Below are 57671 nucleotides of genomic sequence, written 5' to 3'. Positions count from 1 at the left end.
CATTCGAATAAATCGAACATCGGGTGGGTCAGGTTCATTCAGAAGTGGACAAAAGGCCGCTCAGAAGTGATAGCCGATACCTATTGAGTAGACCCAGGGGTCAATATCTACATTTACATTGATGCGGTCGTAGTCGTTATCTTCTGTGCGGAAGCGAATTTTGGCCTTGGTATCGATGCTCAAGTACCAGATGGCCGCATTAAACAGCCAGTTGCTCTCTCGTCCAAAGGCAATATCTACGCCCACTTCCCCAGCCAGGCCCCAGGAATTGCTCAGGCTCAGGGATGCCCTTGAGTCTGCACCCAGGGCCGTCTCGAAGTAGTTTTGTGCCGTGCGGCTGATATCTTCATCGAAGAAATGGGTGTAGTTAATTCCCACACCAATATAAGGTTGTACCCAGGACTCGGTGCATACCGGATACCACTGTACGCTGAGGGTTGGTGGAAGGTGCTTGATGTCACCCAGTGATACCCGACCCAGTGGATCACCGGTATCCGGGTCCGGTAAACCGCGAACATCGAGATCGTGCCGGAAAGGTACAGCTGCCAGTAATTCCAGTCCCCAGTGGTCTGCAAATAACCAGGTACCAGTGATGCTAGCGGAGTAGCCGGTATCCACGTAGACCCGGGTGTAGTCCAAGGGGGTGCCATTTAGGCGAAGTCTACCAGAATCGTCGTTTGGATCGACCGCAGCAGCGCCAACGCGAACGATAAAATCTCCCTTTTTATAGTCCGCAACCGACGGGCTGGTAAGCAACAGTACTGCACAAAAAACTAATGTCAGATTGATTCCGTTCATGCCCAACCTTCCAGAGGTGCGACTGGTAATAAGTAGGAGGTCTGATAGCGATATGAATACCGCAACTTACCGCCAGATTATTAGTGTAGATGTCTTGGAGATCCGGGAAAGAAGATAGTAAAAGCTGTGGCGCGGTATTTTATTGATATAACTTTGCTGGCTCCCTTTGAGAAAAATTTCCTATCTGTGAGAGAGTGCAAACCAGAAAAGAGTTTTATTTCCTATTGCGGCGATAATTGTCGAATCGGTTAATCTATTGATTGAATTCGCCCTGTATTATTTTGTGTTTCTACGTTGATATATATTTAGCGATTCTTGATCAGTGTATTTTTCTTAATGCTTAGGAGCCTCTGAATAACTCCATGATACCTCTGGCATGCAGAGCGGTTCACAATCAAGGCGCGGCTTCGCAGGAATGTCTAGACCTTTCAAGAAGTCGCAACGCGGAGTGTGAATCACTCTGCAAGCCCCGAAGGGCGGGCCTTGAAGGCCACAGCTGCTGCGTTGCAGCTCTTGCAAAGGGCTACGGCCATTCGCGGCGAGCTACGCCTAACATCTGCAGCCTTCAAGACCCGCAAAGGCATTACGGAGTTATTCAGAGGCTCCCTTAGTAAAACCCACTATCAATGATCATATAAGACACTTGGCTAGAGATTTAATAACATGCTTAAGATAATACAGGGAACAATGCAACTCACAGGGCGGCTATCCCCAAAATTATCGGCAAATATTGCAATGTACCTGTCTTCTCGACCCAGACGCTATGCTGACTCCGAGCGTGAGAAGGCTCAGCAGTCTCAAGCCAAGAAGATTACTTACCGAGGTGCTTTAGGAACAGAAAATACGGCCTGGTCCTGGGGGGAGGGGCCTGTAGTGATTCTCTGCCACGGCTGGGAAGCCAAAGCCGCAAAAATGGCAACCTTGGCGATGGCAATTGCTGAGCAGGGTTTCCAAGCGGTGGCTATCGATGCTACCGCTCACGGTCACTCTGAGGGCAAGGTTTGTAATTTCGATATTATGGCGAAAGATATCTGCTCTCTGGCCAGCCAGTTTTCGGAAATATTTGCCATCGTCGGTCACTCGATGGGCGGAATGATGACAATGCGCGCGCGGGAGTTTGGGCTTAAAGCCCAGTGCTACGCAATACTCGGCGCACCGAGTGCTCCCTTGCCCATTATAGAAATTATGAAAAATATGCTGAAGGTAAGCCCTGAAACTGCAGAGCTATGCCAAGACAAGATAGCGAATCAAATAGGGTACTCTTGGCAGGAGTTGTTGCAGTGCAAAATGTATACCCCAGAAGATACCCCGCTCTTAATGATCTACGATACTGAAGACGATGAAGTACCTGTCTTCCACGGAGAAAGAATTCATAAAACCTGGCCCGCAGCGGAGATGATTAAAATTAACGGTGTTGGGCATCGGAAAATGGTTTGGGATGCTGAAGTAATAGAGTCAGTGGCAGAATTTCTGCAAATGGAAAAGGCCAAGAAGGTAATAGTAGGAGCCGATTTGGGGAAGCGTGTGGGTTAACCAAGCTATTGAGGCTTAGAGGTGCGGCGGGCCTTGAATGCTCGCCTTACGGAGCTTTTAATAGTTCCCTGTATAAGGCTCTTTTATTTTTGTTTGCAAGTATTGCTGGAATAATTTTTTATTTTATTGCTATTTTGCAGTCCTTCTGATTTAAAGCCTGCCAGTTTTTCTCGTTTGAAGTATTCTTCGACTGTCTCTAATACCCCTATCAACTCTTTGTTTCTCACTGTCTCAATTTCTGCGTATCACTTTTAGTGGTTGATACATTGGTACCAATAAACAAGGGCTAGCGGTAGGCGCTTGCAATATGGTTAGAGGCGAGAAATTGAATCCAGTAGAGGTAGCTTTATAGACTTGCTGGTTGGTACAAATCCACAAAGCTTCCACAATTCCTGTAGGACAGCCAAGTAGCTAAAGCCAGTTTGCCACCACACTTGTTGTTCAATATCTTTGGAAGCTTAGGCTAGCTCTTGCCCTTTATTATTTCAAACTGGAAATAAATCACATTATGTATAAAAGCTGTCTGTTAATAACGTGATTTTGGCCGATTTTTATAGATAATAACGCCCGATCAAACCGATTGTTATGTATAAGGGAGGGATTCTCGAATGAAGGTATTTGGTTCTGGTTTAGCGGCTTCTCCTGCAATGGAGGTACATGGCTTTAAGGCTATGGGGGATAACTCAAACGGCTACCTCCTGATTTCAGACGCTAAAGATGGCCGTAAGGTTTATATTGCTGCAGCCATCGCCGAGAAGTTTGCCAGCTGGCTAGCAAGAAGTGGCTACAAAGGAGCCATGGTGATGTCCCGCCTTGCCCAACTGCGGGCCACCGCTGGAGGCTTGAAGAGCTATAACAATACCGGTAATGCCTTTGAGCATATGGATATCATTGAGAACCTACAGATCGGTTACAAGATTATCCAGCCCAGTGCAGATAATCGGCGCGGTGGTGTCTATATCACTCGTATTGATTTTGCCGAGCATGCTGGAGGGGATGTAACGCCGGGCTTGTATCATGTTGATTATAAAACAGACGAGGAAGTGTGGGGGCTGGACAAGAAAGAGCAATTTCAAATCCGCCGTACTAATATGGCTGTTAATGGGCTCTGTGAAGATGCTGAAGTTGCAGCCAGGGATATTATGCCGGGAATGGTGAATGGCGCCTATAAAGATATCAGCGGCAGTCAGGGGATTAAAGACGAGGGGTTTGGTTTATTTTATAATCCACGCCCGCTTTACAGCGCTGGCCAGCAGTGGAAGACCCCCCAACAGAAACAGGTTTCTTTTGAAGTGACAGCGAACAAGCTGGGTAACCTGATATTGGCATCACAAAAGGAAGGAAGGGATACCCAGTGGGTGATTCACGGTGATGGCTGCCACTTATTCCGCAAGACCTTGCTGCGTTTGCAGGGGCAGGTACTAGACAAGCATACGGTGTTTTTTGCGGCTCCCAAGGGGAATTTTCAAACCCTATTGCCATTGGTGCGGGGGGCTGGATTAAAACTTCATAAAGACGTTTTTAAATATCATCCCCATGACTGGAGTCAACCCCTGAATCGGGTTAACCCGCGTATCTCTAAAGAGATAAAGGCCTTTGGATCTGATTATAAAGAAGTTGCAGGTGTGGTATCACTGAACATGCAGCGGAGTTCTACAACTGCAATCGCAGCTCTCATGTCATCCGCTACTGGTGGTTTTACACTTGGGCTTGGTGGATTGAGTGCCGGTGCTGGTGGTGTGGGCATGGCAGTAAAAGCGCGAGCATTAAGAAATATGCTGGCCAACCACGCTAATGATTCTACTCTAAATCCCCATATGCACCCCTTTAAAAGCATAGATGAAATGGATATGCATGTGAGATCGGAGAATGGAGCAGGGCTAAGCTCGTTCCTAAAACTGGCCGGGAGTCTGCGCCGCGAGTATGCGAGATGATAAAAAAATTACTATTGTGGCCGCCCATTTACAAGCGCCTGCCGGCCGCATGGCAGGCCAGTAAGCTGAACCTTTACGGGCCAGACTTTGAGCAAGCCCCCTGGAAGCAAATTGACCTTTCCGGGATCAAACTCAAATTTAAAAACCCTCCTCAGACGAGAATGTTCCCTAATGATATCCGGGTGGAGGGGATGAATATCTACGACGATCAATCTTTTAGCCCCCCCTGGGATGGTGGTAGGACTAAGACACTATATAAGAGTGGCTGGGTCTACACAGATGGCCTGTTCGGCGATGGAGTTGTGGGGGGCGGTACCCTACAGATGATTATTCAGCGGCGGGATTTAAAAAAGTATGGTTTGCGGAGCCTGTTTATTCCCAAGCAGATGGCCATGATTCTACTGGATGATTTAGCGAGGGATTACGAGGCTAGGAATAAGGAACTACGGGAAGGTGATAATCACGTAGAGCCCTATAATCCGGAAGTTGATGTTTGGCTGTACCCCAAAAGCGTTGAAGCGCTGAATCCATCGGAGTGCGGGGGGCTGGCCTGTTACTCATTTTCAATATGGCAGCCATTTGAGTTGAAAAGATACACATGGGCTACCGCTATTACTGATGAACATATCCTTAAATTTTTCTATATGCCCAGCGCCAGCGGTGTGAATCACCTGGCGGATGACAATAACTTTGCTGAAGCGGCGGAAAGAACAGCGCGTGAGTTTGCTGAGAATATTGATATTACTCTGACGCCAGATGCTGAAAGACAGCGGCAGGCGGCTTTAACTGAAGCATCGAAATTGGCACAGCAGCGGGCCTAAACCTGGCCCGAAGTTTGTGCAGAGAGGCGGTGTGATGCTGAAGAAACTATTATTGTGGCCGCCCATTTACAAGCGCCTGCCGGCCGCATGGCAGGCCAGTAAGCTGAACCTTTACGGCCCGGATTTTGAGCAAGCTCCCTGGAAGGAAATTGACCTTTCCGGGATCAAACTCAATTTTAAAAATCCCCCTCAGACGAGAATGTTCCCTAATGATATCCGGGTGGAGGGGATGAATATCTACGATGATAATTCCTATAATTCTCCTTGGGATGGTGGTAGGACTAAGACACTATATAAGAGTGGCTGGGTCTACACAGATGGCCTGTTCGGCGATGGAGTTGTGGGGGGCGGTACCCTACAGATGATTATTCAGCGACGGGATCTAAAAAAATATGGTTTGCAGAGCCTGTTTATTCCCGAGCAGCTTGCAGTGATTTTGCTGGATGATTTCGAAAAAGATTATGAAGAGCGGAATAGAAAGCGGCGCGAAGACGATAATTATGTAGAGCCGTATAACTCGGAAATTCATACCTGGTTATATCCTAAAACCGTTGCAGCGCTGAATCCATTGGAGCATCAAGGTCTGACTTGCTACTCTTTCTCGATATGGAGACCTTTGGAAACAAAGAAGCATACATGGGCTATCGCTATTACCGATGAGCACCTCCTTGAGTTTTCCTATATGCCCAGTACCAGCGGTGTAGATCACCTAGCGGATGACAATAACTTTGCCGAAGCGGCGGAAAGAACGGCGCGTGAGTTTGCTGAGAATATTGATATTACCCTGACGCCAGATGCTGAAAGGCAGCGGCAGGCGGCTTTAACTGAAGCCTCGACCTTGGCACAGCAGCGGGCCTAGATCTGGCCCGAAGTTTGTGTAGAGAAACTTACGATGCTAAAAAGACTGCTATTGTGGCCGCCCATTTATAAGCGTCTGCCGGCCGCATGGCAGGCCAGTAAGCTGAATCTTTACGGTCCGAATTTTGAGCATGCCCCCTGGAAGGAAATTGACCTTTCCGGGATAAAGCTCAAGTTTAAAAATCCCCCTCAAACTGAGATGTTCCCAAATGATATCCGGGTGGAGGGGATGAATATCTACGATGATCAATCTTTTAGCCCCCCTTGGGATGGTGGCAGGACTAAAACGCTATATAAGAGTGGCTGGGTCTATACCGATGGCCTGTTCGGTGATGGGGTTGTGGGGGGCGGTACCCTGCAGATGATTATCCAGCGACGGGATTTAAAAAAATACGGTTTGCAGAGCCTGTTTATTCCTGAGCAGTTTGCAGTGATTTTGCTGGATGATTTGGCGAAAGATTATGGAGAGCGGAATAGAGAGCTGCGCGAAGGCGATTATCTGGAGCCCTACAATCCGGAAGTTGATGTTTGGCTATATCCCCAAACTGTTGAAGCACTGAATCCATCGGAGCATCGGGGTCTGGCGTGTTACTCGTTTCCTATATGGCAGCCATTCGAGATGAAAAGGCACACATGGGCTACCGCTATTACCGATGAACATATCCTTAAATTTTCCTACAGACCCAGCGCCAATGCTGTCAACCACTTGGCGGATGACAATAACTTTGCCGAAGCGGCGGAAAGAACGGCACGTGAGTTTGCTGAGAATATTTATATTACCCTGACGCCAGATGCTGAAAGGCAGCGGCAGGCGGCTTTAACTGAAGCCTCGAAATTGGCACAGCAGCGGGCCTAAACCTGGCCCGAAGTTTGTGCAGAGAGGCGGTGTGATGCTGAAGAAACTATTATTGTGGCCACCCATTTACCAGCGTCTGCCGGCCGCATGGCAGGCCAGTAAGCTAAATCTTTACGGCCCGGATTTTGAGAAAGCTCCCTGGAAGGAAATTGACCTTTCCGGGATCAAGCTCAAATTTAAAAATCCCCCTCAAACTGAGATGTTCCCCAATGATATTTGGGTGGAGCGAATGAATATCTATGATACTCGCAGCTTTGAGCAATGGGATGGTGGTGAAACCGAAATTGTCTATAAAAGCGGTTGGGTCTATACGGATGGTTTGTTCGGTGACGGGGTTGTGGGGGGCGGTACCCTACAGATGATTATCCAGCGCCGGGATCTGAAAAAATACGGTTTGCAGAGTCTGTTTATCCCCGAGCAGCTGGCCATGATTTTTCTGGATGATTTGGCACGAGATTACGAAGAGCGAAATAGAAAACGGCGCGAAGGTGATTACGTGGAACCCTATAATCCGGAAATTCATACTTGGTTATACCCCAAAACCGTTGAAGCTTTGCATCCAGCTGAGCATAGGGGGCTAACTTGCTATTCATTTTCTATATGGAGACCATTTGAACTGAAGAGGCACACCTGGGCTACCGCTATTACCGACGAACATATTCTTAAATTTTCCTATATGCCCAGTACCAGCGGTGTAGATCACCTAGCGGATGACAATAACTTTGCCGAAGCGGCGGAAAGAACGGCGCGTGAGTTTGCTGAGAATATTGATATTACCCTGACGCCAGATGCTGAAAGGCAGCGGCAGGCGGCTTTAAGTGAAGCCTCGAAATTGGCACAACAGCGGGCCTAAATCTGGCCCGAAGTTTGTGTAGAGAGACGGTGTGGTGCTGAAGAAATTATTATTATGGCCTCCCATGTACAAGCGCCTACCGGCCGCATGGCAGGCCGGTAAGCTGACCAATATATCAATTGGTTTATAAAATCAAACACCAATCTATTTTTATTAGCCACTAAAATAGGCAGCTTTACCCCTGCTCACTAACCGAATTTGATCGATGCTGTTTCAGGGATAGCTTTAGCAGAATCCAGGCATGGTAAATACTCCCCAAGAAGTACATCATTATGCCGAGTGCAACAAGAATGCCTGCTGGGATAAAGGCGTCGCTTTGTATGATCAAGCTAGAGAAATACTGGTACTCAAAAATATCGCCCTCATTAGATAGTTGAAAAATAAATAAGAAAAAATAGCTATACCAAATATTTGAATTTATTTTTCTAAAATGTTTTTTTTGTAGTTCAGATATGAAAGGTTTGCCGGTTTGTAGGTGTCGTATGCGATAAATAATGCAGGCTGAGCAAGAGGTGAATAGAAACGCAAGAAAACTTATCGCAAAGAGAGTGTTGGTGTTCTTCATATCCAAGTTGGATAGGTACTGGAGGTCAAGAATGTCGCCTTCGGTGTACACTTGATAGATAAATAAAGTTAAATATAGATAGCCGATATTCAAGAAAATCTTTTCAAGATGTTCTCTCGCTGGCTTTGAAATGGATAAATTTCTCATTGTTTTACAAATTTCTACTGCGCTGAATTATTAGTTGAAATAATTGTTTTCCCTAAATGCCATAATAACAATGGCCTTACTCGTTGCTTATTCGTCGCCAGTGGCTTGCCAATCCGAGTGGCGCAGGTCACCGGTTTGGTAGAAGTGGCGGATACTTTTGATATAGGCGAGGAAGTCTTTATTCTCTACCGCGAGGCGGCTGGCAATATCCCAGTCGATGGCGGCGCGTTCGCGGGCGGGGATCAGGATTTGGCTTTCCGCTGGGTTTTCGGCATCCAGCAGCATTAAGCCGATACCGTGGGCGGCGCTGAGCAAGCGCAGTTCTTTTAGGGTGTCGCTGCCCTCAATCTCGGCGGCGACCAGATAGCCCAGGTTGGCCCAGGAGGAGTTGGACAGGGCCTGGAAGAAGCACTCGCGGCTATTGGAACGGTTCAGCCGGCATTTGACTTCGAAGGACCAGAGGCGGGTGCGCTGGTCGGCGTATTGGCTGGCACAGGCGCGGATTTCTGTGCTCCAGCTGGCTGTGAGATTCTCCAGGGCGACAATATCCGGGTAGAGCCAGCGGTTGCCGTTCGGGCCCTTGTTATTGGAGCTGCGCTTTTCGTCGATACGCTTGCTGAGCAGGCTTAACTCCGCATAGAGGTATTCACCGAGCAGTGGGTAGAGCTGGGCCTCGCTGGGCTTTTTACTCGGGGGAGGAGTTTTAGTGGCGCTTGCCGGTGCGGATTCCGCGCGGGCGATTTCCTCGGTGGCGCTGGCCTCGCTGTAATAGAATTTGCGCGGCCGGGTTTCCAGGGTTTTTATCTGTGGGTGGATTTTTTGCAGGCGCGGGCGCGAGGCTGCAATCTCGGCGACGATCTGCTGCAGCAGCTCGCTTTGATTATTGAGGAAACTGCTGCGGGCCAGTTTGTCCGCGCAGGCTTCGGGGTGGAATTGCAGGATTTTTTCCGCGATCTGGCGGGCGCTCAGTGGTTGCTCGCGGTGTTCGCGCAGTATCTCAAACACGCTTTCGCGCAGTTTTAAGGCCATAATACTTCCTTGTGGCGTGCCCGGCAGGGGGCTGCCGGGGATATTTTTATTTCTTGCCGATTAGGCGGCTGTGGTTTTGCGGCGCTTGCGCGGGGCCGGTTTGGCGGCGGCGCGCTCGGCCTGGATTCGCGCCAGCAGGGCGGCGGCGCTGTTGTCGCCGCTAATCAAGTCCGGGTTGTCGCGGCGCCACTGCTCGGTCAGCTCGCCCCTAAACGCCTTGGCCAGGATCGACTGGCTAAGTTGCTCCACCTTGGCCAGGGCACTATTGACCTGCTGTTCGATTTTATCGGCGTAGGCGAAGAGATGCTCTACTTGCTGAACAATTTCTTTTTGCTCTTCTGTACTAGGGAGTAAGATTGGCATCTCCTTCATCGAACGAACATTGAAATGTTGTTGAGCCACGCCAACTTGGTTTGCGGCAACATTTCTCTGTGCGACCTCTGAGTTCATGAAGATACAACCAAACCCAGAAATAAGTCTGTTTCCAGGCCGGGCAATAACTAGGTCTGAGCAATTAGCAACTCCTAGATTCTTAGGTATTACACATGTTGTTCCTGGAGCGCCAGAACGGACAATAGCAAGATCACCCTTTTCAAGCCTGGATTTAATAATTTTCTGGTGAAATTCTTCCGAAATGTACAGTAGATTTTTTTCTGAAAACCGGAAAGGCCTAATATTTTGTGACCTTAGAAATGGAATTCCGGATTCCGTGTATTTATCAGACATTTTTCCAACATAGCCAACAGTTATTTCATCGCAAACTTCAAAAAAAATTGTATCTTGCCAGGACTCTATTTCTATTTTTTTTGTATCTCGCCATTCTTTAGTTAACTCCCCACTAACCGCCGCCGCCAATACCGCTTGGCGAAAGCGTTTTAGGATCTGCGGGATGCGTTGCAGGCGGGCTTTGCTGCTCTCCACCTGCGCCAGTAAGCGGTCGAGTTTTTCGGCGATTACTTTTTGTTCAGCTAATGGGGGGAAAGTTAATTCAGTAGCTTCAAATTTCCCTTTAGTGACATGTCGCAGACCCACCCCGCCATGAGCACCGTCAATTAGGATGTCAAGGGTTTGATTTATCGCATATCGTAAAAATATTTTATTTATAAATTTTTTATTATATGAAACTTTAAATATATGCTGGTTCAGTGCGGCAGTTGCAGCTTTCCATTCGTGCGCGCCAAAAGACGTGCCTGGAGTTCCTGACCATGCAAAAAGTAGATCGCCCGGGTTTATCTTATGTTTGTCTGCTAGTTCACCGTCAAAATAATTAAATTTTGCGTTTGAGTTATTTAAATTTTGAATTCGAATAATAGGTAAGCCTTGCTCTGACCATTCACTAGACTTGAAAGCTCTACCATTAAATAAATTGCACAGGTCACCAACCTTTACCAATTGCCAGCTTGAGGGCCGATTGTGCTTCATACGGCCTCCGTACGTGTAAGGTTGAGAATATGGGAGAGGTGCATCTCGCTTTTACTAATCTCTTCTTCACTTCCCAACTCCCGCATTAACCCATCCAATTCCCCCAAGGCCTGCACCAGCTCCCCCATGGCCTCAGCAGCCAACTCCGCCGGCTGCGGCAGCTCACTGGCATCGATACTGTCGGCATCCTTAAGCCAGCTGATATCCAGGGAATCGCCTTTTTGCTCGGCGATCCAGTCGCGGGAGAAGCGGCGCCAGCGGCTGTTTTCTATGGTCTGTTCGGCACCCTTATCACTCCCATTACTTTCAGCACAAAAGGACCAGTCGCCCTCGCTGCGCCTGCTGGTGCCATCGGGCTTGTTGCCGTAGCATTTTTCAAACGGCTTTAAGTGTTCCTCTCTAAACGGGCTGCGCTTGCCGAAGCTGGGGATATTGGTGCGCAGGTCGTAGACCCAGGTGTGTTGGGTGCAGTTTTCCTCCTGGTAGGGGTCTTTGGCGGAGCCCTTGTTAAAAAACAGCACATTGGTTTTCACCCCGGCGGCATAAAAGATGCCGGTGGGCAGGCGCAAAATGGTGTGCAGGTTGCACTTGTGCATCAGGTCGCGGCGGATTTCGGTGCCCACGCCCGCTTCAAACAGCACGTTATCCGGCAGTACCACGGCGGCGCAGCCACCGGGTTTGAGGGTGCGGTAGATATGCTGCACAAAGGCCAGCTGTTTGTTGCTGGTTTTATAGGTGAGGTCGTCGCGGCTGATACTGGCCTCGCCGCCCTTGGCGGTGCCAAACGGTGGGTTGGCCAGCACGATATCCACCGGCTCCAGGCTGGCGCCGGCCTGGCCGAGGGCATTGCCCAGATGCACCACGCCTTCGGCATCGCCCTCCATACCGTGCAGCAGGCAGTTCATCAGGGCCAGGCGGCGGGTACTGGGGACCAGCTCGATGCCGATAAACGCTTTGTTTTTCTGGAAGTGCTGGGCCTCGCCATTCAGGTCGAACAGCTCGTCGGTGTGGTCCTTGATATAGCGGTCGGCGGCAATCAGGAAGCCGCCGGTGCCGGCGGCGGGGTCCTGGATCACTTCGCCGGCCTCGGGTTTGACACAGCGCACCATGGCGTCGATCAGGACGCGGGGGGTGAAGTACTGGCCGGCGCCGGATTTGGTCTCGGTGGCGTTCTTCTGCAACAGGCCCTCGTAGAGGTCGCCGAGGCCGTCTTTCTGTGCGCTGAACCAGTCGATCTGGTCGAGGGATTTGATCATCTGCTCCAGGTGGCGGGGCTCGCGCAGGCGGGTCTGGGCGTCGGCGTAAATGGCGCTGATCAGCGGGTCCTCGTGGGCGATATCGCCGTTGGCGTGGCGGCCGGTGGACAGGGCGAGCAGTATGCGCTTGTAGTCGTTCAACAGATTGATACCGGACTGGCGGTTGAGATCGGTCCAGCGGCAGCCCTGCGGCAGCGGGTGTTGCTTGAGAGCGCCGCTCTCGGTGTTCTCGTGCACCATCTTGATAAACAGCAGCAGCACCAGTTCGGTGACATAGTCGGAGTAGTTGATGCCGTCGTCACGCAGTACGTCGCAGAGGTTCCAGAGTTTCTGCACGATATGGTTGTTGGTCATGGGTTTTAAACTTCCTGTTGGCGGGGGAGCGGGGCTCCCTGGCAAATATTGAGTAGTTGGGGAAAGGCGTAAATGGTGGGCGTGCGGCCCTGGCCCTGGCGCAATATGCTCAGGGGCCCCTGTGTTTGGCTGAGTTGGCGCAGCAGCCCCTGTAGGGTCTGTTTGTTAATCTGGTTGCGCCGGGCAAAATCGGCGGCATTAAAAATGGGCTGGTCGAAGATGCCGTCTAATAACTGTGGGCTGTGCTGGGTGTGGGTAATCTCGCGAATCTGGTTTTTGGTGGTCTCGTACAGGGCCATAATGCGCCGCACCTGCAATAGGTTGGTATGGGCCTGTTGGGTAATGGCCTCCAGGAAAAACTGAATCCAGCCGCTCCAGTCGTTGTGGCGGGAGATATTGGCGAGCCGCTGGTAATACTCTTCGCGGTGGGATTCCAGGTAGGCGGAGAGGTAAAACATGGGGCTCGATAGCCGCTGGCGGGCGTAGAGAAACAGGGGAATTAGCAGGCGGCCAATGCGTCCATTGCCATCTTTAAACGGATGCAGCAGTTCAAATTGGGCGTGCACTATGGCGGCCTGTGCCAGTACATCGAAGTCCTGATGCTGCAGGTATTCCTGCCAGTGTTGCAGGTGGTCCGCTAACTGTAACGGGTTGGGGGGCACAAAGGTGGCCTGCTCCAGGGTACAGCCGGCATGGCCAATCCAGTTTTGATCCCTGCGGAAGTGCCCGGGGGATTTGTCCTGCCCGCGCACATTGTCGAGCAGGATTTCGTGCAGCTGGCGCAGCAGACTCAAGCTGATCGGGCGCCCAGCCTGTAGGTGTTGCTGGGATAACAGCAGGGCTTTGCGGTAGTTGCGGACTTCATGAATATCGGCACTTTTACGCCCTTCAAAGTGCTGCCCGGCCTCTTGCTCCAATACTTCTTCCACCGTCGCCTGGGTGCCCTCAATCTTTGAGGACAATACGGCCTCCTGCTGGGTCAGGGGCGATAGCATCACGGCGGGATTGATAATGCCCTGTAGCAGGCCGCTGTATTCGGCGAGCTTGGCGTTTGCCTCACCTACCGGGGTAATCAGGCGTGCGTAATCCAGTTGCTTCAGGGGCAGGGCGTCGGGGGTGTAGGGATTCATGGGTATATGGCTGCTTGGCGTGTATTTTTCCACTGTGTTCAGGCACTACAGGCCCCGTGGCACTATACCAATGGCCCTATTCGTTGTGTATCAAATGCTGGCAAATTTGATATGAGAGGGGGCTTGTGTGGGGTGTCTCATATACAAACCCTCTTGCGTATCAAAAATCTGGAAATTTAATACATAATTGGGGTGGCTTATGCTGGCACCGGCTTGAGGGTTGCCCAGACGGCCATATTCAGCTCCTCTAATACCGTGTCGAGCTGGTCGTCCAGCACCTTGTCCAGCTGGCGGGCGCCGCCCTGGAAGGCGGGCAGTTTGTCAATGGTGTCGCGGTCGATAATCACCTCGTGGGTCAGCTGTTTGGCCAGGCGCTCCAGCCAGCGGCGCTGGGCAGTTTTCCAGGGGTGGCGGGCGTAGATTTTCTCCATGGCCGCCGCCACGCGCTGGGCAAAGGGCACCAGGGCCTCCCCCAGGGCGGCGCGGCGGATATGTCCGATAATACTGGCGGCGATATCCCGGTTGGTCTGGTTGCGCACGGCGGCCTGTAATTTGGCCTCGGTGTAGCCGTGGCTATCTAGCAGCAGCTTGATCTCCTTGAGCTGGGCACGGGTGAGGTCGCGGGGGCGCTTGGCGACCACGGTGATGGCGGCGGACTCGTTAATCTGCTCGCCAATAAAACGGGTGAAGCTGTCGAGGTAGTCCTCGGGCTTGCTGTGCTCGCCGTAGCCCTGGCTGCGTTCGAGGACTTCATCTGCGTGTGTGGAGATCACCGGATGGCGCTCGCTGCCGAGCAGGGCTTTCACTTCGGCCAGCTGATGCAGCAGGCCGCCGTGCTGGTTGAGAAATTCGGCGGCTTTGTGTGGGCCGAGGCCGTGCAGGTGGCTGTGCAGGGATTTGGCGGGGACACCCCAGCTCTGTTCCAATTCATTGAGCTTTTCCCGCAGGGCCGGGCGCTTCTCTGCGCTGTTCTCCGCTTTGCGCAATACCCGCATGAGTTTTTGGCTGAGCTGGCTCAGGACCACATCGGCCTGGCTGTCCATGCCCGGTTCGCCGGGGCTCTGTAGGGCGCGCTGCAGTTGCTCTGGGTCGGTGAGTTCGCCGGCCAACTGCTCCAGGGTGATATTGGGGTCTTTGACCAGGGGTTTCATGGTGTTGACGTTTTGCAGCGCTGCGTAAATATCTACGGGGTCGTAGATGCGAAAGAACGGTTTTGCCGATTTCATCGCAGCGGCGGGTGGCGCGGCCGATCATCTGTTCGTAGAGAATGCGCGAGCGCACCCGGCGCATAAAGACCAGGTTGCAGATTTTGGGTACGTCGATGCCGGTGCTGAGCAGGTCGACGGTGATGGCGATATTGGGGTAGCGCTCGTTTTTATACTGGCGAATTAACTGTTTGACGCTGGGACTTTGCCCGGTAATTTTGGCCACGGCGGCCTGGTTGTAGTCGTCGCCGCAATAGTCGCCAAAAGCTTGGTCCAGCAAGCTTTTGACTCTGTCGGCGTGGCTGTCAGTGGTACAGAAAATCAGGGTTTTCTCCCCGCCGAGCGGGTCCAGCTCCTGCGCCAGTTGCTCGCAGATCACCCGGTCAAAGTTTTCGTTAATCACGCGGCGGTTAAAGGCGTCCACGTCGAAGTGCAGTTCGTCTTCCAGTTCGGCGCTGTCTATTTCACCGGTTTGGGTGTCCACCGTTTCCACGGTGCTGCCGGGCGCAAAGGTGATGCCGTTTTTACTGAGCAGGGTTTGGTAGCGAATGGGGGGCTCGTGGTCGATCAGCCAGTCATCGGCAACAGCCTCGCGGTAGGAGTAGGTGTATACCGGCTTGCCGAAAATTTCGCTGGTGTGTTTGGCGGGAGTGGCGGTGAGGCCTACTTTCACCGCGTCAAAATAGTCCAGCACGCGGCGGTAGCTGGATAGATATTGGCTGGCATCGCGGGTGGCCAGTTCGCCTTCAGTCATCTCCTGGTCGAGGGTGTAGCCTCGGTGGGCTTCGTCCACGATCAGGCAGTCGTAGTGATCTACGGTGGGGGGCGTTTCACTGGCGAACAGGCGGTTCACCATGGCCTGCACGGTGGCGACCTGGATGCGGGTTTCCGCCTCGACGGCCATATCACCCAGCTCGGCCAGGTTATAAATTTTGGAGATGGGGTGGTTCTGCTCCAGCGGCGCTTCCTTAAAGGCATCCTGGGCCTGCTCGCCCAGAGCGGTGCGGTCCACTAAAAACAGGATGCGGTTAAAGCGTTCGGCTTTGAGCAGGCGGTACATCAGGCCGATCACGGTGCGGGTTTTGCCGGTGCCGGTGGCCATGGCCAACAGGGCGCGGCGTTGGCCGGAAGTTATCGCAGCTTCTGCGGCGAGAATGGCTTTTTCCTGGTAATCGCGCAGTTTGAGGTAGCCAAAAGGTTCCCGCTTGAGTTGATCTTCGGCGTCCTGTTTGCTGCGCTGGAGTCGATCGAGCAGGCCCTGGGGGCTGTGGAAATTGGGCAGGGCGTGGGCGCGATTTCTGGGGCTGCGTACATCCCGAAACCAGATACCGGACAATTCCTGTATCTGTGGCAGGTAGGGGCGCCCATTGCCGGAGTAGACAAACGGTACTAAATAGTGGCCGCTGTGGTTGTCTGGCCAAGCAATGGTGCGCCCGGCAAACTCCCAGGCACTGGTGAGCGGCGCTTGTATAACGATATTGCGGCTGTAACCTTCGGCCTGGGGAATCTTGCCGGCAACATTTTTATTTTTCCGCTTTGCTTCCACTACCGCGATGGGCATCAGGCCGACAAACAGCACATAGTCTGCACGCCCTTTGTTAGTCGGCCATTCGGCGATGGCCCTATTGATACCTTTCTCTGGGCGTGCGCCTTTGGCGTATCTGAGTTCCTCTGTATCTACCTCCCAGCCGGCATCGGTGAGTTGTCGGTCGATCAGGATGCGGGTGAGATCTTCGTCGAGATCGAGGTCGAGCTTTACCGCCCTGGTTTTGCGCACGGCTTCTTTGCGCTGGCCGACCCTCTCTTTGGCCTCGCTTGCAGTCAGCTGTTTTTGCAACGCCTGGATTTTGTCTTCGTAGCCGCGCTTGGTCTCTTGCAGGGCCTGTTCGTGAGCGGCGACCTGAGCGGCATTGGCGCGCGCCTCTTCATCCATGGCCAGGGCCAGGGACTCGTAGTCGGACTTCTCCTGGGCGATCAAGTCGTTGAGCTTTTGGCTGGAGTCGAGCTGTACGTTGGCCTCTGTCAGCTCGCTGCGCAGCTGTGCGATTTTTTCGTGCAGTTGGTGGAGATCTTTACTGGGGTCCTCGGGGGCCTGGAAACGGCCCGCTTTAAATTGAGCACCGTTGCGGCCAAAGGCGCGGTGAAACCAAACGGCCAGACAGCGGGCTACACGCAGGCCATCCATGGCCTCTTTGTGCCGGGTTTTGAACTGGTGCGTGGCGCGGTTGCCCTCGACGCGCAGGGTGCGAAACAGCTGCCGCACCGCCGGCTCAAAGTTGAGCTCGCGCCCCAGCCGTTCCACCAGTTCCAGCTGTGTGGTTTGCTCAGTAAATGCCACTCCACTGATGCTGGCGATATGCTGGGCGAGCGCTTCCCCCAGCTGGCGCAGCTTGATCAGGGTGGTATTGGGATCGCTGCTGAAGGCGCGCTCGGCGGCGCAGGCTAATTGAACAAAAAGGGGGTCGTGCTCGGCAAGAAAACCGAAGTTGTCGGATTGACAGGGCTCTATCGCTGACACATTCCCTCCAATGGCTGTTCAGCTGGTGTAAGGAAGGCTAAGGCTCGCTACCACTTGGCTTAGCGCTTATTTTTTTACCTTTATACGACGGTGATGCTACCTGAAATTGGCGGATTGTTTAACTATTAGGCGGGAAAGGGGGTTAAGGGGCGCTGTTGGGGTTTATCGATGGGATCAATCGGGCGGGAAAAATAGGGGCTCCATCGGAGCCCCTATTAAATGATTTAATCCTGGAACAGTGACAACCACTGCTCCGAATCCAAGGCAGCACTTTTCCCATCTTTACTGTAAATCGCATCTGCCAGCGCCTGCTTGTGCGCTTGCATATCGATGATTTTTTCTTCGACGGTATTCTCACAGATAAATTTATACACAAAGACCGGTTTGTCTTGGCCGATACGATATGCGCGGTCGGTTGCCTGGTTTTCTACTGCCGGATTCCACCAGGGATCGTAATGAATAACCGTATCGGCAGCGGTAAGGTTTAGGCCTACCCCTCCTGCTTTTAAGCTGATCAGGAATACGGGAACATCACCATTTTGGAAAGCGTCAATTGCTTCCTGGCGTTTGCGCGTGCGCCCGGTGAGTTTTACATAGGGTATGGCTTGACCTTCTAGGGCAGTTTCAATTTTGCCGAGCATCTCGGTAAATTGGGAGAATAAAAGTATCTTGCGGCCTTCCTCCACCATTTCCGGGAGGATGTCCATCAGTGCTTCCAGTTTGGCCGATTGTTTAACCTTTTTTGCCTTTTCCAGTTTGACCAGCCCGGGATCGCAGCAAATTTGTCGCAGCTTTAATAGGGCATCCAGGATCTCAATATGAGAGCGATTTAGACCTTTCTTCTTCATCAGGTCCCTAACCCGCTTCTCCATCACCGAGCGTACGGTTTCGTAAAGCGCGGCTTGGGCGGTATCGAAAGTCACCCGTTGGATAATTTCTGTTTTCGGCGGCAGTTCAGTGGCCACTTCTTGTTTGGTGCGGCGTAAAATAAATGGGGAGATTCTCTGGTTCAGAGTCTGTTGCTTGTGCTCATTAGCCTGCTTCTCAATGGGGGTGCGATAAAGCCCATTAAACCTTTTCTGGCTGTGCAGAAAACCAGGCATCAGGTAGTCAAACAGTGCCCACAACTCGCCCAGGTGGTTTTCCAGTGGCGTACCTGTCATGCACATTTTGTGCTTTGCACTTAGAGTACGGAGTAATTGTGCCGCTTTTGATTTGGGATTTTTAATCACCTGGGCTTCATCGAGAATCAATAGATGAAAATCATACTCTTTTAATATTTCACTATCCCGCACAATCAACGGGTAGGTGGTTATGACCAGATCAGACTTGGGAATGAGTGAGAAATCCTCATGCCGGTCACTGCCGTGAAGTAGTAGCGCTTTTAATGTTGGAGTAAAGCGCAAGGCTTCGTTGAGCCAGTTACCCACCAAGCTGGTGGGTACAACCACCAGGGCGGGGGCAGTTAAGCGGCGGCTCTCTTTTTCTTTGAGAATATGAGCCAATCCCTGCAAGGTTTTACCCAGGCCCATGTCGTCGGCCAAAATACCATTCATATCGAGCTTGCGCAGGTGTTGCAGCCATTCAAAACCCGCTTGCTGGTAGGGGCGTAATTGTGCTTTCAGTGCCCTGGGGGGTTTTACACTTTGCGGGCCCTTTTGTAGATTCTTGGCCAGGGCTTTTAGATCTTTATTGCCCTGCCAGGCTGAATCGGCATGCGGCAGCTCCGGCATAGCAAACCTGGGTACCTTGAGGCTTTGGGACTCGCTGTCATACCACTCTTCTAAAACGGCATATAAATTGCGGAATAGTGCACTGGGCAGACGAATATACTGGTCTGAGCCGAGGGGAACTAATATGTCTTCTTCATCAGCGGCCGCATAACCCGATTCCAAATACTGTAATATTAGCGGCGCCAGGTGAATGGGTTGACCTTCAATATCTACGGTAGCACTCAGGGAAAACCAGTCATTGTCAGACTCTTCTGTTTGCCATTCCCAATCTTCAACCTCGTGTACTTTTAATGAAAAATCATCCTCGAACTCGATTATCCAGCCCGCTTCCTCAAGTCTTGGGATACCCTCGTTGAGGAAATCGTGCCAGCGCTCAATAGGCGTTTGACCGGTTTCGCCATCATCGAAGAACAGAGAGATCTCACCGGCTTCATTAGCTCCCAAGCTCCACTGCCATTGCATAAGATCCTTCAGTACAGCGATTTCGTGATGAAAATTTCGCTCCAATTTATAAAGCTTATCTTGTTGAGAGTAGATATTAGTTTCTGGGCGATTTTCGGCAAGTATTTCTTTTGCACGGATTACTACCGGGCCATACTTAATGTGAAAATTGGCCGTGTGAATACTTTCAATCTCTCCCGGAATGGGGATCGATTTAAGGGTTAAGACCGGCCTTAGTGAATCGCCTACCTGTATAATAGGCAGTGATTTTGGTGTGGGTAAATGTTCACTGCCATAGTGACTATTAAGAAAGGTAATAGCACTGCCCATTTCTTTTTTGGAAATGGCTGGCATTGTTGCAAAGTCATTTAAAGCTCCACCACCCACCGGGCTTATGATAGGACCAATGATGTCTTCTTGTGGTGAAAAATAGCAAGGTGGCTCGGTGGGGATTAGTTTCCAGTCATCGGGAAGGTCAGGCACATCTAATTGCAGCTGTGCACCGTTATTACTTTCTTCCCAGTTGAGCTCCAGCTTGACTGCGTCCCCCCCATGAATCGGAGTTAGAGAATCGATATCGCTGAAGAAACGTCCACTGTCTAGCAGGCTTCTCAACAGAAGCGCACCTTCCTCTCCAGATATGGTTTTCTTGAAAAAGGACTGTGACAGCAGTTGTTGAAGGCCAAAAATTCTCTGGTCGATTTTTGATATGGCAAGGCTGCTGTTGATATGGAAGTATTCTCGCTGGGGCTTACCATAGCCGCCTTTTTTGAGTGGACGGGCAGAATAGACATTAATCCTGGCATGTGCAGGGGAATACCGATCATCCCAATCCAAGGTATATAGCAGGTCTCGTTGTGCTGGTGAATCAAGCACGAGTTCACGCTGTTTCCCTGTAACATTGTTTTGCCAATGCTCCCAGGTTGTACTATTTGAGACCCGTCTGGGTGTCTTCTGGACTTCATTAACCGCTGCCATCAGTACAGCGGCGACATGTTTGCAGTTGTACCCCACTGGACAGGAGCACTCGCCATCAATTTCGAATCCCCCCAAAATAGGGTCTTCGACTATTTCTATAAGTTGTTTGTAGTGGCTGGCATAGGAACCCCTTACCCTCCCGGTGATGGTTTTGCCATCGTGGGAAACATTAAATTCCTGAACTTTGCCGTTTCGAAAGTAATCTTTTCCCCTAACCAGGCTATTACTAGGGAGTTGCTGGGAAATGCTTCTAAAATCTATCGGGATGTTCATTTATTTTGGAATTGCCTAATACTAGCCGGTTAGCGATTACAGTTCTAAGAGAGTCTTTTGTGTTAATGGTACTTGCTTTTAAACGTAGGGGTAAGTAATCGGGAGCTTGTCGGTACCAAACTCCCGGTATAGCGTCTAATTAACCGGCGGCCTATTCGGGTAACGTGTGTCGGGGTAAGAACTTCTGATACTGAAACGCCGCGCCCAACATACACAGTCCCACTAACATACAAACGACTATCTTTTGTATTAGTGAGAAGTCCTGCATATCCCAGAGCACAATCTTCAGTGCAGCTATGCCATAGATAATTAGTGATAACTTGAGTAACTTCTGGGTTTCAGGCTTTAATGTCTGGAACAGCAGTAGGGTCGCATGCACAACGAGAGCGAAAGAAACTGCCGGTAGCCACATGGCATCAAATAGCTGTGCTAATAGAGCTACGTAAACAATAATCGCGGTAACATGCACCAGCCACATATTTGCTATTCGATGACCAGACCAAACGGCTCTTGTAGGCAGGGTTTTGTGGTAAACCAGCAGGACAGCGATGCCAAGAGAGACTAGGTTATAGGCTCCAATCCACTCTGCATTGTGCGATTTTACAATGACAGCTCCGACTTGAATCAGTGTGATTAATTCAAAAATACCCAGTGTCAGCATGTAGAAGGGCGTTAGCTGGTTGCGTACAGGTGCCAGCTTGGGTTGGCCGAAAAAGAGGCTCCCAAAATAGAGCTGAGTGAGTAGTAATGACAGTACATAGTCACGAGTCAAAGTGTAACTGACAGCTATCAGTACTGCTGCAAAATAGTAGAAGGCCAGCGGGAATACAGGCTTCAGTGCCCAGTGGATAGCTTGCTGCCACTCCCTACCTGCGGGAGATCGCTTTAAGCCCTGGCCAAGCCATATGAGCCCTATGAAGCTGGCGACTCCCAGCAATAGCCCCTCCATCGCCTTGCCCTGCCAGCCGACAAACTCTTGTAGGAGACAACCGCCGATAGTGATAAGGCTTGCAGCAGAAATCAAAATGCGAAATTCTTGTTTTAGATGTTCCATCCGCAGCCATATGTAGAGGTATAGGGCAATACCACACGAGAACCACATAGCAACAGTGAAGTAGTCACTGGCCTTATACAGTATGGTAGGTAAGGCAATAATGGGCAGTAAAGCGTAAAAGAGTTTACGCAGTGCCAATGCCAGCTTCTGCCCTGGTGATTGTATATTCAGCTGGTGATAGAGCTCGGCAATCAACCAAAGCGCCAGGAAAGCTTCAACACTGGCGATTTTGCCGTAGGGAATTTGATCATAGAAATGGAGGTTGCCCACAACTGATGCACTGGCCAGTAGTGGAATAAACAACAGAAGGTAATGCCAGAGGCCGAGCCACTCGCTAAATGCTGAATTCATACGTTGGCTGCGCCAGATCAGGAAAGTCATTGGCAGTGGTGCAAGCAACCACATTCCCTGTGGCCAGATAATACCTACCGATAACAGGAAGCTAGCCGATAGAAGCAGCCCAAAAGCATTATCGGCAACAAGGGTGAAACCTTGCTCTGCGGGAGTGGTTTTTCCTGCACTATGGCGCAATAGCTGAGTGAGGGCAAAGGCAGCGGCACTTAGGGTCAGCCAATTTGTCCAGCCTGCGCTGACGTCAAGGGATAGCAGAAGTGGTGCTGGCACCAGACTTTCAGCTACCCATACCAGGGCTTGCAAAAACAAGGTTATACCGGCTAAGGCAAGGGCGATATAGCCCTCACAGCGCACGCTGATAAAACCGAAATGTAGACCGAGGTAAATCAGTAGGAGTCCTTCAATACACCAGACGATACCCAACAATTCGGGGCTGCAAAGAGCCAAAATAGCCAAGCCTGCTAGCAAGCCCCCATGGAGTAATGCCATTGCGAGGATACTGCGGGCTGAGTCACTATCAGTACCGTAGCCGAATAACGGTCGAGAGCAGATAGCGAGCGCCGCCCAGGGCAAAAGGTTGAACAACCAAATTACCCCCAGGGCGTTGCTAGAAGGGGTCAAAGACCAGCTTATATGGATAAATAGCACCAGGTTGGCTACCAGCATACCGATGCGTTTCCCATCCAACTCCCTGCCACTAAGTCCACTTAAAATGTAGTGAGCAAAACCATAGAAGAAACCATGAACTATCAGCAATAGGCTCCAGGTAGAGGTAGACTCCCCCAGATTCGCGACCGAGAACTCGAACATGCCAGCACTCAGTGCCATAGTGACCAGTGCGAGCTGAGGCCAGTGAATCAGCTTGGATAAATGGAGCATGGCGAGAGCGAGAACCAACAAGTAGCTTAGATATACAACAGCAGTTGGATCAACATGATTAGCCACCTGTGGCATGGTGGCGCCGCCCAATAAGGTCACCATGGAGACAACCCGGGTCTCAAACAGCAGGGCAAGTAAATAGGAGATCGATGTCGTTGCTACTAATAGTCCGACCCCGACTGGAATCGGGACTAACTGATAGTATGGCCCGGCAAAATAACCACACAAATAAAGGAGTATGACCCCGAGTGCGATTAGCCCGGAACCATAGTCAGCCATATTGGGCATACGCCGTCTAAACGTTACACCGCCCACAGTGGTTGCCGCCGCGACTAGGAAGCCAAGAGTCACTTTACCGGCGGGGCCCAGGTAGGCATTGAAAGAAAACTGCAATAGGTAAGCAAAGCCAAACACCAATGCCAATATACCGGCAGCCGTCATAAAGAAGACCGGAGCCTTCCCCTGGTTTTGATAGTGCCGGTAGAAGCTCATCAAGGAACCCCAAACCCGGTTCAGTGGTTCCAGGGTAGGTTCTAATAGGCTCGGTAGTTCCTCAGATATCCATTTAGCCAATTTACTTGGTTTGCCCACGCTTTGGGGGCGTGGCGTGGAGATAGTATTCTTCGGATGGACTGGAACTGTAGGAGGGGAAGTTGTTTGGTCTGGTTCTGGGGACTTAGAGTGGGCGGGCCCCATCAACTGAGCCAGTTCATCCTCTGGATTATCCTCTATCGGGAGCTTGGCTGCTAACTGATCCGCTGTATCTTGCTGAAGCTGTGCTTCTAGAGCGGATAACCGCTGTTCGAATATCTCAAGACGACGGCGATTGTCCCGCTCCAGTAGGGCCAATTCTGCGCGAAGTGATTGAAGTTCACTTTCCATAACTTGCTCTAAGTACTTTTCTCCGAGGCTACATTGACCTGAGCAGCGGAACAAGTAGTTATATTGCTGTATTCATTTGTTCAATTAATTTTGATAAATGTATCACTATTTGTTATGTAAGTATTCGCAAGCTGTTCGTTGACAACTATTAAAATAGTAAGAAAATTCAGTACAGTGAAGATTGTTATTTTTGTTCTGTCCGTGTTTACCGTGGTTGGGTCAAGAGAGATCGTTTGTCGTCACTAAGCTTAAGTAGCCAGATTGATCTCGATAAGATAGTCCTTTCACCATATGGAGCTTACCAAAACTACTTTTTCTATATTTTTGCTTTTTTGCACTTGATATTTCAATGTAAAAAAATCAGTTGACCCTCTGGAGTTCAAAATATATAAGTCCCGTCGGATTAAAGACTAAATGATTAAAGGTTTCACGAAGAAAAATGGAGGCAAGATTTCAGTATTTCCCTGGTCGGATGCTAATAATTATTGCTTATCATCATTCCCGTATTGTCAGTTGTTAACCTCTGGTACAACTTTGTAAGTTTGTATCAGATAAAACAGTAAACAATCCCTAATTGTAAAAATTGTCAGTTATTATCATGAATTTTCAAAGAGCCATTCCCGCAGAAAGATCGCATTCACTTGGGATGGCAGCAGTACTTGATACTTTGCCATTAGCAATAGCCGTAATTCCATGGGGGATTCTTTGTGGTTCTTTAGGAATTAAAATGGGCTTGAGCCCACTAGAATCACAGCTAATGTCCTTGCTGGTATTTGCCGGGGCAGCGCAGTTATCGGCTCTTTCCATTATTGGTGTGGGCGGTGGTCTTTCTTCTATCCTAGGTAGTACGGCAGTTGTAAGTTCTCGCCATCTACTCTACTCTGCGACTTTTAGAGGTGAAGCTTTAAAGCTGCCTCTATACAAGCGAATTGCATTTGCATTTCTTCTTACGGATGAAATGTTTGCAGTTGCCGAGAATAAAAAGAGAACACTTGGATATTTCTCATTTGAGTATGCACTAATATCCGGATTTACTTTCTACTTAATATGGAATCTATCTACCTTTGCAGGAATTATAGCCGGAAAGGGTATCCCCAACCTGGAGGCACTTGGGTTGGAATTTGCAATTGCCGCAACTTTTATTGCTATGGTCGTTCCAAATATTAAATCTCGAGCTACTCTCATAGCTGTTTTGGTTTCGGCAGTGAGTTCAGTAATATTTCATATTTATGCAGTATCCAATGGGTTGCTATTTTCAGGATTGATGGGTATGTGTATAGGCTATCTACTGGAAAACAAGGCTGAGGAGGAAGAGGTATGAGTATATATACCATCCTAGCAATGTCTGCTATTACTTTTTACATGCGTTATGCTTTCTTTATAAAGAATCTTCCAATAAAGTTAAACAATAATACTCAACGTTTTTTAAGGTTTACTGCACCTTGTATATTGGCCTCAATGGCGGCTCCAATTGTTTTTGGAGAGGTTGAACTTTCCAATTCCGATCTAACTAACCCCTTCCTTGTGGCAGGTCTATTCACTATTTTAGTTAGTTGCGTGATTAGAAATACTCTTGCCGTTGTCTTTCTTAGTATATTTGCGTTTTCAGCAATGAAGTTCTTCTTTGGCTAATTAAGTATATTTCTATTCAGGTAGGATTGAAGTTTTTGTTTCGGATAGTTTTAGCTGTTTAGAATGAAAGGGTATGAGAAGCAAGTTATTCTGGGCCTCCTTAACTATGCTGAAGTTAGGTCAATTCAATTGCTATTGGTAAGGTAGCTAGGGAGCCCCTGAATAGCTCCGTAATGCCTCTGCGGGTCTTGAAGGGTGCTGATGTTAGGCGCAGCTCGCCGCGAATGGCCGTAGCCCTTTGCAAGAGCTGCAACGCAGCAGATGCGGCCTTCAAGGCCCGCCCTTCGGGGCTTGCAGAGCGATTCACACTCCGCGTTGCGACTTCTTGAAAGGTCTAGACATTCCTGCAAAGCCGCGCCTTGATTGTGAACCGCTCTGCATGCCAGAGGTATCACGGAGCTATTCAGAGGCTCCCTAGGTATCAGCTTTAATTGAGTTGGCCTCTTGCTAATGGCTTAAGTATTATCAGGAGTTAACTGAATAGTTTCACGATAGCGTGCAAGCTCATCTAAAAGCCACTGTTGGGATTCTTCTTTGGGTTGGTCTGCACACTGTATATGATAAGGTTTGCCGCTAAAAGTGCTTGCGCTGGCACTTAGTTTAATAAAATCCTCAGCGCTATCAATTTTATTGGAGAAATACTTGTATTTTTTCTCCATATGCTCCACGGCTTCCTGGCTGGTATGCTTGCTATCATTACGGATAAATGTGCACTCTGAAGCCGAAACAAACTCCATCAGATGATTTATCTCCTTGGTAGCTGTGTCAGCCTGAACCAGGGCTGGGAGCATACTCAGAGAGAGAATAGTGAGTGAATTTGAGAAGCTTTTAATCATTTTCCCATTCCTTGGCTATGGAAATCAGGATAGTCCACTAAGCGGACTTGAAAGAGTTGGAATAGAGCCCCGGAGGGGCTCTACCAGAAACATATATCAAGGCCTATAGTTTGGAGCTTTAGATGTTCTTGGTAACCACTACTTTCGCGGTGCACTGAACACTTTTACTGCCTTCCTCTCCAATAACTTCAGAGGACTCGGTCAAGATTTGAGAGACTGAAAGTTCAGAGGCAGAGATAACCTCCATCATTTCCTTTTTGCAGTTGGTGATATTGATAGCATTGGATATGGCTGGGTCATAGCTAATTTTGTGAGAAAAGTCTCTCTCTTCTTCACCATTGCGGCTTCTCTTGATACTTTGGAACGCATCTTTGCCCGCATCTACTGTGTCCCCGATAACGTTGCCAGGTTGTACTTCGAGTTTCATACAGGAGGTAGTAGCAATGGCCAGTGCAATAATGCTCAAGATTTTTTTCATTTTTTAGCTCTATAAAATATAAAAGCTTAACTTTGAATAGGCCAAAATGACTCAAAAAGCCAGGGGCTTGATGGTGGCCTATATATTAATTGGATTTATTCCAAGTTAAATTATACAAAATTTTGAGATGATTATTATCTAAATAAACCGTCATTGAAAATTTGGTCTATTTTTTGTTCATAGTGAACAAAAAGTCATCGAAAAACCTTGTGACGTTTGTGCGAAGGTACCTGTTGGGCGCTATCTGGTTCAAGCCATTTAAAGTAGTGCAAGGTTGTAGCGATTGGGTAGTTTTCTGGAGCATCCTGCATCCTCAGGATGTGTGTATCTATATACGAGAGATACTATATAGAGTGGAAATCTTTGTATTTTTTACATCGCCAAATAAGAGCAGAGATTGGAATACCTTTATAGAGGGTCGCAAAGAGTTCTAATTATCTAATTAGGGTAAGCACCAATTGATTTGAATCACTTATTTATAAATTCAATTTCTTTTCCCAGTGATGCTAGAAATATATTCAAGCAATAAGGCTCAGCGGCATATTGAAGAAGTGCCCGCAGTTAATTTGCATTTAATGTCACCCCTCCCTATTGTAGAAAAATCAACCATGAATGTTCAGTCACTGACCAACTTGGTACGTTTCGGCTCGAAATAAGGAAGAAAAAAGGATTTTCCAGCAATTTTATTTGATAAAGTCCCTGCGCAACAAAAATTCTTACAAAAGATATTCTATTAAAAGTTTTTGGGGAGATTTATCTGTGGGTAGCTTTAATAAAGCTTTATATCTTAGTTCTGTCTTTGTGCTTTCCGCTTGCGGAGGAGGAGGTGGTGGTGGCGGTGATTCATCTGGATCACAATCTCAATCAAATAATCAATCACCTCCAGCCGCAACGGCTCCGACAGCTGTTATTTCTGGACCTGCAAGAGTTGTTGATGGCGAACTGGTTACACTAAGTGCCGCAGAAAGTACGTCAAATAATGATTCCAATTTAACTTATCAGTGGCGTAGATTGACATCGGGGGGAGGAAGCCTCGAAGGAGATGATACTGATACGGTAACCTTTTATCCGTCATATAATCTTGACCCAACAGCAGGGGCACATCCTATTACACTGGAGCTAACGGTCGATAACGGGGAGACGACAGATACCTCACAATTTACCATTATTTCTGCTGCTAGCTTAAAAGAAAATCCGTTCAAGAACTATGCGACGGAAGGAGTTTGGGTAGCGGAAGATTTTTATCTTTCAGATGAGCGTATTTACTTTGTTGACAATAGCAGCTCGTTTATAAATCGCCCACTACCTGAGTTGGGGCAGCCAACTCCTAAGGAAGTTCATCAACAGATAGATGTTTATTCATGGCATGAAAAAAATATTGTCCAATATGAAAACTGGGCAATAGTGGTCTCTACGAAAAACTTGGAGTTTATTCAAACTTCTACTGAAGGACAAATATTACAAACAGTCACGGTTCCAACCAGTGCTGCAGATAACGGAGCTGAAAAAGCTTTTGGTGCTGTCTATGGTGACTATCTGGCTGTAGCTTTTAATAATAGTACAAACGGACTTAAAATCTATGATATTTCCGATCTACCCAATGTGAATTTGGTTGGCGTGGAGGCAAATATAGATTACCCGAAAAAAATATTAGTTTCGGAGGGTAGGGCTGTTGTAGCTACTGGCAGTAAATTATATACCTTTGATATATTAACCGATCCAGGCATGAGTACCCCGACTGCCTCTTCTTCAATTTCATGTTATGACATTGAACTTCATAAAGATCAGCTTTTCTGTGTTGAAAAAGATCACCTTGCAAAATATGAACTTGATGATGATGGTAGCCTAACTGCAAGTCAGTCATTTGTTTTTGAAAATATAGATACTGAAGCCCCGTACAATTTTACTATATCCAAAGGTGAAACCTTTCTCTATCTCAATACACAGGGGCTGACCACTACCTTTCCACTAGGTGAAGATATAAACATTCTTCATCCTGAAGTTAAATACCTCCAAACAGGAGCTGATTACGTTACAGACAATGGGGAAATCGTTGCTATAAAGCATTTTGATGGAAGTGTGGCAACGAGTGAAGTAAAAAAAATGGGTTCAGCACAATTGAATACCCTTTCAGAGGGTAAATCTCTAGAGTACTTGGCATTTCCTAGTGAAAGCCTGCTTGCCGCATCAGATGCTGAAGGCAGTATTAACTTCTACGATATATCAGAAAGGCTGAATCCAGAATTTGATTTTTCTATTTCCCGATCTTCGGCGGACTCTTATATAGGCAATATTGAATCATATAAGAATGATATAGTTAGTATTCCATTTAGCGGTGGTCTTTCTGATATAGATGTTTCCGGCGGTGAAAATATTGTTGAGTTATTCCAAGCCAATCCTACTTCAAAGAGGATTCTGGACTCCGCCTATAAGAGTACAAAGCTGCAAAAAGGACACTTTACGGTTGAACAGTATCCAGCTGTAAATGATGAAGAAGATTACTCCTTGATACGTTTTTTAGTTGATGGATCTCAATGGAGTGAATTTGAAGCGCCAGGATTAGTATATGAAATTACAGCCCATGGTGACTCACTCTATATGGCGTCAAGTCTAGGCGTTCAGATCGCAGACATCTCTTTACCTACAGCGGTAATACTAAGCGAAACCAGATTCTGTCATAGGACTATTTACTCTCTAGATGTTGAGGACTCAACCCTGGTAGCTTTCTCAGGATTTACCCTTTGCGCCACTACATTGGATGAAAATGGTTTGCCAATTGTAGATACGACATCGGCAGTCGATATCAGCAGTGGGTTTAGAGGGTATCAGCCTAAAGTCGTTCTCAATGATGGACTGGCCTTTCTTAATGGAAATGGTGTGACAATTTATGATGTTGGAGTTACCCGAGCACCTGAAATAGTAGGGCATTTCAGTACTTCTGGCCCTTCAAATGATGTGGAAGTCATTGATAACCTAATCTACTCTGCTGATGGTATGGGAGGGCTAACGGTTATTGAAAATACATTAGAGAATAATCCCGCCATAACTCAAGTTAGTGATAACGATGGTTCCATTACTTATGATTTAAGTTGGACAACTCCAAGTCAAGGACAACGGGTTCTAGATATTCCTCTTTGTATTGTGGACATGGGAACTTGTGAGATTAGTGAAGTAAACCGTGAAAATAAAACTGCAAAATTAATATGGAATAATAGTGACTTTGAAGGTGAAGCTGCTCTGAGGGTTATGGTCGGTAATGATATTTGGTTTAACTCTCAGGTAATCGTCACTCACTTTGACTAACTGATTATCCTTCTTGATTAATTGTTTATATAGTTTCCGATAAACGTTGGTAGGCTATTTTGACTGGAGTGGTTTTTAGAACTGCTCCGGTCTCTTTCTTCGACGTCTGGTTGCTAACTTTAAAGTCAGAGCTATTTGGCCATGTTCTCGCATGAGAATTAAAGTTAATAAATATTAATTGGTGCTATGTGTAGTGGTCTAATCCTTCCGGACACTTCGTTAAGATGGTAAAACTACCTAGCGAGGTGAAGTATGACAACAAAAGGTACACGCCGGAAATTCAAGCCGGAGTTCAAGAAAGACGCCGTAGCTCTTGTCTCAGAACAAGGGTATTCGATTTCCAAGGCCGCAGAGGCTGTAGGAACCACTGCTAACAATCTGCGACGCTGGATAAAGGAGCTGGAGCAGGAAGAGAGCGGAGTAAGGTTGGATTCGGGCGAACGAGCTGAACTGGATCAACTGCGACGTGAAGTAAAGCAATTGCGGATGGAGAAGGAAATCCTAAAAAAGGCCAGCGCCTTCTTTGCGAAAGAAATGAAATAAAGTACGAATTTATTAAAAAGCAGCAAGGTAGCTTTCCAGTTAGAGTGCTCTGCCGAGTAATGCAAGTAAATAAGAGCAGCTATTACGAATGGTGTCGTCGTAGTGATAGCCCAATAGATGGCCAGATTTGGCAGCTATGCCATCGATTGAAGGCCTTATTTGCAGAATCTCGTGAGAGTCTCGGAAGCCGTCGGTTAATGAAGCTGTTGCGCAAAGAAGGCTTTGAAATTGGGCGTTATCGAGTCCGCAAACTCATGAAAAAGCTCGGCTTGGTAGTAAAACAGAAGAAGCGATTTACACTAACCACAAATAGCAAGCACCAACTGCCAGTTGCTGAGAATCTTCTAAATAGGGATTTCTCACCGAGTGCTAAAAATCAAGTTTGGACTACGGATATTACCTATATCTGGACTTTGCAGGGTTGGTTATACCTAGCAGTGGTAATTGATCTTTATTCACGCCGGATTGTTGGCTGGCACTTAGACCGCCAGATGGAGACGGCCCTGGCAAGTCGTGCACTGGTTATGGCTATCAATTTGCGCACCCCAACAAAAGGTCTGCTGCATCACTCTGATCGAGGTAGCCAGTATGCCAGCCATAGCTACCAAGCGCTACTAAAGCAGCATGGAATGGTGTGCTCAATGAGCCGCAAGGGAAATTGTTGGGACAATGCACCTACTGAGCGTTTTTTTAGTAGCCTGAAGCGGGAATGGTTAACAGGAAACCTCTATCCGACAAGGGAGGGTGCGATAACAGACGTGAGGGCCTATATTGCGTATTACAATTCACGCAGGATACATACAACACTGGGGGACGTAACCCCTATCGAATTTGAAAAATGTGCTTAGGAAAGTGTCCGGTTGGAGTTGACCACAACAATGAAGGCAAGGTATCAATGAAGGTCACAATAAATAATATTGCAGTAGTTATATTAAAGGAGAACGGTTAACCATATACTAATTTAAATGATGAGTTATAGTGTTATTTTCCCTACAAAGCCTCAAGTTGCTTGTAAACTCAAGGCCTATCAAAAAGTGCAGAGACCCTTAAGAACGTTTTATTTTCTTAAGAATAACTCTGCCACTTCCTTTTTGGCGGCAACAACATAGGTAATCATAAGGTTTTCCTGACTAATATCGGTCAGATAATCGATATCCCTATGCACTTCCCTCAAGATAGAAAAGTCACCAGTGCTGAGATCGTATGACCACAGCTGATCATCTCGATTGATTGAGTAAATCACATTCTCTTTGATCACAAATCTTTTTTCACTGCCCTGATTAATAAGCTCTTCAATAAGCTGGTCTTCCGCAGGACCGGGCTGCCAGAAGCGGTTCATATGATCCATATAGATCAGCCGGCCATCCTCGCTTCTTTGGGCCCAGTTAACTTGGGTATCGTTGATAATACTTACTTCGAGATTATCAAGGTTTACTTCTGCAAACTTTGTAACACCTTTCACCGTTAGAGTTAACAGTGCGAGGTTACTCACACTATCCCACTGAAATAGTCGGTCAACTGGATGCGCTAATGGGAAGGCTTCTCTGCTACCGTCCAGGGAGATTTTAGTCAGTATCTGATTAGCACTCGCCAGTATGCTTTGGCCGTCAGCAGACCAACTAATACCGTAGATATTGGTATCCATCGGAAACTGGCTGACTTGCTGTAAATCACTGCCATCAGTTATCCACACCTGGTCCTCACCAGAGCGCCTGGATGTAAATGCAATCAAGTTGCCACTGGGTTGGAAAATGCCATCATCTTCCCCCAAAATCGACCGTGTTGTGCTTGGGTAGAGTTCGCTCACATTTTCTTCTGAGGGCGTATCGATCAACTCAGGCTGGCTAAGAGGTATAGTGGCAATATCACTATCATAACGCCCCTTAATTAGGAGTGCCCTCTGCCCATTTGGGTGGAATTCCGGCGAGCTGGCAGACTGATCCAGGGGTAAATCAAGCTTACTGACCTTTCCATCATAAGTGAGAGAGAAGAGTCGCCGCCCTGTGCTAAAGATTAACTCATCTGTAAGCGGTGAAAAGTTAGGGGATATGCTCCTGCGCTGAGGTATTTCATCCGGGTAGTCTACCGTATGGCTGGATAAAAGCGCCCCCTTGGAATCCAGCATATCGATATAAAGCTGGCCATCTTGATGATGGCTGGTTACGGCTATTAATCCATCACTTATTGAGTAATCAAAATAGGCCAGGTTCCCATTCTCCAGGTCATAAAGAACCCGACTGGCATTATCCTTGACTGAATAGTTGATCAACCGCCAACGGTCGGTCTCTTTGTGCAAAATAGCGAGATCATTATTATTTAGCCATACCGGGTTCTTAATCGCGGAATTTCTACAGCGCATTAAAACATTTGGCTGCTGAGGGCTCACTAATGCTTTTTGGAAATCCAGGCTTACCAGGTTGTAACAGGTATTCTGGGTTAGCGGTATGGTGCAGTCTTCTTCTGAAATAAATACCAGCTTTTTGCCATCTGGTGATAGTGTATGGCGGCCATAAGTACCCCATTCTGGAGTTAACTCTGTTTCCTTCTGTGTATGAATATTTCTGGCCCAGATTTTATTAACGCAGAGCTTATCTAAGTAACGATTAAATATAATATATTCACCGTCAGGCGAATAAGAGGGGCTAAACTCTTTACGGTCAGTTGCAGTTACCGCCTGTAATCGATCAAATACAAGCTGAGAGCTTTGCTCGGGCGGAGAGTGTTTAAATATAACAAATACTAATAATACCAACCCGACAAGTGCAAAGATTGGAAATCGATTTGGTTTGATCGTCTGGGTTTGGTGGTTTGGATTAACCGGTGTTATATCTATTTCATCCTCAGGGGGAGTAGGGGAGGGAGCTTCCTCTTCCGGTGCTGTCTTACCCTGTGGAATAGAATCACCATCTTGCCAAACAATATCGCATTCCAGGCTATAACCCTGTTTCGCATGGGTCCTAATATAAGACTGCTGCTTCCGATCTTCCCCAAAGGCTTTTCTAAGTTGCGCAATACTTCTTTGCAGCGTATTGGGTGTGACTATTGTATCCGGCCAGACCTCAGACAGTAGCTCATCCTGGCTCACGACTTTTCGCTGATGTCTTGCTAAGTGGGTTAAGACAGCAAGGGCTTTAGGGGGGACAGTTTGCGAGTGCTCATGTCGGGTGATCTGGTTTCTGGATAAATCAACAAAGAAGTCACCTACCCAATATTGTGAAGTCATTGATGTATCTACCTGAACAAAATATGAGCTAAATTTTGGCAATGGATACTAGCATAAACCCTGATTACAGCTAAAGCAGACTTTGTAAGTTATTGATAAGTAAGCACTTTATGGTAACAGAACAAAGTCATTCAAAAGTCAGGGGCACTTCAGGTGTTTCATAGGCTCCTTGTTTAGATTGAACGCTTCTTCGATCACATGTAACGGTATAAATACTGATATGAAAAAGCGTTTACTAGTCGCCTTTCTCCTGTTGCTACCTATCGCTGCCCTTGAAGCAGGTGAGCATAAAGCCCTGGAGTTATCCACAATCCAAGTGATACCCATTCAGGACTCCGGCAATAACAGGGAATACGAGCTGTATATCAAGTTGCCTGAGAAATATGAGGAGAGTGACACCAAAAAGCATCCGGTCATTTATTATACAGATGCTTTGTGGGCGGTTGAAATACTATCGGCCACCACAGAGTATGCACTGGAAGATGCAATTTTGGTGGGCATTGGCTGGCGGAAAGGTATGCCAGCTGATGAAAATGAATGGTCGAGTCGATATCGGGACTTTAAACCAGCACTACCCTCAGATGATAAAGCTAACGATAAAGAATCCTTTAAAGGAGAGGCCCATCAGCATCTCGCCTTTATCAGAAATGACGTTATAAAGTATATCGAAAGCAATTACCGCGCGAATCCAGATAATCGGACATATTTCGGTTACTCATTTGGTGGTCTCTTTGGAGTCTATGCCTTAATAAGCCAACCGGATACTTTTCAGAACTACATTATCGGTAGCCCATCAAGATTGATCGGTACTTATATGGATTCTCGTCTTGAATTAGAGCCTAACAAACCATTGATAGAACTACCAAAACAAACCAATGTATTTATTGCCTACGGCGCTTTAGAAAAGGAGCTGGGTGCAACGGTAGAAAGGTTTGTTAGTGAGTTAAAGAGCCAAAAGTTGGCTAACTTATCCATAGAACCGGTGGTTATTGAATCGGCTAATCACACAACGGCGTTTCCAAAGACTTCAGTGCGCAGTATTTATTGGCTTGCGGATAAAGTGAAACACTAATCAATAGTATATCGAGCCATATTAATAAACCGTTAAAAATTAAATGCAGGATATAAAATGCTTATCAAGAAGCTAATCACAATCGGGCTAACGTACGGGATATTTACTACTGTAAGCGCAGGAGACCTACAGGCACCAGAAGTCAATATGGCCGACTATAGTAGCGACCTCACAGGCCTGGAGAGATCAATACCAAAGCTTAAAAAAGCATTTATAGATACAGCCCCAGCGGATAGAAAAGACGGTATTCCTGTTGGTGAAATCGATACCATCAAGGAGAGCTTGGAAAAACTGGCACGGGAAATAGCAGACAACCAACATACACCTTACGATAGCCTACTAATTGCTCAAAATAACAAACTGGTATTTGAATCCTACTACTCCCTTGGTCGTGTTAATTTTCCTCACCCACAAGCCTCTGCCAGCAAGGCCTATACAGCCCTGGCGATTGGGCGGGCGATACAGTTGGGCTATTTAACCATGGAAGACTTAGACAAGCCTGTCACTTCCCTCCTGAAAGGGCTGGATAGGACGAAGCTTGTTAAAGGCGCAGATCTTGTGACATTGAACCATGCCATGAGTATGCAATCTGGAATTCGTATTGATGAAAAAAAACGGGATGCCTTACTGGAAAATCCAGAGCATTTGACAGGAAAAAAGCTGGCCCAAATCTATTTAAGCCATAGCAAACCGATAACCTCAGAATCACAAACCTACTTATACCAAGGCTCAGACCCAATGATTGCAATGTTGGTGCTGGATGCAGTGGTTCCCGGTTCCGCGAGTGACTTTATTAAAGAAGAGCTGCTAGAGAAGATGGGGATCGACAACTATCACTGGAAGGAGGCCGTCAGCGGCGTGCCCCAGGCAGGGTCAAGGGCCATGATGACATCTCGCAGTATGGTTAAGTGGGGTACTTTAGTGCTCAATAAAGGTAAATGGAATGGTCAGCAATTAATTCCGGAAGCGTATATTGCCAAGGCCACTGGAAAGGTAGCTGTTCCCACAGATGATGAGTTCGATTATACCAACTTCTCCTACGGCTATTTCTTCTGGCGAACCCCCCTGAAAGTTGGCGACAAGAAATATATCGCAAAGTTTGGTTGGGGCGGTGGTGGCCAGTATGTCATGGCTATTGAAGATCTTGATTTAGTAATTGCCGTCACCGGCCACAGAGATGATGACAAAACCCTGGGCTTGATAGAGCAACGTATTTTGCCGGCTTTTGTATCTTCTGCATTAAGTGGTACAACTGGCTAAATTGTTACATTAATTTACCTTGCCTAGGCACTGTTAAAGTTTTCTGTCCAGCATTTAGGGCCTCTGGAATAAGGAAGCCCTAAATGCTGGACAGATTGTTCGATTACACAAGGGTTGCGGTAGCAATCGTTTTTGAAGTAGTAGGACCAAAGCAGGATTGTTAGGGCTCACTCTACTGGGAAAATTTGCTTTTTATCCCCATTGTCTTGCCTCTGTTGTCTTTTGATTCTCCTATAAATCTCTTCACGGTGAACCGCCAAGGTCTTGGGAGCGATTATGCCTACCCGCACCTGATTACCTTTAACTTCTAATATCGTGATTGAGACGTTTTCCCCAATCCTGAGGTTCTCGCCAGTACGGCGGTTTAAAATCAACATATTGGTTTCCTAATGAGACGCAAAGCATTGGCAAACCTCCCGCAACGGGAGGGCAAGGAAAGTAAGAACGGTTGCAGGTATTAGGAGGGGCGCGAGAACGGTAGGCGTAAAAGAAGAAAAGGCGGGCGCTAGACTCCCAGTGCTTAGGGAATCGCCTCAGGCTACTGAAAGTGCAACCTTTTATTGAAGACGAGCGGGTTTCTAGCGTACCATTCATGGAGCCACTTTGATAATGTAGATATCAATTTGGTTAGCTGGCCCCGGGTGTTGCCGCACCTTGGGTCAGCGCCTTTTACTGTCTCTTACGTCACGCTACCGTTCTCCTTTGAGAATGGGTCTTTTATACAACTCTTGATGCTCTTGTTTTATCTTGGGCTGCTGGCTTGTCGAAGCCGATTTGATCACGGCCCAAAATATTGCTAAATATCTATCGATTCTACGCAGCTTTGACGCTGAAGAAAACTGAATAAAATCCAATAAGATTATTTGGGCGCCTATATTTTTTTCTGTCTGTCTTGTGGGTATCAGTTTCTTATTGGATGTATCGGGTTAAATTGAGTTTGGCTTTATGTGTTTGTTAAATATTTAAACTGAATTATCCTGCCATAATTTATTTCATATTGAATTGGTTGGTAAGTGCAGGATAATGAATTTTCCCTGAGGTCTACTTATTAAATTTGCCGGTTAGCCTCCATGTACGATAAGAAAAAATGGCAATGGATTTGCCCCGATACGGGAAATATCCACAACCTAAAGCACACACAGGAATTCGAGACTTCATTTGGTGTGAAGCTTGAAAAGGGAGAGCCTGCGGCGGATATTGCTTGCCGAGTTATTTTCCAACCATTGTTTTACGCGGTCACGAAATCCTGAAGACTTAGATAGTCACGTAATGGTTCGTGAATCAAAGCGTGGTGGCAATGTGGAAGAGAGAGTTTTTTGTCCTGTTCGATGGGACTTCTCGCAACAGTTACCGGAGATTATTCGTGACCTGACATACCGAAATTGCCTTATAGGGGGAAGTAGGTAAATTATTTACCGGCAAGAAGGTCGCTCTGGGTTTAAGGAGCAGCAGGGTTGGTATATCTGTATGCGTTTAAATTTCAAAAGTAAACGTAATCCACAGTTGGGGCTTTGGGTTCGCAGTGTGCATTGGCGGAGAAATCGTCCGTTTGATGTGCGGGGGCACGGCGGTAAACGCTTTTGTATGATTTTGTCGGAATATCTCAGAAAACGATTATAAGCATCAAAAATGCAAAAGCCCCGGAAAACCGGGGCTCTGCATAATCACTGTCGGGCGTCTTGATTATGACCACACTTTGGTGGAAACCAGTGTTAACTGGTGCCATGAGAGCTACCCCAAAGGGACACCGACTATCGCTACTCACGTTGGTTAATATATTAATATATGGCGGCTTCGTCAATGAGAGAGGGGTAATTACAGGATTCTCATGGGCATTTGGTCTCCAATTAAGTCTTCTTGATTTTAAGTTAAGAAATTTTAATAGCCTAACTAACTGATTTATATGGAAAATGCAGGTTTTAAAGGTTTTAGCGGCAATCTGAGGGAATATTTATCGTCTTTGCTCTGTCTAGATGGCATCCCAGTCCGAGATTCTGGAGATTAATAATGATTAAGGTGGTCATATCAATGAGATATAAGGGCAAGGAAGTGTGGTAGGTTTGCCGTATGAGTTGAAGAGCAGGTTTTATTGAGCGCTAACAGAAGAAGCGTATTAAATTGGTAGATCTAGATTAGGATTAATCTAGATCTACCAATATTCCTGACAACTAGAATCGCTAAATATCAATCTTGCAAACTATTTTTACGCGCCGTTAATTTTGTTGGACTCTTCAACCCATTGCTGGTTAAAGCCTGCTTTTTTGGTATAGCCGATAAAAATATTCATTAGCCTTTCCATACAGCTCTCAAGATTCACTTTAAACTCTAACTCTTCGTCGGCCTGGTAATCTTCAGCTGCTTGGTCTGCCATGTCCCAGAAAAACTGGGTCAGTCTGCGAGTTTCATCTGCTGAAAGAGTATCACTGTTGCCGAGGATAATATTTTCAGCCCACCGATTGTTTAGCTTTTGGGCATAGTGAATGGCTACATCCTTAGCAGCAAGTTCATGTTCATTAAATTCCATTGCTATTTAGAAGCCTGATTATCTATTCCATTTTATATAAATAATGAATTCTTACTAGAGCCATTAACCTTCGCCAAGAAGATGTTCTTAGGTGGCTATTCTTTGAAAAGTGATATTAGATCGCCACAGGAACCCATTTTTTCAGTCTACAGGCTAATAAGTCTATAACCAATGGCATTAGTGCCCGAGCTTGTAGAGAAATTTGTGAGTGAGGGCACCGGTGTTGATGAGCAGGTGGGAATCCTGTTCCCATAAGGTACCGATTAAAACAGAGATTTAGTTAAATAGCGCGGGCTTGATGCCCGCGCTGATACTGTTACTTCTTGGCGTTTTTATTGCGGTCGGCAGCGCTCTTTGCCCGTGCAGCAAAGCTTCCTTTTTTGACACCACCTCCAGTCTCCTTTGCGGCGGCGCTGGTGATACGTGAAGCTGCGCTTTGGGTCATGGGTTTTGATGATTTCTTGCTCATATTTGTATTCCTTTTTAGCAATAACAGGCTGTGTGAATGCGACTGCATATCACCTTCGTTGAATAACCTGGTTAAAACACTGGCGCGAAATCAAACAGTAGGGGGTCAAGCTGTTAGCTTGTTCACGATAGAGGAGGCGCCAGTCGCGGCCGATCTTAAAGCGGATAATCTGGGGGCTTTGCTTGATACGCTTGCCCCCCAAAAGAGTGAAAGGGATACCCTCAGAGAGCTGCTGATGCAATGTGATTGCCTGCAATCTGTGGCAGTCGTGGATCTGGTGGGGGCATTTAGTCAGGATAGCTTGTAGTGAATGCACAATTTGGCTCCGTTACTTAAGTTCGGAGCCAGTATGTTTTCGTGCAATGCACTAAAAAGGAGTTATTGCAGGAAATCTAATAGATCATCAAACTCTTGTGCCTCGCGGTATGTCCGCTCGATCAAATGGGCATATTGCAGCAGTCTGGGATCTTTAGTGCTTATTTTCTGAGCAGATCGCCACGCCGCCTCAATATCGCCTTCCAGATAATGGGCCATCATGGCATCACCATTCGATAAGCTGGTGTTCTGAGCCAGTATTGCCTGAATCAAGTCTAGTGGACCATCTAGGGCAAGTAGCGGTAGCGTCTCGAAAGGGTTGGCAAGCTTTATTTCCCGCAAATTTTCTGTGCCGGATAGAACCTCAAGAAACTTTGAGACCTCGGGTTTAAGTAGCGCTATATCGATGATAGAGCGCCGTTCCAGTAACAGTGCCCCAAACACCGGAGTAATGTCATGTCGAAAGGCCTTGTCCTCAAAGACCCTTTTGACCTTCTTGGGGTCGGGTAGTAGTGACATAAGAATAACGGCGTTATATAGAGTGGTTATCTGATCCGGAAGAACTCTCTTTGATTGACGCTGGACGATTAATTGACCCTCGCAGTCGAACAGGCCATTGCGGTTCAGTGAACTGATTTTATTTCTGAGCCCCTCATGTTCCGACAGTTTTATCGAAAAGAGCTTTTTGATGGCCGCTGCTATTGTTATACCCTCATTGGCCTTAACCGGCACAGGCTTTCTCCAGTAGGCGCTCTCTGCTGCCCTGATAGGTTTCCGGGTCTTGCTTGGCTATATATACGGCCTGTTGATACCACTGGCTACCGCAGCTATAGGGTTCATGCTTGGTGTGTTCTTCCAGTGTGCCACGGCATATACCCGCTCTCATCGCCTCGGCCACCGAGGTTGAAATGCCTGCGATTAGGCCCTTTTCTCCCCGACGATTGTAGATAGCGACATACTCTTTGCAGCTGTGAATCAGCGTTTTGCTATCTACTTCTGTGGCAAAACTATTTGTGGAGATAAAGGCTAATAATGTTAAGAGGTGCTTTTTCATCGGGCCAATCCTTCTGTTGCTGTATCTTCCCCAGTTGCTTGCTTGGGGATACTGCTAGTTTTTGGTATTGCCCAGTAAAAACAAATTAGAACTATAATCAAATCCATCAGCTGCAAGTAGCTGTCGTATTTTCCAATGAGCAGGATAAACTCATCGACATCTATACTATTTTTTGTAATTAATAGGGCAAGAAAAGGAATTGACAGAAAAAATAATGACCCTATTAGGGTATACCAGCCGATATTTCTTAGGGGGCGGTATAATATGCTGGTCCATTTTAAACCCGCTTCCTTAGAGGCTGTAAGATGGTAGTTAATGAGTGAAAACAGTAGAAAACCAAATAGCATTTCCTGTGTGGATAGTTCCGAAAAGCTAAAGTTGCCTTCGAAAAATTCAACAAAAATGTAAATCAATGAAATTAGCCCCAGGAAAAATAGTAGGCTCTGGCCAAAAAACAATGAGATGGTTTTTGCCCTGTGTCGAGTGTTTTGAGTAGAGCTATTACTTGTCACTTGTATCCTTCCAAGTTTGTTTCTTTGAGTTAATCCACCGGCCAATAAATCCGCACCAGCGGCATCAGTGCCCGGCCTTCCAAATCGAAGCTCTCATAGTGGCTGACGATTAAGTCGGCCAGGTCATCGAGATCCACCAGAGTGAGGGGGAAGGTGGAGCGGTCGGCTTCGTAGCGGGCTTCGCGGGTGAAGCCGCCGGTGCTCACGAATAGGCCGGAGTCCCCTTCCCGCAGGGCGCCGATAAAGCCGCGTATGGCGGGGGCGCCCATGGAGCCGTTGCGATGTTTTACTTCCGCTTTAATGCGCGGCTGGGTAAGGCCCAGGCCGTCCGGTGAGGCGATCACATCCACACCGCGATCCGGGCCCTTGGGGGATACCTTGGCCTTAAAGCCCATTGCGCGCAGTATCGCCGCAACCAGTTCTTCCATTTCCTCGGGCAGCAGTGCGGCGATCTTGTCTTTGATTAATTCATGGCTCTGGGCCACGGTTTCGTCTTTAAGCTGTGCGCTATCAGTTTCTACGGCCTCGTCTTCCTGCGGCGTTACCGTACGGCCCTCGAATATGGTTAAGAAGGCCTCTATGGTTTCCTGGCTTAGGGAGAAGAGGGTGAGGGTGGAGCCGAGGGAGTTCTTAGCTTTCTGGGGCAGCTGGTCGCGGCTGACTTTACCGAGCCATTCCACCTTACGCAGGTTTGCGTAGTCACCGATAATATCCGGCTGGTAGAGGTATTCCCCTTTATCGACGCCCAACAGGTAGTTCCGGGTCTCCGGGTTGTAGCTCACAATATAATCGCCAGCGGCAATCTGATCGCGAAACTTCAGGATCATGGCTAGGGCATTGGCAGTGGCCGAGGGTTTGTCATTGCCGTAAATCTTGATGTATTCGTCCCGCAAGCTTTCAGTGCTTGAATACTGGCTTAGGTCTCCCAGCTGGGACCACCCCACTGCGGCAAAGCCTTTCTCGAAGTCTTCACTGTAAATACCACCGCGCCCGGCGCGGATCATCCATGCGTTGGTCATACTTCGATTTCCCTATTGCTTAATTTTTTTAACCCGTTGGCCGTTGCGCTGTGCCTTTTGCCTGGCTTGCGCAAGCGGTGCTGCTGAAGTGGCTGCTAGAAGCATTCAATGAAACTCGCTGTAGGTGTGTCAAGGCCGAAGCCTGGCCCGAAATGAAAGGTGGGTTAAAAGTGAGTGGCTACCAATCAGGCAAACCCCAAGGGTAAAAGCCCAAATGATCCTGTCGAAAATTTACATAATCGGCATATGGCTAAGGGTATTAGTTGGAAGCGGCAAACCTGAAAGGCCGCGATTGCCTGATGGAATATGATCGGGTACGAAGGTGCCAATATCGTGCGGCGTTGAGCGGAGGGCTAATGACTGGAGAGACTGACTTTTGTGCAGGGCGACAGTCCCCCCGTAATCGGGCAAAATTAGGCGCAATAAGATCTGTCGCCTTGCCAATAATGATGCCGGGGAGGGCGAAAACACCAAGGAATACGCTGTACATGGCCAAGAAGTCCGCAAAACCCAAGCAAACCGTCTCTTTTGAAGAGTCCCTCTGGGACAGCGCCAACAAGCTGCGCGGCTCGGTAGAGTCCTCTGAATACAAACATATCGTCCTGAGCCTGATCTTCCTCAAGTTTATCAGCGATAAGTTTGAGGCCCATCGCCAGGCGCTGATTGAGGATGGCAAAGAGGCGTTTATCGATACAGTGCCGTTTTACACCCAGAGCAATGTCTTCTACCTGGAGGAAGAAGCGCGCTGGGATTACATTATCAAGCACAGCAAGCAGGACGATATCGCCCTTAAAATCGATACCGCCTTGCACACCGTTGAAAAGGCCAATAAATCCCTGGCTGGCGCACTGCCGGATAACTACTTCTCTCGCCTGGGCCTGGAAGCCAGTAAGCTGGCGGCACTGCTGGATACCATCAACAATATCGAAACCCTTGCCAACGAGTGCCATATCAGTGAAGAGGATCTGGTGGGCCGGGTCTACGAATACTTCTTGGGTAAGTTTGCCGCGTCTGAAGGTAAGGGCGGTGGTGAGTTCTATACACCCAAATCGGTAGTGGCACTGCTGGCGGAAATGCTCGAACCCTACAAGGGCAAGATTTATGACCCCTGTTGCGGCTCCGGCGGTATGTTTGTGCAGTCCATTAAGTTTGTGAACAGCCACAACGGCAACCAAAAAGATATTTCTATTTACGGGCAGGAATACACCAGCACCACTTATAAGCTGGCAAAAATGAACCTGGCCATTCGCGGTATTAGTGGCAACCTGGGGGAAGTGGCTGGGGATACTTTCTTTAAGGACCAGCACCCGGACCTGAAGGCCGATTATATTATGGCCAACCCGCCGTTTAACCAGAAACAGTGGCGGGCAGATAATGAGCTTACCGATGATCCCCGCTGGGGCGGCTATACCGTACCGCCCACCGGCAATGCCAACTACGCCTGGATCTTGCATATGCTAAGCAAGCTGAGCGAGAGCGGCACTGCCGGCTTTGTATTGGCCAACGGCTCTATGAGTTCCAATACCAGTGGTGAAGGCACCATTCGCCAGGAGATTATCGATAACGACCATGTGGACTGCATGATCGCCCTGCCGGGCCAGCTTTTTTACACCACACAAATTCCCGTATGCCTGTGGTTCCTCACCAAAAACAAAGGGGAAGACAAGGTGCGTGGCTATCGGCAGCGCAAAGGCGAAACCCTATTTATCGACGCCCGCCAGATGGGCACCATGGCCAGCCGAATTCATAAAGAGCTGACCACCGACGATATCGCCAAGATTGCACAAACCTACCACGCCTGGCGCGGCGAGAAGAAAGACGGTGACTATGAGGATGTTGCTGGTTACTGCAAAGCTGCCAACCTCGAAGAGATTAAAGGCAATGATTATGTCCTAACTCCTGGGCGCTATGTAGGGGCCGCTGAAATCGAAGATGATGGCATTCCCTTTGAAGATAAGATGCGTGAGTTAAGCCAGACGCTGTATCAACAAATGAGAGAAGCAGAAGCACTGGGTAAGGCTATTCGCCAGAATCTGGAGGTATTGGGATATGGCGAATGATAACTTGGTTTATACCGTCGAAGAGTTAATTCTTTCTGGTGCTTTAGAGAAGCCACTAGATGGAAATCATGGAGATATTCATCCAAAAGGAAGTGATTTTGTTGACTCTGGTATCCCTTTTATCATGGCATCAGATATGGTGGATGGGCAGATAGATATAATTCGTTGCAAGTTTATAACAAATGAGCAAGCTAAGACGCTTAGGAAAGGCTTTGCTAAGCGTGGTGATGTTTTGCTCTCGCATAAGGCAACAATTGGTAGAACGGCGCTTGTCGAGGATATTGAAACAGATTTTGTCATGTTGACTCCTCAAGTTACATACTACCGAGTTAAGGATTATTCTGTACTAAATAATCGATATTTAAAATACTATTTTGATTCAGCCCCATTTCAGAGCTTGTTTAATCTTTGGGCTGGTGGAGGATCTACCCGAGCATACTTAGGAATTACTGGGCAGAGAAAACTTCCTATTTATGTTCCCGCTATTGAAGTACAAAATCAAATCGTTGATGTTCTCAGTTCCTTGGACAAAAAAATCCAACTCAACCGCCAAACCAACCAAACCCTAGAACAAATGGCCCAGGCCCTGTTTAAAAGTTGGTTTGTGGATTTTGATCCGGTTATCGATAACGCCCTCGCCGCAGGCAAGCCTATTCCCGATGCCCTGCAAGCCCGCGTCCAACGCCGCCAGCAACAACTGGCCAAGCCGGATCATAAACCCTTGCCGGAAGAGTTTCGCCAGCACTTTCCCTGTGAGTTTGAACATACCGAAGCTTTGGGTTGGGTGCCGAAGGGGTGGCTAGCAGGGAAATTGCAAGATTTACTTATTTTGCAAAGGGGGTTTGATCTTCCGAAAAAGAATAGAACAGAAGGTTTTTACCCGCTAATTGCTTCAAGCGGTCAGGATGGCTTTCATGGTGAGTGCAAAGTTAATGGGCCTGGCCTAGTTACAGGACGAAGTGGAAGGATTGGTGTTGTCACATTCGTACATGGAGATTTCTGGCCATTAAACACTACTCTGTGGGTAAAAGAATATAAAAATTCATCAGTATATCATGGCTATTTTCTCCTGAATTCTTTCGATATAAGCCGATATGCGGCGGGATCAGCTGTGCCCACATTGAATAGAAATCATGTGCATGAGCATCCTTGCGTGGTTCCGCCCAAAAAAATAGTAGACGTATTTGATAAGTTTGTGGTTCCTCTGTTTCAAAAGATTAAATTACAGCAAGATTTGTGTGACGAACTTACAAAGCTACGAGACACTCTCCTACCAAAACTAATCTCAGGTGAGTTGCGTATTCCAGATGTAGAAAAAGAAGTGAGTGACGCAGTAGCCTAAAGTCAGAGTGAAAAAGGATTTTCAATGAAGTTTACCGAAGCCCAACTAGAAAACGCCATAATCCAGCTATTGGAGCAGCAGGGTTATCCCCATATTACCGGGGAGACGCTCTTCCAGAGCGCTGATGGGCCCCGAGGGGCGACGGAAGTCTTGATCAAGGAAGATCTGCGCAGTTTTTTGAGCAAGCAGTATGCGGCAGAGGGTATTACTGCAAGCGAGGTGGAGAGCATTATTCGCCAACTGGAGCTGCTCTCCCCCAGCGATTTGTATGATAGCAATAAAAAGTTCTGCAAATGGCTCAGTGATGGCTTCTTATTTAAACGGGAAGATCACACGCAAAAAGATCTCTATATCCAGCTGATTGATTACAGCGACCTGACCGAGATGCGCATCCCCACTGAGGGTGAGGTGGATACACTGCCAGCCACACCTGTCAAAGAGGGGGGCGCAGGCTATAGAACAGGTGCGACCAATATCTATAAGATCGTTAACCAGCTGGAAATTGAGGGTGTGGCCTCGGCCAGCGGTGGCGAGCGGCGTATCCCCGATGGCATTTTGTATATTAATGGCCTGCCCCTGGTGCTGTTTGAATTTAAAAGTGCCATCCGGCCGGAAGCGACTATCCACCACGCCTATACCCAAATCTGCACCCGCTACCGCCGGGATATTCCGCAGCTGTTTGTGTATAACGCCCTGTGTGTGATTAGTGATGGTGTCAACAATAAAATGGGCACCCTATTTGCACCCTATGAGTTCTACTACGGCTGGCGAAAAATCACCGGTGAGGAAACCCTCAGTAAAGATGGCCTGGATTCCCTCACCACTTTATTGCAGGGGCTATTTGACCGGCGCCGCCTGCGCGAGGTACTGCGCCACTTTATCTTTTTCCCCGATAAAACCCATCAGGAAATCAAAATCGTCTGCCGCTATCCCCAGTACTACGCGGCCACCAAGCTCTACCAGAATATTTATACACACCTGAAAAGGCCCAATGGCAAAGGGAGCTATAGCGGCGATGGTAAGGGCGGTACCTACTTTGGTGCCACCGGCTGCGGTAAAAGCTTTACCATGCAGTTCCTAACCCGCCTGCTGATGAAAAGCGCCGCCTTCGAAAGCCCTACCATTGTGCTTATTACCGATCGCACAGACCTGGACGACCAGCTGTCACAGCAATTTACCAATGCGAAAATTTATATTGGTGACCAGATTGTAGAGAGCGTGACTTCCCGCGCGGATCTGCGTGAAAAATTGCAGGGTCGCCAGAGCGGTGGTGTCTTTTTGACCACCATCCATAAATTTACCGAAGATATTGAGCTGCTGACTGAGCGCTGCAACGTGATCTGTATCAGTGATGAAGCCCATCGCAGCCAGATTAACCTGGATCAAAAAATCACGGTGGTAGAGACCGGGATTAATAAAGGGGTTAAGAAAACTTACGGTTTTGCCAAGTACCTGCACGATTCACTGCCCAACGCCACCTATGTCGGTTTTACCGGAACCCCCATCGACGCCACCCTGGATGTCTTCGGCCCCACGGTAGATCGCTACACCATGAATGAATCGGTGAAAGATGAAATCACCGTGCGCATTGTGTATGAGGGCCGTGCGGCGAGGGTGATTCTGGATAACGACAAACTCAAGGAAATTGAAGAGTACTACGCGGAGTGTGAGAAAGACGGCGCTAACGAGTATCAAATAGACGAAAGCAAAAAAGCCATGGCCAGTATGAACGCCATACTGGGGGACGAGAATCGTATCCGCGCCCTGGCAAAGGACTTCGTCGCCCACTATGAAAACCGCCTGGCAGAGGGCTCTACCGTCGCCGGTAAAGCGATGTTTGTGAGTAGCTCCCGCCAGATTGCCTATCAGTTCTATCAAGAGCTGGAAGCCCTGCGCCCCGAGTGGTTTGAGGTACTGGCCTGTGCTGAAGGTGAGCAGTTAACGGAGAAAGAGCGCAAGGAGCTAAAACCCTCCGAGCGGGTCCGTATGGTGATGACCCGCAATAAAGATGATGACAAGGTGCTGTGGGACAAGCTCGGCACCAAGGAAGATCGCAAAGAACTGGACCGCCAATTCAAGCAGGCTAAATCCAACTTCAAAATCGCCATTGTTGTGGATATGTGGCTCACCGGCTTTGATGTGCCGTTTCTCGATACCTTGTATATCGATAAGCCGGTATCAAAGCACAACCTGATCCAGACGATTTCGCGGGTGAACCGCAAGTTTGAAGGCAAGAGTAAAGGGCTGGTGGTGGATTATATTGGTATCAAAACCAATATGAATAAAGCGCTGAAAACCTTTGGCGGCAGCAATACGGACAACTTTGAAGATATCGCGGCTTCTATTGTAGAAGTGCGCAATCATCTGGATTTGCTCAATCGGGCTTTTCACCACTTTGACAGCAGCGGTTACTTTAGCGGCGACCCGGTAAGCCAGCTCAACTGCCTTAATCAAGCGGCTGAGTATGCCCTGCAAACCGAGAAGACCCAAAAGCGCTTTATGGATATCGCCAAGCGCTTAAAGGCGGCCTATGACATCTGCTGTGGCAATGAGGAAATAAGGCAAAAAGAGCGGGACCAGATCCACTTTTATTTGGCCATCCGCTCCATTATTTTTAAACTCACCCGGGGTGACGCCCCAGATACCGCACAGATGAACGTCAAAGTCCGCGAGATGATCGCCGAAGCGATTCGTAGTGACGGGGTAGAGGAGATCTTTAAGCTTGGAGAAGAAAAGGGCGGCGGCCCCATCGATATTTTTGATGAGGACTATTTGGCCAAAATTGAAAAAATCAAACTGCCGAATACCAAGATCAAGCTGTTACAGAAGTTGCTGGAAAAAGCCATCGGCGAAGTGGCCAAAACCAATAAAATGCAAAGTGTCGACTTCAGTAAGAAGTTCAAAGCCCTGGTAGAAAAATACAACGAGCGCAAGGAAGAGGATGTTCTGGTCAGCAGTGTGCTGGAGGACTTCTCCAACGAGATTATCGACCTCTACCAAGACCTGAAAACGGAAATGACCTCATTCGCGGATATGGGGATCAATTACGAGGAAAAAGCCTTCTACGATATCCTCAAATCCCTCTCGGTAAAGTACGATTTTTCTTACCCGGAAGACAAGCTGGTCGAATTGGCTAAACGAGCCAAACAAGAAGTCGACAGCGTCGCCAGCTTCCCCGCCTGGAACCAGCGGGAAGATATTAAGGCTGAGCTGCAAGTGAAGCTGATTCTGCTGTTAGCGGAGTTCGGCTATCCACCAATTGCCAATGATGATGTGTTTAAAGAGATTCTGGAGCAGGCGGAGAACTTTAAGAAGCGTCAGGTGGAGTTGGTGGATTAGTAGTACTCTAGCAATAACGAATAACGGTACCTTGATTTGGTCAGGTCTGCTATACCGACTACGGTGTACATGACATCAAAAAATCGAAGTTTCTCTGTGCGAGATTAAGGACCAAAAAAGACTTTGTTTTGGGGGCTGAGAAGGGGTTTCTGGTAAAAGTTATCTAATAAAAATGGCTCGCTACGAGCCATTTTTTGTGTTGATAAGTGTTGTTATATTATGCTGCTTTGGCAAAGCTTTCATCTAGGCTTATATTTTCTTTAATTATAAATTCTTTTACGTCTATATAAGTATTCATGCGTTCATTGGCTTCAGATAAATTACATAGTATGTCTTCAGCGGTCTCAGTTATAAAAAGCTCTAATATTTGGATGAGGGGATTGAATTCATCACCCTTAAATTTTTTTAAAAGTTTTACTTTCTCAAATGCTGCTTTAAAGCCTTTCAGTTTGAACCCAATAATATGTTCGTATCGTCTATCCCAGATCACTGTTAAAAATTCATCTATTCGATCAGAGATTGTAATTGTGTCTCTGGATAAGTACTCAATATGATCCATGCTTGAGTAATAACAAGCTTTCTTAACAAAGTTTTCAGAAGCTTGCGTATCAAAATGATTAGCTAGAAATTCGTTTAGTCTTTCCATTTTGAATTACCAGATTTGTTTATCATATCGATTTATATAATCTTTAGGTAGGTGGGGCCTGTTCTGATCTGCCCTAACTAGCTCAAACTGTACCACCTTCCCTTTAATGAGTTGATCATCATCAAAAACAACATACACTGCAAGGACAGCATTTTCCGGTGCAAGTTCACGTTTTGCCATACATACCATATGTGGAACATACTCATAAACATAAGTGGGGTTCACTATGTAAATGAAGACATCTTTCTCGCCCTCTTGACCAAAGCATGGACGTCTTAAGCCCCGAAATAGCGCGGAACTGCTTTCCAGCCCTTTTGAGGCATCGGGAAAGATAAGTGTACCCTGAGTGTTCAGTTCTTCATGGTAGCCGATATTGTTGACCGGCGGTATTAAGCCACAAACATTATAGAAAAGCTGATAAAGCTCAGTTTTGGCGCCAATATCAGCATAGTTTTGAACTAATTCTCGATCAATTCTAAGTGATATTTGTTGGTCTTTATTGTTTGGAGAAGGTGCGGATATTTCAAGTGGAAGCAACTCCTGTAAAGATTCCGACATCCGACTCTCCGAGAGAATTTTGCCGGAGCGTACAAAATTCCACGATATCGGTCAATCAGGAACTAATATACTGGTAGAAATATGTGTCAGTTATGATTGATCTGTATTTCTCTGGTCGGCTACCTCTTGAGTAGAGGTAGCCGACCAGAGAAATAGGGTTATGTTGGAATAGGGGAGTTTTAGGTAGAGGGTTTCCATAATTGTTTTCGTTTGTTGCTATCTATTTAGGGGTGTTGCTTTATAGCTCTTGGGATTTCCAAATCATCTACGATACCTTCTTTCAGGTTTTCTGGTTCATCAGGACTGTTCTGGGTTGATTCGCTGTGACGCTTTTCTATATCAGGCAATAGTCCTTCAAGTCGCTTCTCCGCGTCTTCAATCGCTTTTTTTATTTTATCGTTCATATGTTTACCCCAATTTAAAAACGCAGTAATCCGGTAGGGAAGGCTTGTGCGTAGTATTTACATATTTTTACCATTTCAAATTTTATTATTGAGCGACCGTTGATTTTGAAAGCCTTGGTGGTCACTCGAAAGATGAGAATATTCTATTTGGGTTCTTTATTATAGCTGAGCTTTGATTTGTAGTGGGCGTTCAACTTAGATTCGAGTTGCTTTAATCGGGTGACAATATCCTGAAATTGTCCAGGATCTTGAAGAAACATGCCTCCTTCAAGGGATTCCTCATGGTCTGCAGTGAGGAGCGCGAGTCCGTTTCGGTCGGGGATAAGTTTTAATTCGCTGCGCAATACTGCTTCGTTTTCGCTAGTGCTCCCCAGTGAATGGACAGTTCAATATCTTCCGAGAATCGATCAATGGCAGAGAAGCATTTGCTGAGCGCAGTACTACTCTTGAAGGCAACGTCCATACCCCCTAGAAGTTCTTCGTCATATAGCAGGTGGAGAATCTCTGCCACTCAAAGATCCTTTTCCAAATATTGAGCTGGCAGGCTAGCTGGATGGTATTGGGCGCCTGCACGCAATAGATCGGCTAACTCTTTACGCCCCCTGTTGGAGGTGTAGTGGTTGAGAATATTGGTCATTTTATGGTTTTTCTAGTTTCTCTGATTGAAACAATCCAGCTCTCTGGCAGATTGGAATGTTCCAACTTTTTGAGGGTTTCGCGGGCTTCCGTCTTTCCCAGTCTCAACCGGGCGATGGCAAGTTTTATAATGCGGGGAGAAGCGGATTTGGAGGGGATGGTGGAAAGCCCACGTAAAAGCGCCCCTTCCGGTTTCTGACCCCATTTCAGCTTTGAGGCGCTGGTGTGCTTGGCTACCACTACTTCATTGCCCACCCTAAATTCCTTGCTGGGGCCACTGGTCCAAAAGATGGTTTTCATTGGCGCCTGCGTTTGCAGGCCAAGGCGGTAGGCTTCTTCCTGCCCCTGTGGAACGAGCTTGTGCTTATGTTGTCTTGCCCAGACGATGGCGACCTTTGTTGCACTGGGTTGGACCTTTAAGCCAGGTATTGAAGAGATGGTTTTGGGGCGGGCGTATAACCCCTTGGAGATGCGCAACAGCTCTCCGGCCTTCACCAAACGACTAAGAGCCTTCTGTACAGCCGTTTCACTCCCAAGCGTGTACAGGCGGTTGACAGGGAAGGGTTCTCCTCGCTGGAATCGCTTGATTCGTTGGTGGACGCTTTCAGAAACTGACACTGTAACAATCCTGGCACTACCGATGATAGGCTGTTTTATTCTAGCCCCCGTATTCTGTAGCTTTCAAGAAGTAATATGTCAGGATAATTAGGTTTACCTGAAGTCAATAATGTAGGATAAATTCGCTTACCGTAAGACATGTTGGCGAATTGAGGCCTTTATGGTTATCAACCACGGGCCCAGGCCTCGCAGCGTACAGGTGTTGGTCAAAATACATACACCTATTGCTTTATTAACCATATATTTCGTGATATCTATAAAAAATAGCGAAATCTATACATATTCATGCAGAAGTGTATAAATTATTGGGAAATCTATGCATATCTTGTGTGTGTTTATAATTTGCATAGCTAAGAAAGGATCGCCATGCCATATCAAGTACAGCCATTACCCATTGGGGATGGGCTAGGCTGGAAACTAAACCGGTCCTGAAAAAAACTGCCTCTGCGCACCGATATTTGGCGGAGCTCAAAGGTGTGTCGGCCTCGATTCCTAACGAAGCTATTCTTATCAATACCCTCACGTTGCAGGAGGCGAAAGACAGTTCTGAAGTTGAAAATATCATCACCAGTCACGATGATCTTTATAAAGCCGAGCTTTTCACAGATTACCTCACTACTGCGACCAAAGAAGTTCAAGATTACTCTGTTGCCTTGAAGCAGGGCTTCGAACAAGTCAGGCATCAAAAACTTATCCGCCTAAACGATATTTTAGATATTCAGCAAACCTTAGAGCGGAATAAAGCGGGCTTAAGAAAGTTGCCAGGTACAGAGCTTAAAAATCAGCAAACCGGTGAAATTGTCTAAACACCACCGCAAGATAGCCAAGAAGTCGAACGGCTAATCAATAATCTCGTCGAATACATCAATGATGAATCGCTCTCCGATTTAGACCCCTTGGTAAAAATGGCGGTCATTCATTTTCAGTTCGAATCGATTCACCCCTTCTACGATGGCAACGGCCGTTGCGGGCGTATCCTCAACATTCTGTATCTAGTAACCCAAGATTTGCTGAATAATCTATTCAGGCATCCGTATACAAAAATTGAATTTGTGGTGAACGATCTCGGGGTGACGCGCTTGACCGCCACCAAATACCTGGATCAACTGGTTGAAAGCGGATTTTTACAGAAACAAAAAATTGGGAGGGTTAACTACTATATCAATACACCACTCTGTGATTTATTTATTCGTAATCCTGATGCGCCAAAGCTCTAAATAGTGATTTAAAGTCGAGCTAACATGCCAAAGAGCGTAGCTGTATTTGGATCACATCCCATCTTGGCTAAGAAGGTTGCTTAGTTTTAGAAACTGAAGGTGCCCTAGTTTTGATCTGGAAATAAAAAAGGCCAACCTTGCGCTTGGCCTTTCTTGATCTGGTGGAGATGGCGAGACTTGAGTAGTTGGCTGTAGCTACCGTATTTGCTCGGTTTCTGTTTGGTTTAATTACAAAACCCCACAGATACCCCCACCACTAGAGCAAAGTAACCTCCAATTTGGCGCGTGATTTATCCGACTCAACTGTGCCCTAGGCTCTCTCTATACGTCATGCCCCAGCAGGCATTCCTGGGGCTCTTACTGATGTGAAAAAATCTTTATCGATGTCAACAATTGTCAACTGGCGAGCGGTCTCCTTGATTGTGGGGAGACCTTTCTCTCGTGTATAAGTGCATCTCGTGAATATTGTAAGGAGTGCATCACATGATCGATGGTTGGGGCTTTGTTCTTTTTGAAGTGAGTGGCTAAGTGGGTTTTTAAGTTGGTTAATGGGTAGAAATGTGGGTATTCCTAACACAATATTGATCTGCTCCGCTTATTTAGAAGGTTCCGACAGGCATTGAGCCTGTCAGATGAAAAACGTCCAGCGCCTAGCGAGCTGCCAAAAGGGAAATCGAGATTATCTATTGCTATTCACTCTTTTAGAGCCGACGTACATTGCAAATAAACGAAGGCCGATGGAAATTAAGACAAGCATATTTGGCGCTGTATGAGCGGGTATTGCCTTTAATTGCGTGATTTCTCTTTGAAGGGTCATCGTTTGGTGTGTATTGGTCTGGTGCTTTGGAACTTTGATGACATTTTTTTTAAGTAATTTATCGAACGACTCGATTTCTCCCGCAAGCATATCCAGGAGTTCCAATTCAGTCTTGCCTTCCCATGGTAGCTGTGTCCTATATGCGTCAACTGCTTTACCAAGTTTTTTCCACTCTTCTGCGAGGAAGGCTTCAAGTGATGAAAGGGTTCTCAGCTTCGAGTTCATGGACTGATTGACTCGGTAGGCGTTTTGTCCATGAGCGCCGCTTGCCATCATTCCACCAAAGTGCTGTACGTTATGTTTGGCGGTATTCAGGTTTCGGCTGATTAAGTTAAGTTGATCCAGAGTGCGAACCAGAGTCTGATCAAATCTCGGATCTTTATCCTTAATCGCTGTCAGAGCGGTGTTAACCAGTCGACTCACCTGTATCTTGGTTGCATGTTCGTTGATGGACATATCCCTTTATCCTCGTAAATCCATTGGAGAATGTGTTTCACCTCTCTGATTTGAGATGAATGCGCCACATTCAGGTTTTTGCTTGATGAAAACGCGAATTCTAAATTAAACCTGCCGAGTGTCTTGGTCTAAAAGAGTACGAGCCATTGCACGGAAGCAGTGGGCAGTCATGGTTTCATTGTCATAGCCGAGTGACCAGGGCTAGAGCCTACTCAGCAAGAGGGATAATGTGTGGCTGGCCCATTTTCATTTTTCGCTGGGCAGTTTTATGTGCTTGGCATCCCAATTGATTTCCGTCCATTCAAGTTTTTGCAATTCTCTAGTGGGCAGAGTAGGAGAGGGGGTAGTTTTAGGGCTGCTCTTACTACTGGGGTGTCCAGGTATTCGTCTATGGCAGTTAGTAGACGCCCAAACTCAGCAGGGTCTGTAATTGCTGCCAGGTGCTTTTTCTTGGTGGGGCAGTGGCGTAAACCTGCTCGCCCCCGCAATTAACCCCACCAAAAATGGCTGAATTGGGGTTAGATTAACTGGGATGGCCCAGATAAGCAAAAGCCCCGGAAACACTAGGTTTGCGGGGCTTTCGTGGGCTGTCTGAGACAGCAATTTGGTGGAGATGGCGGGAGTCGAACCCGCGTCCGTCAGCACTCTGCCAGAGGCTCTACATGCTTAGCTCCGTCTATTGATTTAACCCATTACAGCCCGGCGGTCAGGACGTATAGGGCGATCCCGAAAATTGTTTAACCGCTTACCCACGGGTATGGCTTGCGGCGATCCAGTTCTGTATAACAGTCTACAGCGCGATACTGGAACCTTGCTGAAGACTGCTAAGGGACGAACCCTTAGTTAGTGCTTCACAAGCTGCTTACGCAGCGAGTTGGGCACCGTAGTTGTCGTCGTTGGCAACTAATAAAATACAGCTTTGGATTTACGAGATTCGCTGCCATCTCGGCATGCACCCAAGGTTTCGTAACCGGCGTCGAATCCAAGTCATCCCCGATAAGAAACACTCATGTGTGTCACCTAAGTATACCTCAAAATTCACGTTAGCAATAAATTTTATGTAATTGGCATTTGAGCGATCAGAGTCGCTTTAGTCAGGCGCTTTGAGGGAGGGCTTAGGTGGGAAGGGGGTTCCCGGCGGTGAGGTACCGCCGGGAGGGAGATCAGCTTAGCGAATGGACTGCACGAAAGCGGTCAGGATCAGCAGTGGGCAGACGATGCGCACGTACCAGGGCCAGATCTTCCAGAACAGGGTCTGTTCGATATCTTCGTGGCCTTTTTTGAGCTCACTCAGCAGCTGATCGCGGCGCCAGATCCAGCCAGCAAAGATACATAGTGCAATGCCGAGCAGAGGTTGGCCGTATTCGGTGCTGATGCTGACTGCCAGTCCGAAGAGGGCGTCGAAGTTGTAGATGATGCCGCAACTCACGCCGAAGATGATCAGGCCAACGATCGGGGTGGCGATGCGGCGAGGGATATTCAGGTTCTCGATAGAGAAGGCCACCGGTACTTCCAACATGGAAATGGAGGAGGTGAGGGAGGCGATAACCATCAGCGCGAAGAAGGCGATGGCGACGAATATCCCGGCTTCACCCATGGTGTCGAACAGTGCCGGCAGCACTTGTAGGATCAGGCTTGGGCCAGCGATCAGGGAGCCGTCGGCAGAGAAAATCTGGGTGCCGGCTTCCTGGGCTACGTACATGGCGGGTAGGATCAGCAGGCCCGCTGTGAAGGCGATGCCCACATCAATCAGGGTTACCAGGGCGCCGAGGCGCGGCAAGCTCTCCTGCTTGCTCAGGTAGGAGCCGTAGATCAGCATGGTGCCTACACCCAAGGACAGGGAGAAGAAAGCCTGGCCCATGGCGGAGATCAGCAGATCCGGGGTGAAGTGGTCGAAGTTGGGCATCAGGTACACTTCCAGGCCGGTCAGGGCGCCGGGCTGGGTGAGTACGTAGCAGATCAACAGCAATAACAGGATGATCAGTGATGGCATCAACAGGGTGGACCAGCGCTCGATCCCCTTCTCAACACCACTGGCGATAATCAGCATGGTGAGGCCACTGAAAATGGCGGTCATGATCATATTGCGACTGGTGCTGTTGCCGGCCAACCACTGGGCCGCCTCTTGGGCGCCGAACAGGCCGGCGAAAGGTTCGGCCAGGTGGGCTACCATCCAGCCCGCCACAATGGCGTAGAAGCTCAGGATCAGGGAGGCCACCAGGATGCCGCCGAAGCCGGTCAGGCCCCCGAAAAAGCGGCTGATGGGTCCATTGGAAATGGAGCGCAGTGCCTGCACCATATTGCGGCGCGCGTGGCGGCCAATGGTGAGTTCAGCCATCAGGGCCGGGTAGGCAAGCGCAAAGGCTAGAAATAAATAGGCGACTACAAAGGCGGCGCCGCCGTTACTGGCGGCCTTGGTTGGAAAGCCCCAAATATTGCCGAGACCAACGGCGGAGCCCGCCGCAGCCATCAAAAAGCCAATATTCGAGCTGAACTGTCCTCGCGGTGCACTCATGGTAAATCCCGTAATTATTCTTCTAATAGTTCACTGTGCACTATTTGTGCGCCGAGCGCATTAGGCGCTGCTTTTCGCGGTTCCAATCGCGCTTCTTCTCAGTCTCGCGCTTGTCATGGCTCGCCTTACCTTTAGCAAGGCAGACTTCGCACTTCACCAGATGCCCTTTCCAATACATGGCTGTAGCAACCACAGTGTGGCCTTTCTGCTCAACAGCGGCGATCAGCTTGGAAAGCTCGCGCTTGGTGAGCAGCAGGCGACGGGTGCGGTCGGGCTCGGTAACAAAGTGGGTGGAGGCACTGGGTAGCGGCTGGATGTTGGCACCCAGCAGCCAGGCTTCCCCGTTTTTGAAAATGACATAGCTGTCGGTCAGCTGGGCTTTGCCCTCCCGACAGCTTTTGACTTCCCAGCCTTTCATCTCAACGCCCGCCTCAAACTTTTCTTCAATGAAATAGTCGTGGCGGGCCTTCTTGTTGAGGGCGATGGTATTGGATGTTTGTGCTTTCTTTTTCTTGGCCATGAAAACTACGAGTGACTATATAAAACTGTGTCCAAAAAACTTCAGGGCCACGGTATTGATAAAGATAAGCAGCAGTATCAATGGGATAAAAGTGCCCAGGGAGAAGTTAACGTATTTTTGCGAAAACGAGCCTGCAAAGTTGCTGTCACCTTCTTGCAGCTCTTTATCAAAATTGGATTTCTTCCATTTGTAGATCACGAACAGACATACCAGCAGACCGTTTAAAGGCAGGATGGTGTCGTAGAAGATGATCTCCACCAAATCGAAGAACGACTTGTTTGCGCCGGCCAGTTGTACAAACTCTGTAAACCAAGTGGCCATACCGAATGATACGGCGCAAGCGATGGCCAGTACAAATTGAACTGCCGCAACGATGTAGATGGCCTTCTTACGCTCCATGTTGCGCTCGTCGCGCAAGGTGGCGATCGGC

The 57671-nt window shown here is 47.8% G+C and carries 49 protein-coding genes and 1 other RNA gene (1 of these 50 running past the window's edge); 19 read left to right on the top strand and 31 right to left on the bottom strand.

The window, feature by feature from the left end; genetic code table 11:
• Positions 1 to 60: 60 nt before the first annotated feature.
• Positions 61 to 798 carry an OmpW/AlkL family protein gene (locus ACJJIE_RS13460; protein ID WP_444892024.1) on the bottom strand — a complete coding sequence of 246 codons (738 nt, stop codon included), beginning with the start codon at positions 796 to 798 and terminating at the stop codon, positions 61 to 63.
• A gap of 663 nt (positions 799 to 1461) precedes the next feature.
• Here ACJJIE_RS13460 and ACJJIE_RS13455 point away from each other — a divergent pair.
• Entirely contained in the window at positions 1462 to 2331 is an 870-nt protein-coding gene (locus ACJJIE_RS13455; RefSeq protein ID WP_444892023.1) for an alpha/beta hydrolase, read from the top strand.
• An 83-nt stretch (positions 2332 to 2414) separates the two neighbouring features.
• On the opposite strand, the gene ACJJIE_RS13450 is transcribed toward ACJJIE_RS13455, so the two are convergent.
• Positions 2415 to 2558: a hypothetical protein gene (locus ACJJIE_RS13450; RefSeq protein WP_444892022.1), complete on the bottom strand. Its 144-nt coding sequence runs from the start codon at positions 2556 to 2558 to the stop codon at positions 2415 to 2417.
• 381 nt (positions 2559 to 2939) lie between these two features.
• Between ACJJIE_RS13450 and ACJJIE_RS13445 the strand changes: the two genes are divergently transcribed.
• Genes ACJJIE_RS13445 through ACJJIE_RS13425 form a run of 5 tightly spaced genes read left to right on the top strand, consistent with a single transcriptional unit; the run spans position 2940 to position 7653 of the window.
• Positions 2940 to 4265, top strand: coding sequence for a hypothetical protein (locus tag ACJJIE_RS13445; protein ID WP_444892021.1), 1326 nt, complete (start codon positions 2940 to 2942; stop codon positions 4263 to 4265).
• Positions 4262 to 5086, top strand: a complete 825-nt coding sequence (locus tag ACJJIE_RS13440; protein WP_444892020.1) for a hypothetical protein — start codon at positions 4262 to 4264, stop codon at positions 5084 to 5086. Before ACJJIE_RS13445 ends, ACJJIE_RS13440 begins: the two co-directional genes overlap by 4 nt.
• Before the next feature lie 34 nt (positions 5087 to 5120).
• Entirely contained in the window at positions 5121 to 5945 is an 825-nt protein-coding gene (locus tag ACJJIE_RS13435; RefSeq protein ID WP_444892019.1) for a hypothetical protein, read from the top strand.
• A gap of 33 nt (positions 5946 to 5978) precedes the next feature.
• Positions 5979 to 6800, top strand: coding sequence for a hypothetical protein (locus ACJJIE_RS13430; RefSeq protein ID WP_444892018.1), 822 nt, complete (start codon positions 5979 to 5981; stop codon positions 6798 to 6800).
• Positions 6801 to 6834: 34 nt separating this feature from the next.
• Positions 6835 to 7653, top strand: coding sequence for a hypothetical protein (locus tag ACJJIE_RS13425; protein ID WP_444892017.1), 819 nt, complete (start codon positions 6835 to 6837; stop codon positions 7651 to 7653).
• Positions 7654 to 8452: 799 nt separating this feature from the next.
• On the opposite strand, the gene ACJJIE_RS13420 is transcribed toward ACJJIE_RS13425, so the two are convergent.
• The 8 genes from ACJJIE_RS13420 to ACJJIE_RS13385 form a co-directional block, all read right to left on the bottom strand.
• Positions 8453 to 9394: a COG2958 family protein gene (locus tag ACJJIE_RS13420; protein WP_444892016.1), complete on the bottom strand. Its 942-nt coding sequence runs from the start codon at positions 9392 to 9394 to the stop codon at positions 8453 to 8455.
• Between the two features lie 60 nt (positions 9395 to 9454).
• Positions 9455 to 10816 (bottom strand): restriction endonuclease subunit S, encoded by a 1362-nt coding sequence (locus tag ACJJIE_RS13415; protein ID WP_444892015.1) that lies wholly within the window; start codon positions 10814 to 10816, stop codon positions 9455 to 9457.
• The gene (locus ACJJIE_RS13410) at positions 10813 to 12426 is read right to left on the bottom strand and encodes a class I SAM-dependent DNA methyltransferase (RefSeq protein ID WP_444892014.1); all 1614 of its coding nucleotides are present in this window, start codon (positions 12424 to 12426) and stop codon (positions 10813 to 10815) included. The genes ACJJIE_RS13415 and ACJJIE_RS13410 overlap by 4 nt, the downstream gene beginning before the upstream one ends.
• Before the next feature lie 5 nt (positions 12427 to 12431).
• The gene (locus ACJJIE_RS13405) at positions 12432 to 13556 is read right to left on the bottom strand and encodes a Fic family protein (RefSeq protein WP_444892013.1); all 1125 of its coding nucleotides are present in this window, start codon (positions 13554 to 13556) and stop codon (positions 12432 to 12434) included.
• 197 nt (positions 13557 to 13753) lie between these two features.
• Positions 13754 to 14599: a type I restriction-modification enzyme R subunit C-terminal domain-containing protein gene (locus ACJJIE_RS13400; RefSeq protein ID WP_444892012.1), complete on the bottom strand. Its 846-nt coding sequence runs from the start codon at positions 14597 to 14599 to the stop codon at positions 13754 to 13756.
• Positions 14484 to 17279, bottom strand: a complete 2796-nt coding sequence (gene hsdR, locus ACJJIE_RS13395) for a type I restriction-modification system endonuclease (protein ID WP_444892011.1) — start codon at positions 17277 to 17279, stop codon at positions 14484 to 14486. Before hsdR ends, ACJJIE_RS13400 begins: the two co-directional genes overlap by 116 nt.
• Positions 17280 to 17503: 224 nt before the next feature.
• Positions 17504 to 20704 (bottom strand): DEAD/DEAH box helicase, encoded by a 3201-nt coding sequence (locus ACJJIE_RS13390; RefSeq protein ID WP_444892010.1) that lies wholly within the window; start codon positions 20702 to 20704, stop codon positions 17504 to 17506.
• 151 nt (positions 20705 to 20855) lie between these two features.
• Positions 20856 to 23873 carry a DUF2339 domain-containing protein gene (locus tag ACJJIE_RS13385; protein ID WP_444892009.1) on the bottom strand — a complete coding sequence of 1006 codons (3018 nt, stop codon included), beginning with the start codon at positions 23871 to 23873 and terminating at the stop codon, positions 20856 to 20858.
• Between the two features lie 598 nt (positions 23874 to 24471).
• Here ACJJIE_RS13385 and ACJJIE_RS13380 point away from each other — a divergent pair.
• Both ACJJIE_RS13380 and ACJJIE_RS13375 read left to right on the top strand, forming a co-directional pair.
• Positions 24472 to 25194 (top strand): AzlC family ABC transporter permease, encoded by a 723-nt coding sequence (locus ACJJIE_RS13380; RefSeq protein WP_444892008.1) that lies wholly within the window; start codon positions 24472 to 24474, stop codon positions 25192 to 25194.
• On the top strand, positions 25191 to 25505 hold the full coding sequence (locus ACJJIE_RS13375; protein ID WP_282931290.1) for a branched-chain amino acid transport AzlD family protein: 315 nt from the start codon (positions 25191 to 25193) through the stop codon (positions 25503 to 25505). Before ACJJIE_RS13380 ends, ACJJIE_RS13375 begins: the two co-directional genes overlap by 4 nt.
• A 455-nt stretch (positions 25506 to 25960) precedes the next feature.
• On the opposite strand, the gene ACJJIE_RS13370 is transcribed toward ACJJIE_RS13375, so the two are convergent.
• Together ACJJIE_RS13370 and ACJJIE_RS13365 are read right to left on the bottom strand one after the other, a co-directional pair.
• Positions 25961 to 26341, bottom strand: coding sequence for a DUF5329 family protein (locus ACJJIE_RS13370; protein ID WP_444892007.1), 381 nt, complete (start codon positions 26339 to 26341; stop codon positions 25961 to 25963).
• A 118-nt stretch (positions 26342 to 26459) separates the two neighbouring features.
• Entirely contained in the window at positions 26460 to 26819 is a 360-nt protein-coding gene (locus ACJJIE_RS13365) for a hypothetical protein (protein ID WP_444892006.1), read from the bottom strand.
• Between the two features lie 759 nt (positions 26820 to 27578).
• Between ACJJIE_RS13365 and ACJJIE_RS13360 the strand changes: the two genes are divergently transcribed.
• On the top strand, positions 27579 to 30122 hold the full coding sequence (locus ACJJIE_RS13360; RefSeq protein ID WP_444892005.1) for an LVIVD repeat-containing protein: 2544 nt from the start codon (positions 27579 to 27581) through the stop codon (positions 30120 to 30122).
• 252 nt (positions 30123 to 30374) lie between these two features.
• A protein-coding gene (locus ACJJIE_RS13355; protein ID WP_282932108.1) for an IS3 family transposase occupies positions 30375 to 31513 on the top strand; the annotation gives its coding sequence in 2 pieces (ribosomal slippage) (positions 30375 to 30624 and positions 30624 to 31513; 1140 coding nt in all).
• 209 nt (positions 31514 to 31722) lie between these two features.
• On the opposite strand, the gene ACJJIE_RS13350 is transcribed toward ACJJIE_RS13355, so the two are convergent.
• Positions 31723 to 33888 (bottom strand): winged helix-turn-helix domain-containing protein, encoded by a 2166-nt coding sequence (locus tag ACJJIE_RS13350; RefSeq protein ID WP_444892004.1) that lies wholly within the window; start codon positions 33886 to 33888, stop codon positions 31723 to 31725.
• Positions 33889 to 34108: 220 nt separating this feature from the next.
• Here ACJJIE_RS13350 and ACJJIE_RS13345 point away from each other — a divergent pair, with 220 nt between their 5' ends.
• Positions 34109 to 34960, top strand: a complete 852-nt coding sequence (locus tag ACJJIE_RS13345; RefSeq protein WP_444892003.1) for an alpha/beta hydrolase — start codon at positions 34109 to 34111, stop codon at positions 34958 to 34960.
• 57 nt (positions 34961 to 35017) lie between these two features.
• Positions 35018 to 36220, top strand: coding sequence for a serine hydrolase domain-containing protein (locus ACJJIE_RS13340; RefSeq protein WP_444892002.1), 1203 nt, complete (start codon positions 35018 to 35020; stop codon positions 36218 to 36220).
• 167 nt (positions 36221 to 36387) lie between these two features.
• Here the strand turns inward: ACJJIE_RS13340 and csrA are convergent, their stop codons facing one another.
• Entirely contained in the window at positions 36388 to 36597 is a 210-nt protein-coding gene (gene csrA, locus ACJJIE_RS13335) for a carbon storage regulator CsrA (protein ID WP_282931298.1), read from the bottom strand.
• Between the two features lie 693 nt (positions 36598 to 37290).
• Between csrA and ACJJIE_RS13330 the strand changes: the two genes are divergently transcribed.
• Entirely contained in the window at positions 37291 to 37470 is a 180-nt protein-coding gene (locus tag ACJJIE_RS13330) for a hypothetical protein (protein WP_444892001.1), read from the top strand.
• Between the two features lie 19 nt (positions 37471 to 37489).
• A complete protein-coding gene (locus ACJJIE_RS23260; protein ID WP_507021887.1) occupies positions 37490 to 37627 on the top strand; it encodes a YjaZ family protein in 138 nt (45 codons plus the stop codon).
• A gap of 796 nt (positions 37628 to 38423) precedes the next feature.
• Here ACJJIE_RS23260 and ACJJIE_RS13325 read toward each other — a convergent pair.
• The 7 genes from ACJJIE_RS13325 to ACJJIE_RS13295 all read right to left on the bottom strand — a co-directional run bounded on the left by ACJJIE_RS13325 (position 38424) and on the right by ACJJIE_RS13295 (position 42113).
• Positions 38424 to 38744, bottom strand: a complete 321-nt coding sequence (locus ACJJIE_RS13325; protein ID WP_444892000.1) for a hypothetical protein — start codon at positions 38742 to 38744, stop codon at positions 38424 to 38426.
• 316 nt (positions 38745 to 39060) lie between these two features.
• Positions 39061 to 39189, bottom strand: a complete 129-nt coding sequence (locus ACJJIE_RS13320; RefSeq protein WP_444894770.1) for a hypothetical protein — start codon at positions 39187 to 39189, stop codon at positions 39061 to 39063.
• Positions 39190 to 39262: 73 nt separating this feature from the next.
• Entirely contained in the window at positions 39263 to 39529 is a 267-nt protein-coding gene (locus tag ACJJIE_RS13315) for a ParE family toxin-like protein (RefSeq protein ID WP_444891999.1), read from the bottom strand.
• Between the two features lie 62 nt (positions 39530 to 39591).
• Positions 39592 to 40260, bottom strand: a complete 669-nt coding sequence (locus tag ACJJIE_RS13310; protein WP_444891998.1) for a hypothetical protein — start codon at positions 40258 to 40260, stop codon at positions 39592 to 39594.
• The gene (locus ACJJIE_RS13305) at positions 40250 to 40582 is read right to left on the bottom strand and encodes a hypothetical protein (protein WP_444891997.1); all 333 of its coding nucleotides are present in this window, start codon (positions 40580 to 40582) and stop codon (positions 40250 to 40252) included. Before ACJJIE_RS13305 ends, ACJJIE_RS13310 begins: the two co-directional genes overlap by 11 nt.
• Entirely contained in the window at positions 40579 to 41094 is a 516-nt protein-coding gene (locus ACJJIE_RS13300) for a hypothetical protein (protein WP_444891996.1), read from the bottom strand. Before ACJJIE_RS13300 ends, ACJJIE_RS13305 begins: the two co-directional genes overlap by 4 nt.
• Before the next feature lie 29 nt (positions 41095 to 41123).
• Positions 41124 to 42113: a restriction endonuclease gene (locus tag ACJJIE_RS13295; RefSeq protein WP_444891995.1), complete on the bottom strand. Its 990-nt coding sequence runs from the start codon at positions 42111 to 42113 to the stop codon at positions 41124 to 41126.
• 488 nt (positions 42114 to 42601) lie between these two features.
• Between ACJJIE_RS13295 and ACJJIE_RS13290 the strand changes: the two genes are divergently transcribed.
• Genes ACJJIE_RS13290 through ACJJIE_RS13280 form a run of 3 tightly spaced genes read left to right on the top strand, consistent with a single transcriptional unit; the run spans position 42602 to position 48854 of the window.
• Positions 42602 to 44173: a class I SAM-dependent DNA methyltransferase gene (locus ACJJIE_RS13290; protein WP_444891994.1), complete on the top strand. Its 1572-nt coding sequence runs from the start codon at positions 42602 to 42604 to the stop codon at positions 44171 to 44173.
• Positions 44163 to 45515 (top strand): restriction endonuclease subunit S, encoded by a 1353-nt coding sequence (locus ACJJIE_RS13285; RefSeq protein ID WP_444891993.1) that lies wholly within the window; start codon positions 44163 to 44165, stop codon positions 45513 to 45515. The genes ACJJIE_RS13290 and ACJJIE_RS13285 overlap by 11 nt, the downstream gene beginning before the upstream one ends.
• A 24-nt stretch (positions 45516 to 45539) precedes the next feature.
• On the top strand, positions 45540 to 48854 hold the full coding sequence (locus tag ACJJIE_RS13280) for a type I restriction endonuclease subunit R (protein ID WP_444891992.1): 3315 nt from the start codon (positions 45540 to 45542) through the stop codon (positions 48852 to 48854).
• 217 nt (positions 48855 to 49071) lie between these two features.
• Here the strand turns inward: ACJJIE_RS13280 and ACJJIE_RS13275 are convergent, their stop codons facing one another.
• The 5 genes from ACJJIE_RS13275 to ACJJIE_RS13255 form a co-directional block, all read right to left on the bottom strand.
• Positions 49072 to 49500: a hypothetical protein gene (locus tag ACJJIE_RS13275; protein ID WP_444891991.1), complete on the bottom strand. Its 429-nt coding sequence runs from the start codon at positions 49498 to 49500 to the stop codon at positions 49072 to 49074.
• Between the two features lie 6 nt (positions 49501 to 49506).
• On the bottom strand, positions 49507 to 50058 hold the full coding sequence (locus ACJJIE_RS13270) for a hypothetical protein (RefSeq protein WP_444891990.1): 552 nt from the start codon (positions 50056 to 50058) through the stop codon (positions 49507 to 49509).
• 224 nt (positions 50059 to 50282) lie between these two features.
• A complete protein-coding gene (locus tag ACJJIE_RS13265) occupies positions 50283 to 50462 on the bottom strand; it encodes a hypothetical protein (protein WP_444891989.1) in 180 nt (59 codons plus the stop codon).
• Between the two features lie 328 nt (positions 50463 to 50790).
• Positions 50791 to 50973 carry a nucleotidyl transferase AbiEii/AbiGii toxin family protein gene (locus tag ACJJIE_RS13260; protein WP_444891988.1) on the bottom strand — a complete coding sequence of 61 codons (183 nt, stop codon included), beginning with the start codon at positions 50971 to 50973 and terminating at the stop codon, positions 50791 to 50793.
• A 122-nt stretch (positions 50974 to 51095) separates the two neighbouring features.
• Positions 51096 to 51716, bottom strand: coding sequence for a DUF6088 family protein (locus ACJJIE_RS13255; protein WP_444891987.1), 621 nt, complete (start codon positions 51714 to 51716; stop codon positions 51096 to 51098).
• A 476-nt stretch (positions 51717 to 52192) separates the two neighbouring features.
• Here ACJJIE_RS13255 and ACJJIE_RS13250 point away from each other — a divergent pair, with 476 nt between their 5' ends.
• Both ACJJIE_RS13250 and ACJJIE_RS13245 read left to right on the top strand, forming a co-directional pair.
• Positions 52193 to 52522, top strand: coding sequence for a Fic/DOC family N-terminal domain-containing protein (locus tag ACJJIE_RS13250; protein ID WP_444891986.1), 330 nt, complete (start codon positions 52193 to 52195; stop codon positions 52520 to 52522).
• A 36-nt stretch (positions 52523 to 52558) separates the two neighbouring features.
• Complete coding sequence (locus ACJJIE_RS13245) at positions 52559 to 52933, top strand: Fic family protein (RefSeq protein ID WP_444894769.1); 375 nt, start codon at positions 52559 to 52561, stop codon at positions 52931 to 52933.
• A 679-nt stretch (positions 52934 to 53612) separates the two neighbouring features.
• On the opposite strand, the gene ACJJIE_RS13240 is transcribed toward ACJJIE_RS13245, so the two are convergent.
• The 5 genes from ACJJIE_RS13240 to ACJJIE_RS13220 form a co-directional block, all read right to left on the bottom strand.
• A complete protein-coding gene (locus ACJJIE_RS13240) occupies positions 53613 to 54206 on the bottom strand; it encodes a hypothetical protein (RefSeq protein WP_444891985.1) in 594 nt (197 codons plus the stop codon).
• Positions 54207 to 54811: 605 nt separating this feature from the next.
• Positions 54812 to 55201: a transfer-messenger RNA gene (gene ssrA / locus ACJJIE_RS13235) on the bottom strand.
• A gap of 173 nt (positions 55202 to 55374) precedes the next feature.
• Complete coding sequence (locus ACJJIE_RS13230) at positions 55375 to 56721, bottom strand: sodium-dependent transporter (protein ID WP_444891984.1); 1347 nt, start codon at positions 56719 to 56721, stop codon at positions 55375 to 55377.
• A 40-nt stretch (positions 56722 to 56761) separates the two neighbouring features.
• Entirely contained in the window at positions 56762 to 57241 is a 480-nt protein-coding gene (gene smpB / locus ACJJIE_RS13225; RefSeq protein ID WP_282931304.1) for an SsrA-binding protein SmpB, read from the bottom strand.
• A 15-nt stretch (positions 57242 to 57256) separates the two neighbouring features.
• On the bottom strand, positions 57257 to 57671 hold the 3' end of the coding sequence (locus ACJJIE_RS13220; RefSeq protein ID WP_444891983.1) for a sodium-dependent transporter. It continues 1004 nt past the right edge of the window; only the last 415 of its 1419 coding nucleotides appear in the window; its start codon lies off the right edge, out of view; it ends in the stop codon at positions 57257 to 57259.

The organism is Microbulbifer maximicatervae (SeqCode), assembly GCF_052467325.1.
Note: the sequence above shows the minus strand (reverse complement) of the source record. Positions and strands in the feature narration are given on the sequence as shown.

Bases quoted from the DNA above. Each gene is read 5' to 3' on its own strand.
- ACJJIE_RS13460 (WP_444892024.1), bottom strand. From the start codon at position 798: ATGAACGGAATCAATCTGACATTAGTTTTTTGTGCAGTACTGTTGCTT.
- ACJJIE_RS13455 (WP_444892023.1), top strand. From the start codon at position 1,462: ATGCTTAAGATAATACAGGGAACAATGCAACTCACAGGGCGGCTATCC.
- ACJJIE_RS13445 (WP_444892021.1), top strand. From the start codon at position 2,940: ATGAAGGTATTTGGTTCTGGTTTAGCGGCTTCTCCTGCAATGGAGGTA.
- ACJJIE_RS13440 (WP_444892020.1), top strand. From the start codon at position 4,262: ATGATAAAAAAATTACTATTGTGGCCGCCCATTTACAAGCGCCTGCCG.
- ACJJIE_RS13435 (WP_444892019.1), top strand. From the start codon at position 5,121: ATGCTGAAGAAACTATTATTGTGGCCGCCCATTTACAAGCGCCTGCCG.
- ACJJIE_RS13430 (WP_444892018.1), top strand. From the start codon at position 5,979: ATGCTAAAAAGACTGCTATTGTGGCCGCCCATTTATAAGCGTCTGCCG.
- ACJJIE_RS13425 (WP_444892017.1), top strand. From the start codon at position 6,835: ATGCTGAAGAAACTATTATTGTGGCCACCCATTTACCAGCGTCTGCCG.
- ACJJIE_RS13420 (WP_444892016.1), bottom strand. From the start codon at position 9,394: ATGGCCTTAAAACTGCGCGAAAGCGTGTTTGAGATACTGCGCGAACAC.
- ACJJIE_RS13415 (WP_444892015.1), bottom strand. From the start codon at position 10,816: ATGAAGCACAATCGGCCCTCAAGCTGGCAATTGGTAAAGGTTGGTGAC.
- ACJJIE_RS13410 (WP_444892014.1), bottom strand. From the start codon at position 12,426: ATGACCAACAACCATATCGTGCAGAAACTCTGGAACCTCTGCGACGTA.
- ACJJIE_RS13405 (WP_444892013.1), bottom strand. From the start codon at position 13,556: ATGAATCCCTACACCCCCGACGCCCTGCCCCTGAAGCAACTGGATTAC.
- ACJJIE_RS13400 (WP_444892012.1), bottom strand. From the start codon at position 14,599: ATGGACAGCCAGGCCGATGTGGTCCTGAGCCAGCTCAGCCAAAAACTC.
- ACJJIE_RS13390 (WP_444892010.1), bottom strand. From the start codon at position 20,704: ATGAACATCCCGATAGATTTTAGAAGCATTTCCCAGCAACTCCCTAGT.
- ACJJIE_RS13385 (WP_444892009.1), bottom strand. From the start codon at position 23,873: ATGGAAAGTGAACTTCAATCACTTCGCGCAGAATTGGCCCTACTGGAG.
- ACJJIE_RS13380 (WP_444892008.1), top strand. From the start codon at position 24,472: ATGAATTTTCAAAGAGCCATTCCCGCAGAAAGATCGCATTCACTTGGG.
- ACJJIE_RS13375 (WP_282931290.1), top strand. From the start codon at position 25,191: ATGAGTATATATACCATCCTAGCAATGTCTGCTATTACTTTTTACATG.
- ACJJIE_RS13370 (WP_444892007.1), bottom strand. From the start codon at position 26,341: ATGATTAAAAGCTTCTCAAATTCACTCACTATTCTCTCTCTGAGTATG.
- ACJJIE_RS13365 (WP_444892006.1), bottom strand. From the start codon at position 26,819: ATGAAAAAAATCTTGAGCATTATTGCACTGGCCATTGCTACTACCTCC.
- ACJJIE_RS13350 (WP_444892004.1), bottom strand. From the start codon at position 33,888: ATGACTTCACAATATTGGGTAGGTGACTTCTTTGTTGATTTATCCAGA.
- ACJJIE_RS13345 (WP_444892003.1), top strand. From the start codon at position 34,109: ATGAAAAAGCGTTTACTAGTCGCCTTTCTCCTGTTGCTACCTATCGCT.
- ACJJIE_RS13340 (WP_444892002.1), top strand. From the start codon at position 35,018: ATGCTTATCAAGAAGCTAATCACAATCGGGCTAACGTACGGGATATTT.
- csrA (WP_282931298.1), bottom strand. From the start codon at position 36,597: ATGTTGATTTTAAACCGCCGTACTGGCGAGAACCTCAGGATTGGGGAA.
- ACJJIE_RS13330 (WP_444892001.1), top strand. From the start codon at position 37,291: ATGTACGATAAGAAAAAATGGCAATGGATTTGCCCCGATACGGGAAAT.
- ACJJIE_RS23260 (WP_507021887.1), top strand. From the start codon at position 37,490: ATGGTTCGTGAATCAAAGCGTGGTGGCAATGTGGAAGAGAGAGTTTTT.
- ACJJIE_RS13325 (WP_444892000.1), bottom strand. From the start codon at position 38,744: ATGGAATTTAATGAACATGAACTTGCTGCTAAGGATGTAGCCATTCAC.
- ACJJIE_RS13320 (WP_444894770.1), bottom strand. From the start codon at position 39,189: ATGACCCAAAGCGCAGCTTCACGTATCACCAGCGCCGCCGCAAAGGAG.
- ACJJIE_RS13305 (WP_444891997.1), bottom strand. From the start codon at position 40,582: ATGAAAAAGCACCTCTTAACATTATTAGCCTTTATCTCCACAAATAGT.
- ACJJIE_RS13295 (WP_444891995.1), bottom strand. From the start codon at position 42,113: ATGACCAACGCATGGATGATCCGCGCCGGGCGCGGTGGTATTTACAGT.
- ACJJIE_RS13290 (WP_444891994.1), top strand. From the start codon at position 42,602: ATGGCCAAGAAGTCCGCAAAACCCAAGCAAACCGTCTCTTTTGAAGAG.
- ACJJIE_RS13285 (WP_444891993.1), top strand. From the start codon at position 44,163: ATGGCGAATGATAACTTGGTTTATACCGTCGAAGAGTTAATTCTTTCT.
- ACJJIE_RS13280 (WP_444891992.1), top strand. From the start codon at position 45,540: ATGAAGTTTACCGAAGCCCAACTAGAAAACGCCATAATCCAGCTATTG.
- ACJJIE_RS13275 (WP_444891991.1), bottom strand. From the start codon at position 49,500: ATGGAAAGACTAAACGAATTTCTAGCTAATCATTTTGATACGCAAGCT.
- ACJJIE_RS13270 (WP_444891990.1), bottom strand. From the start codon at position 50,058: ATGTCGGAATCTTTACAGGAGTTGCTTCCACTTGAAATATCCGCACCT.
- ACJJIE_RS13265 (WP_444891989.1), bottom strand. From the start codon at position 50,462: ATGAACGATAAAATAAAAAAAGCGATTGAAGACGCGGAGAAGCGACTT.
- ACJJIE_RS13240 (WP_444891985.1), bottom strand. From the start codon at position 54,206: ATGTCCATCAACGAACATGCAACCAAGATACAGGTGAGTCGACTGGTT.
- ACJJIE_RS13230 (WP_444891984.1), bottom strand. From the start codon at position 56,721: ATGAGTGCACCGCGAGGACAGTTCAGCTCGAATATTGGCTTTTTGATG.
- smpB (WP_282931304.1), bottom strand. From the start codon at position 57,241: ATGGCCAAGAAAAAGAAAGCACAAACATCCAATACCATCGCCCTCAAC.